This window comes from Phycicoccus mangrovi (genome assembly GCF_018729305.1).
GTDB classification, from domain to species: Bacteria; Actinomycetota; Actinomycetes; order Actinomycetales; family Dermatophilaceae; genus Phycicoccus; species Phycicoccus jejuensis.
On the sequence record NZ_JAHHWP010000021.1, the window covers coordinates 55,165 to 105,762 of the forward strand.

At 73.9% G+C, this 50,598-nt stretch carries 46 protein-coding genes, 1 other RNA gene and 1 riboswitch (1 of these 48 only partly in view); of the genes, 38 read left to right on the plus strand and 9 right to left on the minus strand.

Annotated elements, in window-relative coordinates:
* The 3 genes from KMZ30_RS18370 to KMZ30_RS18380 all read right to left on the minus strand — a co-directional run.
* Positions 1-360: the beginning of an oxygenase MpaB family protein gene (locus KMZ30_RS18370; protein ID WP_215514001.1), read on the minus strand. Its footprint begins 537 nt before the window's first position; only the first 360 of its 897 coding nucleotides appear in the window; it begins with the start codon at positions 358-360; its stop codon lies off the left edge, out of view.
* A gap of 114 nt (positions 361-474) precedes the next feature.
* On the minus strand, positions 475-1,569 hold the full coding sequence (locus KMZ30_RS18375; RefSeq protein WP_215514000.1) for an ArsB/NhaD family transporter: 1,095 nt from the start codon (positions 1,567-1,569) through the stop codon (positions 475-477).
* Positions 1,566-2,312: a YaaA family protein gene (locus tag KMZ30_RS18380; RefSeq protein WP_215513999.1), complete on the minus strand. Its 747-nt coding sequence runs from the start codon at positions 2,310-2,312 to the stop codon at positions 1,566-1,568. Before KMZ30_RS18380 ends, KMZ30_RS18375 begins: the two co-directional genes overlap by 4 nt.
* A gap of 32 nt (positions 2,313-2,344) precedes the next feature.
* Between KMZ30_RS18380 and KMZ30_RS18385 the strand changes: the two genes are divergently transcribed.
* From KMZ30_RS18385 to KMZ30_RS18400, 4 genes are all read left to right on the plus strand, one after another.
* Positions 2,345-3,796, plus strand: a complete 1,452-nt coding sequence (locus KMZ30_RS18385; protein WP_215513998.1) for an RNB domain-containing ribonuclease — start codon at positions 2,345-2,347, stop codon at positions 3,794-3,796.
* 13 nt (positions 3,797-3,809) lie between these two features.
* An RNA gene (gene rnpB, locus KMZ30_RS18390) (RNase P RNA component class A) lies at positions 3,810-4,191 on the plus strand.
* A gap of 103 nt (positions 4,192-4,294) precedes the next feature.
* The gene (locus KMZ30_RS18395; protein ID WP_215513997.1) at positions 4,295-5,008 is read left to right on the plus strand and encodes a cobalamin B12-binding domain-containing protein; all 714 of its coding nucleotides are present in this window, start codon (positions 4,295-4,297) and stop codon (positions 5,006-5,008) included.
* 20 nt (positions 5,009-5,028) lie between these two features.
* Positions 5,029-5,685 carry an MBL fold metallo-hydrolase gene (locus KMZ30_RS18400; RefSeq protein WP_215513996.1) on the plus strand — a complete coding sequence of 219 codons (657 nt, stop codon included), beginning with the start codon at positions 5,029-5,031 and terminating at the stop codon, positions 5,683-5,685.
* Between the two features lie 7 nt (positions 5,686-5,692).
* Here the strand turns inward: KMZ30_RS18400 and KMZ30_RS18405 are convergent, their stop codons facing one another.
* The 3 genes from KMZ30_RS18405 to map are packed head-to-tail and all read right to left on the minus strand — an operon-like array spanning position 5,693 to position 7,810.
* Entirely contained in the window at positions 5,693-6,157 is a 465-nt protein-coding gene (locus KMZ30_RS18405) for an anthrone oxygenase family protein (RefSeq protein WP_215513995.1), read from the minus strand.
* A gap of 4 nt (positions 6,158-6,161) precedes the next feature.
* Positions 6,162-6,941 carry a polyphosphate--glucose phosphotransferase gene (gene ppgK / locus KMZ30_RS18410; RefSeq protein ID WP_030529403.1) on the minus strand — a complete coding sequence of 260 codons (780 nt, stop codon included), beginning with the start codon at positions 6,939-6,941 and terminating at the stop codon, positions 6,162-6,164.
* A complete protein-coding gene (map, locus tag KMZ30_RS18415; RefSeq protein ID WP_215513994.1) occupies positions 6,938-7,810 on the minus strand; it encodes a type I methionyl aminopeptidase in 873 nt (290 codons plus the stop codon). The genes ppgK and map overlap by 4 nt, the downstream gene beginning before the upstream one ends.
* A 44-nt stretch (positions 7,811-7,854) precedes the next feature.
* Between map and KMZ30_RS18420 the strand changes: the two genes are divergently transcribed.
* Positions 7,855-8,046, plus strand: coding sequence for a hypothetical protein (locus tag KMZ30_RS18420; RefSeq protein ID WP_030529401.1), 192 nt, complete (start codon positions 7,855-7,857; stop codon positions 8,044-8,046).
* Positions 8,047-8,055: 9 nt separating this feature from the next.
* Here the strand turns inward: KMZ30_RS18420 and KMZ30_RS18425 are convergent, their stop codons facing one another.
* Together KMZ30_RS18425 and panB are read right to left on the minus strand one after the other, a co-directional pair.
* Positions 8,056-8,745, minus strand: a complete 690-nt coding sequence (locus KMZ30_RS18425; protein ID WP_308279854.1) for a class I SAM-dependent methyltransferase — start codon at positions 8,743-8,745, stop codon at positions 8,056-8,058.
* A complete protein-coding gene (gene panB, locus KMZ30_RS18430) occupies positions 8,742-9,617 on the minus strand; it encodes a 3-methyl-2-oxobutanoate hydroxymethyltransferase (RefSeq protein ID WP_215513993.1) in 876 nt (291 codons plus the stop codon). The genes KMZ30_RS18425 and panB overlap by 4 nt, the downstream gene beginning before the upstream one ends.
* Before the next feature lie 308 nt (positions 9,618-9,925).
* Here panB and KMZ30_RS18435 point away from each other — a divergent pair, with 308 nt between their 5' ends.
* From KMZ30_RS18435 to KMZ30_RS18525, 19 genes are all read left to right on the plus strand, one after another.
* The gene (locus KMZ30_RS18435; RefSeq protein WP_215513992.1) at positions 9,926-12,199 is read left to right on the plus strand and encodes an immune inhibitor A domain-containing protein; all 2,274 of its coding nucleotides are present in this window, start codon (positions 9,926-9,928) and stop codon (positions 12,197-12,199) included.
* 106 nt (positions 12,200-12,305) lie between these two features.
* Positions 12,306-13,643 carry a glutamine synthetase family protein gene (locus tag KMZ30_RS18440; RefSeq protein ID WP_030529397.1) on the plus strand — a complete coding sequence of 446 codons (1,338 nt, stop codon included), beginning with the start codon at positions 12,306-12,308 and terminating at the stop codon, positions 13,641-13,643.
* A gap of 10 nt (positions 13,644-13,653) precedes the next feature.
* Positions 13,654-16,644 (plus strand): bifunctional [glutamine synthetase] adenylyltransferase/[glutamine synthetase]-adenylyl-L-tyrosine phosphorylase, encoded by a 2,991-nt coding sequence (locus KMZ30_RS18445; RefSeq protein ID WP_215513991.1) that lies wholly within the window; start codon positions 13,654-13,656, stop codon positions 16,642-16,644.
* Positions 16,645-16,701: 57 nt separating this feature from the next.
* The gene (locus KMZ30_RS22500; protein ID WP_215513990.1) at positions 16,702-17,364 is read left to right on the plus strand and encodes a PAS and ANTAR domain-containing protein; all 663 of its coding nucleotides are present in this window, start codon (positions 16,702-16,704) and stop codon (positions 17,362-17,364) included.
* A 67-nt stretch (positions 17,365-17,431) separates the two neighbouring features.
* Positions 17,432-18,781 (plus strand): histidinol dehydrogenase, encoded by a 1,350-nt coding sequence (hisD, locus tag KMZ30_RS18455; RefSeq protein ID WP_215513989.1) that lies wholly within the window; start codon positions 17,432-17,434, stop codon positions 18,779-18,781.
* Between the two features lie 190 nt (positions 18,782-18,971).
* Positions 18,972-19,180, plus strand: a riboswitch (cobalamin riboswitch).
* Between the two features lie 159 nt (positions 19,181-19,339).
* Positions 19,340-21,766 (plus strand): ribonucleoside-diphosphate reductase subunit alpha, encoded by a 2,427-nt coding sequence (locus KMZ30_RS18460; protein WP_215513988.1) that lies wholly within the window; start codon positions 19,340-19,342, stop codon positions 21,764-21,766.
* Positions 21,763-22,812, plus strand: coding sequence for a ribonucleotide-diphosphate reductase subunit beta (locus tag KMZ30_RS18465; protein WP_308279853.1), 1,050 nt, complete (start codon positions 21,763-21,765; stop codon positions 22,810-22,812). Before KMZ30_RS18460 ends, KMZ30_RS18465 begins: the two co-directional genes overlap by 4 nt.
* Before the next feature lie 96 nt (positions 22,813-22,908).
* Complete coding sequence (locus KMZ30_RS18470; protein WP_215513987.1) at positions 22,909-24,033, plus strand: histidinol-phosphate transaminase; 1,125 nt, start codon at positions 22,909-22,911, stop codon at positions 24,031-24,033.
* The gene (hisB, locus tag KMZ30_RS18475; protein ID WP_215513986.1) at positions 24,030-24,644 is read left to right on the plus strand and encodes an imidazoleglycerol-phosphate dehydratase HisB; all 615 of its coding nucleotides are present in this window, start codon (positions 24,030-24,032) and stop codon (positions 24,642-24,644) included. The genes KMZ30_RS18470 and hisB overlap by 4 nt, the downstream gene beginning before the upstream one ends.
* A 4-nt stretch (positions 24,645-24,648) precedes the next feature.
* Positions 24,649-25,308: a hypothetical protein gene (locus KMZ30_RS18480; RefSeq protein WP_215513985.1), complete on the plus strand. Its 660-nt coding sequence runs from the start codon at positions 24,649-24,651 to the stop codon at positions 25,306-25,308.
* Positions 25,305-25,946 (plus strand): imidazole glycerol phosphate synthase subunit HisH, encoded by a 642-nt coding sequence (gene hisH, locus KMZ30_RS18485; protein ID WP_215513984.1) that lies wholly within the window; start codon positions 25,305-25,307, stop codon positions 25,944-25,946. The genes KMZ30_RS18480 and hisH overlap by 4 nt, the downstream gene beginning before the upstream one ends.
* 222 nt (positions 25,947-26,168) lie before the next feature.
* The gene (priA, locus tag KMZ30_RS18490; RefSeq protein WP_215513983.1) at positions 26,169-26,906 is read left to right on the plus strand and encodes a bifunctional 1-(5-phosphoribosyl)-5-((5-phosphoribosylamino)methylideneamino)imidazole-4-carboxamide isomerase/phosphoribosylanthranilate isomerase PriA; all 738 of its coding nucleotides are present in this window, start codon (positions 26,169-26,171) and stop codon (positions 26,904-26,906) included.
* Between the two features lie 53 nt (positions 26,907-26,959).
* Complete coding sequence (locus tag KMZ30_RS18495; RefSeq protein ID WP_308279852.1) at positions 26,960-28,186, plus strand: MFS transporter; 1,227 nt, start codon at positions 26,960-26,962, stop codon at positions 28,184-28,186.
* Positions 28,187-28,209: 23 nt separating this feature from the next.
* Complete coding sequence (locus tag KMZ30_RS18500) at positions 28,210-28,959, plus strand: SseB family protein (RefSeq protein ID WP_215513982.1); 750 nt, start codon at positions 28,210-28,212, stop codon at positions 28,957-28,959.
* A gap of 259 nt (positions 28,960-29,218) precedes the next feature.
* Positions 29,219-29,914: a translation initiation factor IF-3 gene (infC, locus tag KMZ30_RS18505; protein ID WP_308279851.1), complete on the plus strand. Its 696-nt coding sequence runs from the start codon at positions 29,219-29,221 to the stop codon at positions 29,912-29,914.
* 58 nt (positions 29,915-29,972) lie between these two features.
* Positions 29,973-30,167 (plus strand): 50S ribosomal protein L35, encoded by a 195-nt coding sequence (gene rpmI / locus KMZ30_RS18510; protein ID WP_030529383.1) that lies wholly within the window; start codon positions 29,973-29,975, stop codon positions 30,165-30,167.
* Between the two features lie 47 nt (positions 30,168-30,214).
* On the plus strand, positions 30,215-30,598 hold the full coding sequence (rplT, locus tag KMZ30_RS18515) for a 50S ribosomal protein L20 (RefSeq protein WP_030529382.1): 384 nt from the start codon (positions 30,215-30,217) through the stop codon (positions 30,596-30,598).
* Between the two features lie 11 nt (positions 30,599-30,609).
* The gene (locus tag KMZ30_RS18520; protein WP_215513981.1) at positions 30,610-31,419 is read left to right on the plus strand and encodes a TrmH family RNA methyltransferase; all 810 of its coding nucleotides are present in this window, start codon (positions 30,610-30,612) and stop codon (positions 31,417-31,419) included.
* A 10-nt stretch (positions 31,420-31,429) separates the two neighbouring features.
* Positions 31,430-32,497 carry a sensor histidine kinase gene (locus KMZ30_RS18525; protein ID WP_215513980.1) on the plus strand — a complete coding sequence of 356 codons (1,068 nt, stop codon included), beginning with the start codon at positions 31,430-31,432 and terminating at the stop codon, positions 32,495-32,497.
* A gap of 4 nt (positions 32,498-32,501) precedes the next feature.
* Here KMZ30_RS18525 and KMZ30_RS18530 read toward each other — a convergent pair whose 3' ends face one another.
* Positions 32,502-34,067: a catalase gene (locus KMZ30_RS18530; protein ID WP_215513979.1), complete on the minus strand. Its 1,566-nt coding sequence runs from the start codon at positions 34,065-34,067 to the stop codon at positions 32,502-32,504.
* Positions 34,068-34,211: 144 nt separating this feature from the next.
* Here KMZ30_RS18530 and KMZ30_RS18535 point away from each other — a divergent pair, with 144 nt between their 5' ends.
* The 14 genes from KMZ30_RS18535 (at position 34,212) to tyrS (ending at position 50,055) form a co-directional block, all read left to right on the plus strand.
* Positions 34,212-35,426 (plus strand): MFS transporter, encoded by a 1,215-nt coding sequence (locus KMZ30_RS18535; RefSeq protein WP_215513978.1) that lies wholly within the window; start codon positions 34,212-34,214, stop codon positions 35,424-35,426.
* Between the two features lie 211 nt (positions 35,427-35,637).
* Positions 35,638-36,732: a phenylalanine--tRNA ligase subunit alpha gene (gene pheS / locus KMZ30_RS18540; RefSeq protein WP_215513977.1), complete on the plus strand. Its 1,095-nt coding sequence runs from the start codon at positions 35,638-35,640 to the stop codon at positions 36,730-36,732.
* A complete protein-coding gene (gene pheT, locus KMZ30_RS18545) occupies positions 36,732-39,281 on the plus strand; it encodes a phenylalanine--tRNA ligase subunit beta (RefSeq protein WP_215513976.1) in 2,550 nt (849 codons plus the stop codon). Before pheS ends, pheT begins: the two co-directional genes overlap by 1 nt.
* The gene (locus KMZ30_RS18550) at positions 39,278-40,093 is read left to right on the plus strand and encodes an SDR family oxidoreductase (RefSeq protein ID WP_308279850.1); all 816 of its coding nucleotides are present in this window, start codon (positions 39,278-39,280) and stop codon (positions 40,091-40,093) included. Before pheT ends, KMZ30_RS18550 begins: the two co-directional genes overlap by 4 nt.
* 273 nt (positions 40,094-40,366) lie before the next feature.
* Complete coding sequence (gene argC, locus KMZ30_RS18555; RefSeq protein WP_215513975.1) at positions 40,367-41,410, plus strand: N-acetyl-gamma-glutamyl-phosphate reductase; 1,044 nt, start codon at positions 40,367-40,369, stop codon at positions 41,408-41,410.
* Positions 41,411-41,415: 5 nt separating this feature from the next.
* Positions 41,416-41,820: an ACT domain-containing protein gene (locus tag KMZ30_RS18560; protein ID WP_215514050.1), complete on the plus strand. Its 405-nt coding sequence runs from the start codon at positions 41,416-41,418 to the stop codon at positions 41,818-41,820.
* Positions 41,820-42,974 carry a bifunctional glutamate N-acetyltransferase/amino-acid acetyltransferase ArgJ gene (gene argJ, locus KMZ30_RS18565; RefSeq protein WP_215513974.1) on the plus strand — a complete coding sequence of 385 codons (1,155 nt, stop codon included), beginning with the start codon at positions 41,820-41,822 and terminating at the stop codon, positions 42,972-42,974. Before KMZ30_RS18560 ends, argJ begins: the two co-directional genes overlap by 1 nt.
* Positions 42,975-42,987: 13 nt before the next feature.
* Complete coding sequence (gene argB / locus KMZ30_RS18570) at positions 42,988-43,935, plus strand: acetylglutamate kinase (protein WP_215513973.1); 948 nt, start codon at positions 42,988-42,990, stop codon at positions 43,933-43,935.
* Positions 43,928-45,142 (plus strand): acetylornithine transaminase, encoded by a 1,215-nt coding sequence (locus KMZ30_RS18575; RefSeq protein ID WP_215513972.1) that lies wholly within the window; start codon positions 43,928-43,930, stop codon positions 45,140-45,142. The genes argB and KMZ30_RS18575 overlap by 8 nt, the downstream gene beginning before the upstream one ends.
* The gene (gene argF / locus KMZ30_RS18580) at positions 45,139-46,086 is read left to right on the plus strand and encodes an ornithine carbamoyltransferase (protein ID WP_215520092.1); all 948 of its coding nucleotides are present in this window, start codon (positions 45,139-45,141) and stop codon (positions 46,084-46,086) included. The genes KMZ30_RS18575 and argF overlap by 4 nt, the downstream gene beginning before the upstream one ends.
* Entirely contained in the window at positions 46,083-46,586 is a 504-nt protein-coding gene (locus tag KMZ30_RS18585) for an arginine repressor (protein WP_207024900.1), read from the plus strand. Before argF ends, KMZ30_RS18585 begins: the two co-directional genes overlap by 4 nt.
* Positions 46,583-48,028 carry an argininosuccinate lyase gene (gene argH, locus KMZ30_RS18590; protein WP_215513970.1) on the plus strand — a complete coding sequence of 482 codons (1,446 nt, stop codon included), beginning with the start codon at positions 46,583-46,585 and terminating at the stop codon, positions 48,026-48,028. Before KMZ30_RS18585 ends, argH begins: the two co-directional genes overlap by 4 nt.
* A gap of 4 nt (positions 48,029-48,032) precedes the next feature.
* Positions 48,033-48,656, plus strand: coding sequence for a DNA-3-methyladenine glycosylase (locus KMZ30_RS18595; protein WP_215513969.1), 624 nt, complete (start codon positions 48,033-48,035; stop codon positions 48,654-48,656).
* Positions 48,657-48,780: 124 nt separating this feature from the next.
* Positions 48,781-50,055 carry a tyrosine--tRNA ligase gene (gene tyrS, locus KMZ30_RS18600; protein WP_215513968.1) on the plus strand — a complete coding sequence of 425 codons (1,275 nt, stop codon included), beginning with the start codon at positions 48,781-48,783 and terminating at the stop codon, positions 50,053-50,055.
* Positions 50,056-50,598 lie beyond the last annotated feature (543 nt).

The following is a 50,598-nucleotide window of genomic DNA, read 5'->3' on the forward strand; positions in this document are numbered from 1 at the left end:
CCGGACCCGGGCGATCGCCTCGTCGGCGTCCTCGACCGTCCCGAAGGTCGTCGTCGCGAGGAAGTGGGACGTGCGCTGCAGGCGCCCCCACGGGTCGCTGCGGTAGCCGCTGTGCCCCGCCACGCCGGCCATCGCCGACGGGTGCAGCGACTGCAGGAGCAGGGCGCCCACGCCGCCGGGGAACATCGCGGCGTCGGCGTGCACCCGCCAGACCGGGTCGTCCGGGGTGAAGCGGCGCTCACCGACACGCCCCCAGATGACGGCCGCGCGCTCCGAGGCGTCGTCTCCGGCCACGCGGGCCCGCAGGGCGTTTCCGAGGCGGCGCTGGGCCTGCCTGCCGATGTCGTCGACGACGCTCATCGTCCTCCGTCCGTCTGGGGCGACGCGTCGCCCGGGGCTTCCTTCCTACCCACCCAACGGGCGTCGGCACCCTCCTGCTTCCGGCTGTCGAAGGTCGTCCCCGTGGCGGTTGGCTCAGACGAGGGTGAGCGACAGGGTCGCGCTGACGACGACGAGCACCGCGCAGGCCAGGCCGGCGGGCACGAGCCACCGCCACGGGATGACGACGTCGCGCGCCCGGCAGCGCTGGATCCACAGCAGCGTGGCGAGCGAGGCCCACGGCGTGACGAGCGGACCGGCGTTCGTGCCGACGAGCAGGGCGACGAGGCGCTCGACCGACCCGGCAGCGGCCGGCTCGAGCGCCAGGTAGGCGGGCAGGTTGTTGACGACGTTCGACAGACCGGCCCCGGCGCCGGCGAGGGCGAGCAGGGCCCCGGCCCCGGTCCCCGCGGGGAGCGCCCCCGTCACCAGGTCGGACAGGCCCCGCTGCTGGAGGACCTCGACGACGACCGAGATGGCGACGAAGCCGGCGGCCATCAGCCACGGCACCGGCAGGCCCTGCAGGAGGGACCGCCCGCGCCACCACGTCGTGGCGAGCAGCACCGCGGCGGCGACGAGCGACACGAGCCACGGCGGGGCCCCGAGTGCGAACAGGGGCCCGAGGACGACGCAGACGACAGCGGACACGCGCAGGAGCACGACGTCGTGCGGCTCCGCCGGGGGAGCCACGTCGTAGGAGCCGCGCAGGCTGCGCCGGTGCAGCAGCGCGACGAGGAGGAGGGTCACGACGACGGCGACGATCGCCGGCGCCCACGACGCCTTGACGAAGTCGGTGTGCCCCAGCCCGGCCCGGCCGAGGGTGTGCAGCGCCAGCAGGTTGGTCAGGTTCGAGACGGGCAGCAGGAGCGAGCCGGTGTTGGCGATCCAGAGGGTCGTCACGGCGAGCAGCCGCGGGTCGAGCCCGACCTGCGCGGCGATGGCGAGCCCGACCGGGGTCAGCAGCACGGCCGTCGTGTCGAGCGAGAGGACGATCGTCGCGCCGACGGCGAAGACCGAGAAGAGGACCCAGAGCACCCAGCGCCGGCCACCGCCCATGCGCGCCACGGCGTGGCCGGCGACGTCGAAGACGCCGGCCCGCTCGGCGAGCTCGGCGGTGACGGTGATCGCGAGGAGGAAGACGACGACCGGGCCGAGGCGGCCGGCGAGGTCGAGCGCCTCCGCGCCGGTCACGGGGCGACCACGTCGAGCACCCAGGGCGCGCCGCGCCGGGCGGGCTCGTGCAGCTCGGTGTCGAAGGCCCGGGCCACGACCTCGGCGACCGCCGGCACGGAGCGGGCCGCGACGCCCTCGACGCAGAGGTGGCGCGCGACGAGCCCCCGGGTGTGCTTGGCCATGTGGCTCGCGCCGGGGACCCGCACCTGCACCCAGCGCTCGGCGACGCCGGGGCCGGGACGCCACGCCGCGGCGTACGCGGCCGAGCGGCAGTCGACGACCGCGCCGCGTCCGGCGGCCTCGGTCAGCGGCCCGTCGAGCGCCGGGCGCCAGTGCGACGCCAGCGCACCGACCTCGGGCAGCGTCACGCCCATCGAGAGGCGGTAGGCGGTGATCCGGTCGGTCGGGCGGACGGCGCCGTGCAGCGCCGAGACGACGACGAGCCAGCGGTTGGCCCGCCGGCGCGCCGCGGTGTCGAGCGAGGCGAGGTCGAGGGCGTCGTAGAGCACGCCGGTGTAGACCTGTGCGGCCGGGGTCGCGGGCAGCCGGTCGAGCGCGAGGTTGCGGGCGACCTCGTCGAGCAGGCCCTCCGAGACGCCGAGCGCCGCCGCCGCGTCGGGCGAGGCGCTCACCGCGGCGAGGTCGCGGGCGACGGCGGCGCGGGCGGGGGCGAGGTCGGGGAAGGACCAGGTGCCGGGGTCGGCCGGGCCGCCGCGGGGACGGTTCCACTTCGACTCCGACGGCGGGAGCAGGATGAGCACCGGCACAGCCTACGGAGGTTAGGTTGGCTGCCATGCCGCATCCCAGGGTCGCGCTGCGGCCGACCGACGCCGACACCCCGCGCACCGTCGAGCAGGCCCTCCGGGACCGGTTCGCCGCCGTCCGCGCCGAGCTCGGCCTCGACGCGCCCTACCCCGCCGACGCCCTCGCCGAGGCCGAGCGCGTGGCCGCCGAGCAGCCCCGCGACGCACGCCCCGACGAGACCGACGTGCCCTACGTGACGCTCGACCCGCCCGGCTCGATGGACCTCGACCAGGCGCTGCACATCGAGCGCGACGGCGCGGGGCACCGGGTGCGCTACGCCATCGCCGACGTCCCGCTCTTCGTCCGCCCGGGCGGCGCCCTGGACCGGGTGACGCGCGAGCGGGGCCAGACCGTCTACTGCCCGGACGAGCGCGTGCCGCTGCACCCGCCGGTGCTGTCCGAGGCGGCCGCCAGCCTGCTGCCCGGCGAGACCCGCCCGGCCTTCGTCTGGGACCTGCGCCTCGACGGCGAGGGCGTGCTGACGGGCGCCGAGGTGCACCGTGCGATGGTCCGCAGCCGCGCCCGCCTCGACTACGCCGGCGTGCAGGCCGACGTCGACGCCGGCACCGCCGACGAGGTGCTCGTCCTGCTCCGTGAGGTGGGGGAGCGGCGCATCGCCCAGGAGCAGGCGCGCGGGGGCGCCAGCCTCCCGATGCCCGAGCAGCAGGTGAGCGAGCGACCCGACGGCGGCTTCACGCTCGACTTCCGGCCGCCGGTCGCCTCCGAGGAGTGGAACGCCCAGCTGAGCCTCCTGACCGGCATGGCCGCCGCCTCGATGATGCTCGAGGGTGGCGTGGGCGTCCTGCGGACCATGCCGGCGCCGACCGAGGAGGCGGTGGGCCGCTTCCGCCGCGCCGCCCGCGCGCTGCGGGTCGAGTGGCCGGAGGGGATGCCCTACGGCGACCTCGTGCGCGGTCTGGACCGCACCGACCCGCACCACCTCGCGCTCATCCACGAGGCGACCTCGCTCTTCCGCGGGGCGTCGTACACCGCCTTCGACGGCGAGCTCCCGGCCGAGCGCGAGCACGCCGCCGTCGCCGCGCCGTACGCGCACGTCACGGCGCCGCTGCGCCGGCTCGTCGACCGCTTCGGGCTCGTCGTGTGCGAGGCCCTCTGCCGCGGCGCCGAGGTGCCGGCGGAGATCCGGGCGGCCCTGCCGGAGGTCCCGGGCCTGATGACCGCCTCCGACCGCACCGCCCGGGCGGCCGAGCGCGCCTGCGCCGACGCCACCGAGGCCGCCGTGCTCGCCGGCCGGGTCGGCGAGCGGTTCGACGCCGTCGTCGTCGACCACCTCGAGAAGGGGATGGAGGTGCAGCTCGTCGACCTCCCCGTCCTCGCGAAGATCACCGGTGACCGCGCCGCCCTCGGGTCGACCGTGACGGTGCGCCTCGAGGCGGCCGACGTCGCGGCGGGGCGCGTCACCTTCGTCCACGACCGCTAGACTCCACCGCGGACGAGCCGGGCGGACGGTCGCGTCGGTGGGGAGACCCACCGCCGAGGAAGGTCCGGGCTCCGAAGGGCAGGATGGTGGCCAACAGCCACCCGGGGTGACCCGCGGGACAGTGCCACAGAGAACAGACCGCCCCGGTCGCGCGAGCGAGCGGGGCAAGGGTGAAACGGTGGTGTAAGAGACCACCAGCGGCCTGGGTGACCAGGTCGGCTCGGTAAACCCCATCCGGAGCAAGCCCAGACAGGATGCGTTCGAGGGCGGCCCGCCCGAGCATCCGGGTAGGGCGCTGGAGGTGGTCGGCAACGGCCACCCGAGATGGATGACCGTCACCGTGCGGCCGGCGACGGCGCACGGCACAGAACCCGGCCTACAGCCCGGCTCGTCCCCCGGCACACCCGTGACCAGCGCGTTTTCCCCGACCCGCGATGCAGGATCCGCGCTTGTCGAAGGTTAGGCTCTTCGGGTTCCCGACAGAAAGCAGGCGTTCCGGTGCCCGGTGACCCGGCGATCGACCTCGGTCTCGCGCGTGAGCGCGTCATGGCCGCCACCCGCGAGCTCGACGGCGGGACGGTCCGTGACGTGCTCCTCGACGCGCTGCTCGTCTCGGGGGTCGACGACACGGTGACCGGCGTCATCATGCCGGTGCTCAAGGAGGTCGGCGACGACTGGGAGGCCGGGCGCCTCGGGGTCGTCCACGAGCACTTCGTCTCCAGCGCCTTCCGCGGCGTCCTCGGCGAGCTGCGGCTGCCGGTGTCGGGTCCGCAGGCGCGCACCGTCGTCCTGGCCTGCCCGCCGCGCGAGCTGCACGACCTGCCGCTCGAGCTGTTCGGCGCGATGCTGCACGCCCGCTGGTGGCGCGTCGTGAGCCTCGGCGCGAACTCCCCGATGACCGCGATCGGCGAGGCCGCGCGCTTCCTGCGCGCCGACGCCGTCGTCCTCGCCGGGGTGCGGCGCACCGCCTTCGACGCCCGGATGCCCTCGCTCGTGCGCCTCGGGCGCTCGCTGCCGCTCTTCGTCGCCGGCGAGGGCGCCAAGGCGCTCACCAGCTGCCCGCCCGAGCTCACCGTGCTGCCCGACGACCTCGTCGCGGCGGCCGACGTCGTCGACGCCCGCGTCCCGCGCCACGACAGCGTGGAGGTCGCCGACCCCGCCGCGGCGAACGGCTCCCGACGGGACGACGACGCGGAGCCCGCGCTGGGCTGAGGCGGCCTAGCGTGGGGTCCATGCGGATCACCCACCTCGGTCACGCCTGCCTCCTCGTCGAGTGCGCGGGCACCCGACTGCTCATCGACCCCGGGACCTTCGCGGACGACCTCGCCGGCGTCCGCGACCTGGACGCGGTGCTCGTCACCCACCAGCACCCGGACCACCTCGACCTCGACCGCGTCCCCGCCCTCCTCGCGGCCAACCCCGGCGCGCTCGTCGTCGCCGACCCCGGCAGCCTCGAGGTCCTCGCGCAGGCGGGCATCGAGGCACGGGGGCACGACGGCCCGACGCGGGTCGGCGAGGTGACCGTCACGCCCGTCGGCGAGGTGCACGCGCTCATCCACGACGAGATCCCGCGCATCCCCAACGTCGGTGTGCGCCTCGACGCGGACGGCGAGCCCTCGTTCTTCCACCCCGGCGACGCGCTCGACGCCGACCCCGGCCCGGTCGACGTCCTCGCCTTTCCGCTCCAGGCGCCGTGGGCGCGCAGCCGCGAGATGACCGCGTTCCTGCGCCGGCACGCGGCGCCCCACGCGGTGCCCGTCCACGACGGGCTGCTCCAGGCCCGCGGCCGCGCCCTCTACCTCGGGCAGGCCGGGCAGCTCGGCAGCCCCGACACCCGCATCCACGACCTCGCCGGCGCCGGCCCGACCGAGTTCCGCGAGGGCGGGTAGCCCCGCCTCAGGCCGGGACGGCGGCCACGGCGAGCAGCAGCGCCGACAGCAGCCCGAGCCCGGCCCGCGCGTGGTTGGCGCGGGTCCACGGGCCGGCGTAGGCGGGCCACGCCCGGGCGCCGTCCGACGGGTCCGTCGCGGCCAGCCGGTCGTTGAGCGGCACGTTGACGACACCGGTCACGGCGAACGCCACCACGGCCAGGAGCGCACCGGCGACCGCCGGCACGACCCGTCCGTCCGTGACCACCGCCCCGACCGCCCCCGCGACCCCGAGCAGCGTCGAGCCGACGAGGAGGGCCATGAACGCCGGCGTCGGGGCGCGCCGGTTGACCGCCTGCATCGCCCGGACGGCGTCCGCCGGTGCCAGGTCGCCGAGGGCGCGCATCACGAAGGTCGAGAAGGCGACGAAGACCCCGGCGGTCGCCGCGACCGCGACCGACGCGACGACGAGGAGCCAGGTCGCGCCGCCCACGGCGTCAGCCGGTGTGGCGGCCGTGCCGCTGCTGGCTCGCGGTGGCGAGCACGGCGGCGCCGATGATGCCGGCCTTGTTGCGCAGCACCGCCGGGACGATCGGGGTGCGGATGTCGAGGAGCGGCAGGAACTCGTCGGAGTCCTTGGACACGCCGCCGCCGACGACGATGAGGTCCGGCCAGATGAGGTCCTCGAGGACGCGGTAGTAGCGCTGGAGGCGCTCGGCCCACTCGGGGTAGCTGAGGTCCTCGCGGGTCTTGGCCGAGCTGGCCGCCCGCGTCTCGGCGTCGTGGCCGTCGATCTCGAGGTGACCGAGCTCCGAGTTCGGCACCAGCACACCCTCGTTGAAGATGGCTGTGCCGATGCCGGTGCCGAGGGTCGTGAGGACGACGAGGCCGTCGTGCCCCTTGGCCGCACCGTAGTTGAGCTCGCCGACGCCCGCGGCGTCCGCGTCGTTGACGACGACGACGTCGTGCTGGAGGCGGTCCTCGAGCAGCTTCTCGATCTCGCAGCCGATCCACGACTTGTCGATGTTCGCCGCGGTCTTGACGACGCCGTGCTGGACGACGCCGGGGATCGTCACGCCGATGGGGGAGTCGCTGCGCACCTCGTCGAAGTGGTCGACGACCTGCGCGATGACGTCGCAGACGGCCTCGGGGGTCGAGACCGCCGGGGTGTCGATGCGCAGCCGCTTCTGGGCGAAGGTGCCCTCCGCGAGGTCGACGGGCGCCCCCTTGATGCCGCTGCCGCCGACGTCGATGCCGAGGGGGTGTCCGGTGCTCATGCTGCGTCTCCCAGGGTGAGGATCTCGGGACCGTCCTCGGTGACCAGGACGGTGTGCTCGAACTGTGCCGAACGTCGGCGGTCCTTCGTGACGACCGTCCACCCGTCGTCCCACATCTCCCACTCGTGGGTGCCGAGGTTGAGCATCGGCTCGACGGTGAAGGTCATGCCGGGCTCGATGACGGTGTCGTAGGAGGGCGCGGCGTCGTAGTGCGGCACGATGAGCCCGCTGTGGAAGGCGGTGCCGATGCCGTGCCCGGTGAAGTCGCGGACCACGCCGTAGCCGAAGCGCTTCGCGTAGGACTCGATGACCCGGCCGATGACGTTGATCTCGCGCCCCGGGCGGGCGGCGCGGATGCCCCGCATCATCGCCTCGTGGGTGCGCTCGACGAGCAGGCGTGACTCCTCGTCGACCTCGCCGACGAGGTAGGTGGCGTCGGTGTCGCCGTGGACGCCGCCGACGAACGCGGTGATGTCGATGTTGACGATGTCGCCGTCCTCGAGCCGGCGGTCGTCCGGGATGCCGTGGCAGACGACCTCGTTGACCGAGGTGCAGAGCGACTTCGGGAAGCCTCGGTAGCCCAGGGTCGAGGGGTAGGCGCCGTGGTCGAGGAGGTACTCGTGCCCGACCCGGTCGATCTCGTCGGTCGTCACGCCGGGGGCGATGACGGCGGCGGCCGCGGCCATCGCATCCGCGGCGATGCGGCCGGCGACGCGCATCCGCTCGATCGTCTCGGCGTCCTTGACCTCCGGCCCGGTGTACGGCCGGGGGGCAGGGCGGTCGACGTACTCGGGCCGGGGGATGCCGGCCGGCACGTCGCGACGCGGGGACACCGCACCGGGCGCCACGCTGGCGTGGGTCAGGGGCATAGGTTGGAGTCTAGGCAGAGCGCCCCGGCGAAGGAGAACCCGAGATGTCCTACTGGTACAACGTCGACACCGGCCAGGTCGAGACCGACGCGGACCGCAGCCAGGACGCGAACGTCCTCGGTCCGTACGATTCGCGCGAGGCGGCCGAGGGGGCCCTGCAGAAGGCGCGCGAGAACTCCGAGCGCTGGGACGCCGAGGACAAGGAGTGGGACGAGCGCGGGAGCACCTCGTCCTGAGCGGAGGGCTCAGCCGCCGATGCGGCGGTGCACCGACAGCGAGTAGTCGCTGTCGGGGGCGAACCGGGTGCGGTCCCACCCGGCGAAGCGTCCGATGAACGAGAGCCCGGCCGCGCGGGCCCACCGGTCGTAGTCGGCGGGCGCGACCGCCGCGGCGCCGTCGGGCAGCGACCCCGCGAGCGAGAAGCCCGCGACGAGGTGCCCACCCGGGGCCAGGTGCGCGGTCAGCCGCTCGAGCACCGCCGGCAGCGTGCCGTCCGCGAGGAAGGGCACGACGTTGCCCGCCATGACGACGACGTGGAACTCCTGCTCGGTGCGCAGGTCGAGCGTCGCGAGGTCGGCGACGACGAAGCGGGTCCGGTGGTCCTCCTCGGCGAGGGCCACGAGGTCGGGGTCGGCGTCGACCCCGACGGTGTAGTGGCCGAGCCGGGTCAGCTCGCTCGCGACCCGTCCGTAGCCGCACCCGGCGTCGAGGACCCGGGAGGGCGGCGGCGCGAGCTCGGTGACGAACCGGGCCTCGCCGTGCAGGTCGCGGCCGGACGCCGCGAGGTCGAGGAAGCGCTGGCGGTAGGCGCGGGCGGCCTCCGGACCGTGCTGCTGCGCCGACCAGCGGGTCGGCGGCCCCGGGCGGGGCGGGGGCGGGGTCGTGCTCCACATGCCGCTGGGACGCTCGCTGCCGGTGGCCGGGTTCCCGGTCACGACTCGAAGGAATGCTCGGCGGCGGGGAAGGCGCCGCCGGCGACGTCGTCGGCGTAGGCGCGCGCGGCGCCGAGCAGCTCGCCGCGCAGGTCGGCGTACTTCTTGACGAAGCGGGGCGCCCGCCCGCCGCGCAGCCCGGCCATGTCCTGCCAGACGAGGACCTGCGCGTCGCACTCGGGCCCGGCGCCGATGCCGATGGTCGGGATGCGCAGGGCCTTCGTGACCTCGGCCGCGGCCGGCGCCGGGACCATCTCCATGACGACGGCGAAGCAGCCGGCCGCCTCGAGGGCGAGGGCGTCGGCGAGGAGCTTCTCGGCCCCCGCCCCGCGACCCTGCACCTTGTAGCCGCCGAGCACGTGCTCGCTCTGCGGGGTGAAGCCGATGTGCCCCATCACCGGGATCCCGGCGCGGACGAGCAGCTCGACCTCGGGGACCATCGCGGCGCCGCCCTCGAGCTTGACGGCGTGCGCCATCCCCTCCTTCATGAAGCGGGTCGCCGTCGCCAGGGCCTGCTGCGGGCTCGCCTGGTAGCTGCCGAAGGGGAGGTCGGCGACGACCATCGCGCGGCGGGCCGAGCTGGTGACCGCCCGCACGAGGGGGACGAGGTGGTCGACGGTGACCGGCACGGTCGTCTCGAAGCCGTAGACGTTGTTGCCGGCCGAGTCGCCGACGAGCAGGACGGGGATGCCGGCCTCGTCGAAGATCTCGGCGGTGTACATGTCGTAGGCGGTGAGCATCGCCCAGCGCTCGCCGCGCTCCTTCATCGCGAGCAGGTGCGGAACCCGGACGCGACGCTGCGGCGCGGCCTGGGCCCCGGTGCCGTAGGGGGCGGTGGACTCGGGTGCGGGGGAGCCCGCGGCCTGCTCGCTCATGGGCCCGATCGTAGGCCGACGCGCCCGGAGAGCCTTGGTGAAGAATTTACCTTTCGGAGGTGAAGTGCAGACCTTTTGTGCAATTTGGCTGTGGGGGAACGTATCCCGGCTTCTCGTCGATACCCCCGCCGGTGACTTTCGATCCCGTCCGGACGACCGTTCACCGAAAAACCCACCGGTCAACCCTCGATCTGCCGCCGATCCTGTGGTTACGTCCACGGTGCCTTGCGCTGACAGGACGCGGGGCATCCACCCATGGAGGAGATCTCGTGAAGAGACGACACGTGAACGTGGTGTCGGGTGTGGCGGTGGCAGCCCTCGCGCTGACGCTGGCCCCGACCACGGCACAGGCGGTCCCCGCCGGTCCGGACACCCCGGAGAAGGGCACTGCGAAGAAGGTCGACAACCTGCCCAACCCCCTCGCCGAGGCGCAGGCCGAGCTGCGCGAGGACGCCATCAAGCAGCTCGTCGCCGGCACGGCGAAGACGACCACGATCAACGGCAACCGCGTGATCGAGGTCAAGAGCAAGAAGGGCGACGCCAACCGCAAGGGCCGGACGGCGGGCAAGACCAAGTACGTCAACTACCCGGTCGACCGCGAGGAGGACATCTTCACCGTCCTCGTCGACTTCGGTGACAAGGTCAACTCGGCGACCGGTGGCACCGCCGGCCCGGTGCACAACCAGATCCCGAAGCCGGACCGCAAGAACGACAACTCGACGTACTGGCTCCCGGACTTCAACCGCCAGCACTACCTCGACATGATGTTCGGCGACGGCGAGTCCTTCAAGGACTTCTACCTCAAGCAGTCCAACGGCCGCTTCATGGCCAAGGGCGACGTCTCCGACTGGGTGCAGGTGCCCTACAACGAGGCGCGCTACGGCTCGAACAAGTACTCGGACGCGACCACCTACTGGCCGTTCGTCAAGGACACCGCCCAGGCCTGGTACGACGACCAGAAGGCCCAGGGCAAGACCGACAAGCAGATCAAGAAGTACCTCGCCCAGTTCGACAAGGTCGACCGCTACGACTACGACGGCGACGGCAACTTCAACGAGCCCGACGGCTACATCGACCACTTCCAGGCCATCCACGCCGGTGAGGGCGAGGAGGCCGGTGGCGGCGCGCAGGGCGAGGACGCCATCTGGTCGCACCGCTGGTACGCCTACTCCACCGACCAGGGCAAGACCGGCCCCGCGGGCAACAAGCTCGGCGGTGTGCCGCTCGGTGACTCCGGCATGTGGATCGGTGACTACACGACCGAGCCCGAGAACGGCGGCCTCGGCGTCTTCACCCACGAGTTCGGGCACGACCTCGGTCTGCCGGACCTCTACGACACCGCGGGTGGCGACAACGGCACCGGCTTCTGGACCCTCATGTCCGGCGGCTCGTGGCTGAACCACGGCAAGGACTCCATCGGCACCACGCCCGGCTACATGGGCCCGTGGGAGAAGCTCCAGCTCGGCTGGCTCGACCCGGTGGTCGTGCCCTACGGCCAGGACACCACGGTCAAGCTCGGCTCCGCCGACAAGGTGACCAACAGCGAGGCGCAGGCGATCATCGTGCCGCTGCCCAAGCGCACGGTCGTCACCGAGAAGAACACGCCTCACTCCGGCCAGGGCGAGTGGTGGAGCGGGCTCGGCAACGACCTGTCCTCCACGCTGACCAAGGACGTCGACCTCACGGGGGCGACCTCCGGCTCGGTCGAGGCGTTCGTCTCGGGCAACATCGAGGTCGACTACGACTACCTCTACGGCGAGGTCTCCGCCGACGGCGGCGCCACCTGGACCCCGGTCGGTGACGGCATCGACGGCTCGTTCGACGGCGACACCGACAGCGCCCTCGCGTGGACCAAGGCCAGCTGGGACCTCTCCGACTGGGCCGGCAAGAAGGTCCAGTTCCGCTTCCGGATGTCCACCGACGGCGGCGTCGCCTCCGAGGCCTTCGTCGACGACATCACCACGAAGGTCGGCACGATGACGACCACCGACGACGTCGAGTCCGGCGCCGGCGCGTGGACCGCCAAGGGCGGCTTCGAGATCATCAACGGCACCACCGAGCGGCAGGTGCAGGACATGTACTTCGCCGAGAACCGCACCTACAGCGGGTACGACAAGACCCTCAAGACGGGTCCGTACAACTTCGGCTGGAGCAACACCCGTCCCGACTGGGTCGAGCGCTTCCCGTACCAGAACGGCATGCTCGTCTGGTTCGCCAACGGTGAGTACGGCGACAACAACACCAGCGCCCACCCGGGTGGCGGGCTGGTCCTGCCGGTCGACGCGCGGCCGAATCCGGTGACCTTCGCCGACGGCTCGTTCCTCGGCAACCGTCGCCAGCCGTTCGACGCCACCTTCGGCCGCGAGCGCACCGACCGCGTGACGTTCCACAAGAACGGCTCCGCCTCGACGGTGCCGTCCTCGAAGGGCATCCCGACCTTCGACGACCGCAACCCGACGAAGTACTGGTCCTCGCTCAACCCTTGGAACTCGACCAAGGTCGCGGGCTCGGGCACGACGATGACCGTCAAGAAGGCCAAGAACGGTGGCCGGACGCTCATGGTCAAGGTCGACTTCAAGTGACCTGACGAGCACCCCGCTCACACGGAGGGGGCCCGGGCGGAGACGCCCGGGCCCCCTTCGGCGTCCCGTCACCCCTCCGACACACGGATGCGGCAGGATGCTGCGCATGGACCGTCAGCAGGAGTTCGTCCTCCGCACCATCGAAGAGCGCGACATCCGGTTCGTCCGGCTCTGGTTCACCGACGTCCTCGGCACCCTCAAGTCGGTGGCCGTCGCCCCTGCCGAGCTCGAGGGCGCCTTCGCCGAGGGCATCGGGTTCGACGGCTCGGTCATCGAGGGCTTCGCCCGCGTCTACGAGTCGGACATGCTCGCCAAGCCGGACCCGTCCACCTTCCAGGTGCTGCCCTGGCGTGGCGAGAGCAACGGCACCGCCCGGATGTTCTGCGACATCACGCTGCCCGACGGGACGCCGAGCATGGCCGACCCGCGGCACGTGCTCCAGCGGGCCCTCGCGAAGGCCGCCGACATGGGCTTCACCTTCTACACCCACCCCGAGATCGAGTTCTTCCTCCTCAAGCAGGGCTGGGTGCCCGGGCAGAGCCCCGCGCCGATCGACACCTCCGGGTACTTCGACCACACGCCGCACGGCTCCAGCGCCGACTTCCGCCGCGCCGCGATCACCATGCTCGAGGAGATGGGCATCTCGGTCGAGTTCAGCCACCACGAGGCCGCCCCCGGCCAGAACGAGATCGACCTGCGCTACGCCGACGCGCTGACGACGGCCGACAACATCATGACCTTCCGGACGGTCGTCAAGGAGGTCGCGCTCGAGCAGGGCATCTACGCCTCGTTCATGCCGAAGCCGTTCGCCGAGCACCCCGGCTCCGGGATGCACACGCACATGTCGCTCTTCGAGGGCGACACCAACGCCTTCCACGAGCCCGGCGCGCCCTACCAGCTCTCGAAGGTCGGGCGGCAGTTCATCGCCGGCCTGCTGCACCACGGCGCCGAGACCGCGGCCGTCACCAACCAGTGGGTCAACAGCTACAAGCGCCTCTGGGGCGGCGGCGAGGCGCCGGCGCACCTCACGTGGGGCCACAACAACCGCTCCGCGCTCGTCCGGGTCCCGATGTACAAGCCCGACAAGGGGCAGAGCACCCGTGTCGAGGTGCGCAGCATCGACACCGCGTGCAACCCGTACCTCACCTTCGCGGTGCTGCTCGCCGCCGGGCTCAAGGGCATCGAGGAGGGCTACGACCTCCCGCCCGAGACCGAGGACGACGTGTGGAGCCTCACCGACTCCGAGCGCCGGGCGATGGGCATCCAGCCGCTGCCGGCGAGCCTGTCCGAGGCCATCGAGGTGATGGAGTCCAGCGAGCTCGTCGCCGAGACCCTCGGCGAGCACACCTTCGACTTCTTCCTGCGCAACAAGCGGGCCGAGTGGGCCGACTACCGCAACCAGGTGACCGCCTTCGAGCTCGAGCGCTACCTGCCCGCGCTCTGAGCGTCGGACCGTGAGCTCCCGCGCACCCGAGTCCGTCCCGGCGGGGATCGCCCGCCTCGGTTTCGCCGACCCCCGGCGCGCCAACGCCCTGCTCGACGACCCCGCCGTCGCCGAGCTCGCCGGGGACCCCGCACGGATCGAGACGGGCGGGCTCAGCCAGTCGCTGGCCCGCACGGCCGACCCCGACGCCGCGCTGCTCGGGCTGGTCCGCTTCATGGAGGCCGTCGCCGCCGACCGCGCGCGCCGGGCCGAGGTGGTCCGGGTGGTCGGGGCCGACCCCGTCGCCCGGCACCGGCTGCTCGCGGTGCTCGGCGCCTCGACCACGCTGGCCGACCACCTCGTCGCCCACCCGGAGCAGTGGACGGCGGCGACGCGGGCCACGCCCGTCCCCGCGGCGGAGCGGGTCCGGCGGCTCGTCGGGCAGGTGGCCGAGCCGGGGGAGCTGACCGGCGCCGACGCGCTGCGCATCGGCTACCGCGAGCAGCTGATCGGCATCGCCGCCCTCGACCTCACCGCCGACGACCCGCTCAAGGTGCTCCCGGCCACCGCCGAGGCCCTCGCCGACCTCGCGGCCGCCGCCCTCGAGGCTGCCCTGCACCTGGCCCGGCAGGAGGTCGGACCGGACGCCGAGCGCACGCGCCTCGCGGTCGTCGCGATGGGCAAGACCGGCGGGCGCGAGCTCAACTACATCTCCGACGTCGACGTCATCTTCGCGGCGGAGCCCGCGGACGGCGTGCCTGAGGAGGAGGCCGTCGCGGTGGCCACCGACCTCGCGACCCGGCTCATGCGGCTGTGCTCGGCCTCGACCGGTGCGGGGTCGCTCTGGCAGGTCGACCCGGCGCTGCGGCCCGAGGGCAAGAACGGCCCGCTCGTCCGGACCGTCGCGAGCCACCTCGCGTACTACGAGCGCTGGGCCAAGACGTGGGAGTTCCAGGCGCTGCTCAAGGCGCGGCCGGTCGCCGGGGACGTCGAGGTCGGGGCCGCCTACTGCGACGCCGTGCAGCCGATGGTCTGGCAGGCCTCGACCCGCGACCACTTCGTCGACGACGTCCAGGCCATGCGCCGCCGCGTCGAGGAGCACATCCCCAAGGCCGAGGCCGACCGCCAGATCAAGCTCGGCGCCGGCGGCCTGCGCGACGTCGAGTTCTCCGTTCAGCTGCTCCAGCTCGTCCACGGCCGCGCCGACGAGTCGCTGCGGACGGCGACCACCCTCGAGGGTCTGGCGGCGCTGTCGGCCGGCGGCTACGTGGGCCGCGAGGACGCCGCCGTCCTCGAGAACGCCTACCGCTACCTGCGCGCGCTCGAGCACCGCATCCAGCTGCACCGGCTGCGCCGCACCCACCTCATGCCGACCGGGGACGACGACCTGCGCCGCCTCGGGCGCTCGATGGGGCACCGGACGGCCCCCGGCGAGACGGTCATGGAGCAGTGGCGGGCCCGGCGGCGCGAGGTGCGCCGGCTCCACGAGCGGATCTTCTACCGGCCGCTGCTCTCGGCCGTGGCGCGGCTGTCCGACCAGGACGTGCGCCTGACCCCCGAGGCGGCCCGGGAGCGGTTCTCCGCCCTGGGCTTCCGCGACCCGGCGAACGCGCTGCGCCACCTCGAGGCCCTGACCGGCGGGGTGAGCCGCCGCTCGGCCATCCAGCGCCAGCTCCTGCCCGTCATGCTGGGCTGGTTCGCCGACGAGGCCGACCCCGACGCGGGGCTGCTCGCGTTCCGCCGGATCAGCGAGGAGCTGGGCTCGACGCACTGGTACCTGCGGCTCCTGCGCGACGAGGGGTCGGCGGCGGAACGCCTGGCGCACACCCTCGCCCGCAGCCGGTACGCCGCGTCGTTGCTCGAGCAGGCCCCCGAGTGCGTGCAGTTCCTCGGCGACTCCAGCGGCCTCACCCCGCGCTCGCGCGACGACGTGCTGCGGCGGATGCGGTCGGCGGCCGGGCGCAAGGACGACGCCGAGTCGGCGGTCCTCGCCGCGCGCGTCATCCGGCGCTCCGAGCTGTTCCGCATCGCCGTCGCCGACCTCGCGGGAACGCTCGGGCCGCTCGACCTCGGCGCGGCGATGACCGACCTCACCTCGGCGCTGCTCGAGCTGACCCTCGAGGTGTGCCTGCGCGAGGTCGTGGGGGAGGGCGAGCCGCTGACCCGGCTGCTCGTCGTCGGGATGGGCCGGCTCGGCGGGCGCGAGCAGGGCTACGGCTCCGACGCCGACGTCCTCTTCGTCCACGACCCGCTGCCGGGCGCCGACGAGGTCGCGGCGCAGGCCCAGGCGATGGAGGTCGTGCGCCGGCTCGTCGCGCTGCTCGGCCGCCCCGGGCCCGACCCGGTCCTCGACGTCGACGCCGGCCTGCGGCCGGAGGGCAAGCAGGGCCCGCTCGTGCGCTCGCTCGCCTCCTACCGCGAGTACTACGCCCGCTGGTCGCTCGTCTGGGAGGCCCAGGCGCTGCTGCGTGCCACCCCCGTGGCGGGCGACCCCGACCTCGCGCAGCGCTTCGTCGACCTCGTCGCCCCCATCCGGTGGCCCGAGGGCGGTCTGGACGCCGGGCAGGTGCGCGAGATCAGGACGCTCAAGGCCCGGATGGAGTCCGAGCGGCTGCCGCGCGGCGCCGACCGCAAGACGCACTTCAAGCTGGGCCACGGCGGCCTCTCGGACGTCGAGTGGGTCGTCCAGCTCGTCCAGCTGCGCCACGCGCACGCGCACCCCGCGCTGCGCACGCCCTCGACCCTCGCGGCCCTCGAGGCGGCGGCGGAGCTGGGGCTCGTCGACGCCGACCACGCGTCGGCGCTCGCGGGTGCGTGGCGGCTGGCGTCCGCGATGCGCAACGCCGGCGTCCTCTTCCGGGGCAAGGGGGTCGACTCGGTCCCCACCTACGACCGTGACGCCGACGGCGTGGCGCGCATCCTCGGCATGGAGTCGGGGACGGCCCAGGACCTCGGTGAGCGCTACCGGCGGGTGGCCCGCCGGGCGCGGGCGGCCTTCGAGGCCGAGTTCTACGACGCCTGACCCCCATCCTTCGACACCACCGTGCGGGCCGTCGTGGGCCCGTGGCATGCTTCCGCCGTGGCATCGACTCCTGGTGTCCCTGCAGGTCAGGGCGGCGCGGTCTTCGCGGAGGCGACGTTCGACATCGCGTCCGCGCGCTGGACGTGGTCGCCGGAGATGTACGTCCTCATCGGCGTCCGCGACACCGGTCAGGACCCGTCGGTCCTCGTCTTCGAGCGGATGCACCCCTCCGACCGACCGGTCGTCGCGGAGGTGCTCGAGCGGGCCGTCCGCGAGCCCGGACCGTTCGCCGGGCAGTACCGGCTGCGCGACGACGAGGAGCGCGAGCGGGTCATCGCCTTCGTCGGCGACGTCATCCGCGACGCCGCGGGGGAGCCGACCGCGCTGCGCGGCATCGCGTTCGACGTGTCGCGGGCCAGCCGCCAGGTGTCGGCCGAGGCCGTGGCGGCCGCCACGGCCGACCGCGCGGCCATCGAGCAGGTCAAGGGCGCGGTGATGTTCGCCTACGGGCTCGACGCCGACGCCGCCTTCGGGCTGCTCTCGCGGTACTCGCAGCGGGGCAACGTCAAGCTCGCCACGATCGCGAGCCGGGTGACCGAGCTGCTCGCCGAGCAGGCCGAGCCCGGCACCGAGCGATCGCTGCTCCAGGTGCTGGAGCAGGCGCTGCGTCCCCCGCGCCGCGCCGCGAGCCAGGACGACGACGAGGCCGAGACCGGCTGAGCCGGACGGACGCCGGCTGTCGAACGTCGGCGCGGGACCCTCGCGCACCGAACCTAGACTGGACGCCATGCCCGACCGCACGACGACCGTTGTCCCCCGCCTCGACCTGCGCGGACGCCGCCCCGGCCTGCGCGAGCTGCGGGCCGCGCTGCCGCGCGCCGAGTTCGACGTCGAGGCCGCCCTCGCGGCGGTCCGCCCCATCGTCGAGGACGTCCGGGACCGCGGCGCCGCCGCGCTCTACGAGGCCGCCGAGCGCTTCGACGGCGTCCGCCCACCGGCGCTGCGCGTCCCCGCCGACGTCATCGCCCGCGCGGTCGAGACCCTGGACCCGGTCGTGCGCGCCGCGCTGGAGGAGTCCATCCGCCGCGCCCGGCTCGTCCACGCCGACCAGCGCCGCACCGACACGACGACGCAGGTCGCCGACGGCGGCACCGTCACCGAGCGCTGGGTCCCGGTCGACCGGGTCGGCCTCTACGTGCCCGGCGGGCTCGCGGTGTACCCGAGCAGCGTCGTCATGAACGTCGTCCCCGCCCAGCTCGCCGGCGTGCCGGGGCTCGCCGTCGCCAGCCCGCCGCAGCGCGACCACGGCGGGTGGCCGCACCCGACCATCCTCGCGGCCTGCCACCTGCTCGGCGTCGACGAGGTGTGGGCGATGGGCGGCGCGCAGGCCGTGGCCGCCTTCGCCTACGGCGTCGAGGACGGCGACGACGTCTGCGACCCCGTCTCGCTCGTCACCGGCCCCGGCAACATCTACGTCGCCGCGGCGAAGCGGCTGCTCAAGGGGCTCATCGGCATCGACGCCGAGGCCGGCCCGACCGAGATCGCCGTCCTCGCCGACGCCACCGCGGACGCCGACCACGTCGCGTCCGACCTCGTCTCGCAGGCCGAGCACGACCCGCTGGCCGCGGCCGTGCTCGTCACCGACAGCCCGGAGCTCGCCGAGGCCGTCGAGGAGGCGCTCGAGCGTCGGGTCGCGGCGACGAAGCACACCGAGCGCGTGGCCACGGCGCTCGCCGGCCGCCAGTCGGCGATCGTCCTCGTCGACGACGTCGAGGTGGGGCTGGACGTCGTCAACGCGTACGCCGCCGAGCACCTCGAGGTCATCACCGCCGACGCCGCCGCGCTCGCCGCCCGGGTCACGAGCGCCGGCGCGGTGTTCGTCGGCGCGTGGTCGCCGGTCAGCCTCGGCGACTACTGCGCCGGGTCCAACCACGTCCTGCCGACGGGTGGGTGCGCGGCGCACAGCAGCGGCCTGTCGGTGCAGTCCTTCCTGCGCGGCATCCACGTCGTCGAGTACACGCAGGACGCCCTGCGCGAGGTCGGCGCGCACGTCGTCTCGCTCGCCCGGGCCGAGGACCTCCCCGGCCACGGCGAGGCCGTCCTCGCCCGCGTCCCCGAGGTCGAGCCCGGCGCCTGACGCCCGGCTCTGGTCCGGATGCCCGGATGGCGGTGACGTCTCACCGCCACCCCGCGAACCGGACCAGAGCCGGCGGACCGGACCAGAGCCGGCGGACCGGACCAGAGCCCACTCGTCCGGGGCAGGGCGCCCCGACCGACGGCGACACGCCACGACATCTGGGTGCGGGGTGTTGTCGGCGACCCCACATATGGTGTGTCTCGCAGCTGGTCCTCGATCCACCCCCGGGTGGGGAGAGGGGCAAGAGGGAACCCGGTGAGAGTCCGGGACTGCCCCGCAGCGGTGAGTGGGAACGACCCCCGTCAGAGCACTGGGCCTCCGGGCCTGGGAAGCGACGGGCAGTAGGCGGCGCGAGCCGGGCCCACGAGTCCGAAGACCTGCCAGTCGCGCCGTCCCCACCCGGGGGCGGCACCTTTCGCGGTCTCGTGGGACGGCCGACGGAGGGCAGGTGGGTTGTCCGGGGGACGGTGCGCGACGCCGCCCACCCGGCGCTCCCGACGCTCCTCGTCACCCCTCGCGCGGCTCGCGGCAGGCTCATCGAGCTCGCGAGGAGAGAGCATGACCACCACCGCCCAGGGCCCCGCCCCGGCGATCACGACCCCCGACCAGCCGGCACCGGGGACCCACCGCACCGCGATGCGCGTGCGCAAGCGCGACGGCGACACCGAGCCCGTCGACGTGACGAAGATCGTCCGCGCGGTCGAGCGCGTCAGCGACGGCCTCGACGAGGTCGACCCGCTGCGCGTCGCGACCCGCACCATCAGCGGCCTCTACGACGGCGCGACGACCGCCGAGCTGGACCGACTCTCGATCCAGACGGCCGCCGAGCTCATCGGCGAGGAGCCGGAGTACAGCCGCCTGGCAGCACGGCTGCTCGCCGGCTACGTCGACAAGGAGGTGCGTGGCCACGGGGTCGCGTCCTTCAGCCAGTCGGTCGCGCTCGGGCACGCCGAGGGACTCATCGGCGACGCCACGGCCGAGTTCGTCGCGGCCAACGCCGTCAAGCTCGACCGTGCCGTCGACCCGGCCAACGACCGGCTCTTCGAGTACTTCGGGCTGCGGACCGTCTGCGACCGCTACCTGCTGCGCCACCCGACGACCCGGCTGGTCCTCGAGACGCCGCAGTACTTCCTCCTGCGCGTCGCCTGCGGCCTCGCGACGAGCACCCGGGAGGCGCTCGAGCTCTACCGGCTGATGGCGCGGCTGGACTACCTGCCGAGCAGCCCGACCCTGTTCAACTCCGGCACCCGCCACACGCAGATGAGCTCCTGCTACCTCGTCGACAGCCCGCGCGACGAGCTGGACTCCATCTACGAGCGCTACCAGCAGGTGGCGCGCCTGTCGAAGTTCGCCGGCGGCATCGGCATCGCCTTCTCGCGGGTCCGCGGGCGCGGCGCGCTGATCCGCGGCACGAACGGCACGAGCAACGGCATCGTCCCGTGGCTGCGCACCCTCGACGCGAGCGTCGCCGCCGTCAACCAGGGCGGCCGGCGCAAGGGCGCCGCGTGCGTCTACCTCGAGCCGTGGCACCCCGACGTCGAGGAGTTCCTCGAGCTGCGCGACAACACCGGCGAGGACGCCCGGCGCACCCACAACCTCAACCTCGCCAACTGGCTGCCCGACGAGTTCCTGCGCCGGGTCGAGGCCGACGAGCCGTGGAGCCTCGTCGATCCGAGCGAGGTGCCCGGGCTGACCGACCTCTGGGGCGAGGAGTTCGACGAGGCGTACCGCGCGGCCGAGCGCGAGGGCCGGGTCGTGCGCCAGGTGCCGGCCCGCGAGCTGTGGGGCCGGATGATGCGCACGCTCGCCCAGACCGGCAACGGCTGGATGACGTTCAAGGACGCCGCCAACCGGGCGTGCAACCAGACCGCCGAGCCCGGCCAGGTCGTGCACCTCTCCAACCTCTGCACCGAGATCCTCGAGGTGAGCAGCGACGAGGAGACCGCCGTCTGCAACCTCGGCTCGGTCAACCTCTCGCGACACCTGACGGCCGACCGGACCGACGTCGACTGGGACAGGCTGCGCGCGACCGTCCGGACGGCCGTGACCTTCCTCGACCGCGTCGTCGACGTCAACTACTACCCGAGCGAGCAGGCGGCGGCGTCCAACCCGCGCTGGCGCCCGGTCGGGCTGGGCTACATGGGCCTGCAGGACGTCCTCTTCACCCTGCGGTTGCCGTTCGACTCCGAGGAGGCCCTCGCCCTCTCGACGCGGATCGCGGAGGAGGTGCTGCTCACGGCGCTCGAGCGCTCCAGCGAGCTCGCCGCGGCGCACGGCCCCCACCCGGCGTTCCGGCGCACCCGGGCGGCTCGTGGGGTCCTCCACCCGGACCACTTCGACGTCACGCCGACCCAGCCCGAGCGTTGGGCCCGGTTGCGCGAGAACGTGGCCGAGCACGGGCTGCGCAACAGCCTCGTCGTGGCCATCGCCCCGACGGCGACGATCGCCTCGATCGCCGGCTGCGGCGAGTGCATCGAGCCGCAGGTCTCGAACCTCTTCAAGCGCGAGACCCTGTCGGGCGAGTTCCTGCAGGTCAACGGCCACCTCGTGCGCGAGCTCAAGGCCCGCGGCCTGTGGACCGCCGCCACGCGGGACGCCGTCAAGCGCGCCGAGGGGTCGGTGCAGGGCCTGACCGACCTGCCCGAGGACGTCCGCACGCTCTACCGCACGGCGTGGGAGCTGCCGCAGCGGGCGCTCATCGCGATGGCCGCCGCCCGCCAGCCGTACGTCGACCAGAGCCAGTCGCTCAACCTCTTCATGGCCAGCCCCACGATCGGGAAGCTGTCGTCGATGTACCTCCACGCGTGGAAGTCCGGTCTCAAGACGACGTACTACCTGCGCTCGCGGCCGGCGACGCGCATCCAGCAGGCGACGGTGTCCGAGACCCGTTCCGCCGCACCGCTGCCCACGACGACCACCCCGACCGACGAGGAGGCCCTCGCCTGCTCGCTGGAGAACCCCGAGAGCTGCGAGGCCTGCCAGTGACCACCCCCGCCACCACGCCCACCACGACCTCGACCTCCGGCCACGACGCGCGGCTGCTCGACCCCGGGATGAGCCTCACGCTGCGGCCGATGCGCTACCCGCACTTCTACGACCGGTTCCGCGACGCCATCAAGAACACGTGGACCGTCGAGGAGGTCGACCTGCACTCCGACCTCGCGGACCTCCGGAAGCTCAGCGCGGCCGAGCAGCACCTCGTCAAGCGCCTCGTCGCGTTCTTCGCGACCGGCGACACGATCGTCGCGAACAACCTCGTGCTCAACCTCTACGAGCACGTCAACGCCCCCGAGGCGCGGCTCTACCTCTCGCGCCAGCTCTTCGAGGAGGCGGTGCACGTGCAGTTCTACCTGACGCTGCTCGACACCTACGTCCCCGACGAGCGCGAGCGGTTCGAGGCGTTCGCGGCGGTCGAGAACATCCCGTCGATCAAGGCCAAGGCCGACTTCTGCTTCCGGTGGATCGACTCCCTGGCCGACCTGCGGACCCTCGAGACCCGCGAGGACCGGCGTGCGTTCCTGCTCAACCTCGTGTGCTTCGCGGCGTGCATCGAGGGGCTGTTCTTCTACGGCGCCTTCGCCTACGTGTACTTCCTGCGCTCGCGCGGCCTGCTCAACGGCCTCGCGTCCGGCACGAACTGGGTCTTCCGCGACGAGTCGATGCACATGGCGTTCGCCTTCGACGTCTTCGACACCGCCCGTGCCGAGGAGCCGGACCTCGTCGACGACGCCTTCGCCGACGACGTGCGCCGGATGCTCGCCGAGGCAGTGGACGCCGAGGCGCAGTTCGCGCAGGACCTGCTCGGGGGAGGGGTGGCGGGGCTGTCGACCGCCGACATGCGCTCCTACCTCGAGCACGTCGCGGACCGGCGGCTGGAGCGGCTCGGCATCACGCCGCTGTACGGCTCGCCGAACCCGCTGGCGTTCATGGAGCTGCAGGACGTCCAGGAGCTCTCGAACTTCTTCGAGCGCCGCGTCTCTGCCTACCAGGTCGGGGTCGGCGGCTCGGTGACGTTCGACGACGACTTCTGACCGGGACGGACCGGGACGGAGCGGGACGGGGGCGCGGCGGGCCGCAGGGTGGTCCGCCGCGCAGCCCTTCCCGGCAGCCCTCCTAGACTCCACGGCATGGACCCCCGCACGACGATCGAGGCGATGCTCCGGCCGGACCTGCGGGGCCGGACCGCCTACGGGGCACCCCAGCTCGAGGTGCCGGTGGCCCTCAACACCAACGAGAACTCCTACCCGGTGCCGGCGGTCGTCGCCGAGGCGATGACGCGGGCGGTGGCGGAGGTCGCCGCCGGGCTCAACCGCTACCCGGACCGCGAGTTCACGGCGCTGCGCACCGACCTCGCCGCCTACCTCTCGCGCGGCGGCACCACCGTCTCGGCCGAGCAGGTCTGGGCCGGCAACGGCTCGAACGAGGTCCTCCTGCACCTGCTCCAGGCCTTCGGCGGCCCGGGCCGGGTGGCGCTCGGGTTCACCCCGGCCTACTCGATGCACCCGATCATCACGACGACGACCGGCACGACGTGGGTCGACGGGATGCGGGGCGTCGCGGGTGCCGGGGCCTTCGACCTCGACGCCGCGTCGGCGGTCGCCCAGGTCCGCGAGCACCGCCCGGACGTCGTCTTCCTCTGCTCGCCGAACAACCCGACCGGCACGGCGCTCGACCTCGCGACGGTCGAGGCCGTCCACGACGCCACCGAGGGGCTCGTCGTCGTCGACGAGGCCTACGCCGAGTTCGCGCGGCCCGGCACGCCCTCGGCCCTCACCCTCCTCGAGGGACGCCCGCGGCTCGTCGTCACCCGGACGATGAGCAAGGCGTTCGCCCTCGCCGGCGGCCGCCTGGGCTACCTCGCGGCCGACCCGGTCCTCGTCGACGCCCTGCGCCTGGTCCGGATGCCCTACCACCTCTCCTCGCCGACGCAGGCCGTCGCCCGCGCCGCGCTCGCCCACGCCGACCTCATGCTCGAGACCGTCGGCGTCGTCAAGGACCAGCGCGACCGCATCGTCACCGAGCTCGCCGCGCTCGGGCTCGACCCGGTGGCCAGCGACGCCAACTTCGTCCTCTTCGGCGGCCTGCGCGACAGCCACGCGACGTGGCAGGCGCTGCTGGAGCGGGGTGTCCTCGTCCGGGACGTCGGCATCCCGCACTATCTTCGTGTCACCGCCGGGACGCCGGAGGAGACCACGGCCTTCCTCGACGCCCTGACCGCCCTCGTCCCCACCCACGCTGGAGCAGCCCCGTGAGCACCGCCGAGACCCACCGCACCGCCACGGTGCGCCGGGCCACGTCCGAGAGCACCGTCGAGGTGACCGTCGACCTCGACGGCACCGGCCGCGGCGAGGTGAGCACCGGCGTCCCCTTCTACGACCACATGCTCCTCTCGCTCGCCAAGCACTCGCTCGTCGACCTCACGGTGCGCGCCGACGGCGACACCCACGTCGACGCCCACCACACCGTCGAGGACGTCGCGATCGTCCTCGGGCAGGCCGTCCGCGAGGCGCTCGGCGACAAGTCCGGCATCTCGCGCTTCGGCGACGCCACCGTCCCGCTCGACGAGGCGCTGGTCCTCGCCGTCGTCGACGTCGCCGGCCGTCCCTACTGCGTCCACGAGGGCGAGCCGGCCGGGCAGGAGCACGTCGTCATCGGCGGCCACTACGTCGGCTCGCTGACCCGGCACGTGCTCGAGTCCTTCGCCTTCCACGCCCAGGTCGCCCTCCACGTCCGTGTCCTCGCGGGCCGCGACCCGCACCACGTCGTCGAGGCCCAGTTCAAGGCGCTCGCGCGCGCCCTGCGCGCCGCCGTCGCCCGCGACCCGCGGGTCGAGGGCGTCCCGAGCGCGAAGGGTGCGCTCTAACGCCGTGGCCGCCGACGCGCGCCCGAGCGCGGGGCACGGGCTGCTCCTCGTGCGCCGGCCACCCGCCGCGGTCGGCCGGTGGCTGCGCCGTGGGCTCGTCGCGGCGACCGTCGTCCCGTACGGCCGCTGGACGGCGGTGACGGTCGCCGAGGACGCCGCCCGCAGCGCCGCCCCCTTCGACGTCGCGCTCGAGGTGCTGGCCGCCCGGCCGGTGCCGCGCCCGGCCCGCCCGGCCATCGGGATGTTCGCGCTCGACGGCCGGGCCGTCGTCACCCTGCAGCCCGGCGGGGTCCGTCGTGCCCAGCACTGGCTCGTCTGGCAACCGCGCACCGGTGTCGTCGAGACCCCGTCGCTGCCGTGTCTCGCCCTCGGCGACCTCATCGGGGCGGCCGGCGGCAGCGCCCGCGTCCAGGACGTGGCCGGCGTCCTGCGCTCCGGGGACGGCGAGCCGCTCGACGTCCTCGTCACCGTGCTGCGCCTGCTCGGCCTGCCCGGCGAGAAGCTGCTCGTCCGGGGCCACCCGGTCGGCGCCTCCGAGGTCGAGCCCGGCGCCCGCGGCGTCCTCGCCTTCGACCGCCTCGTGGCCGATGAGGCCCAGCACCGCGCCGAGTGGGAGGCCGCGCACGGCGAGCCCGTCGTCGGCCGGGAGCGGGAGGTCCGATGAGCCCCGGTGTCGTCGTGCTCGACTACGGCAGCGGCAACGTCCGCTCGGCCGTGCGCGCGCTCGAGCACGTGGGTGCGCGCGTCACGCTGACCGGCGACCCGGAGGCGGCGCTGGCCGCCGACGGCCTCTTCGTGCCCGGCGTCGGCAACTTCCACGCCTGCATGGCGGGGCTGGCCGCCGCCCGCGGCCCGCTCATCATCGGCCGGCGCCTCGCCGGGGGCCGCCCGGTCCTCGGCGTCTGCGTCGGCATGCAGGTCCTCTTCGACGGCTCGGCCGAGCCCAGCGGCGCCCCGGTGCCGGGGGTGGGGGAGTGGCCCGGCACGGTCACGCGGCTGCACGCGCCGGTGGTGCCGCACATGGGCTGGTCCGAGGTCGAGGTCCCCTCCGGCAGCTCCCTGTTCGCCGGGGTGGAGTCCGAGCGCTTCTACTTCGTCCACTCCTACGCGGTCCACGACTGGGAGCTCGCGCCCCCGGACGACACCTTCGCGGGTGTCGCGCCGAAGGTCACCTGGGCCACGCACGGCGAGCGGTTCGTCGCCGCCGTCGAGAACGGCCCGCTCGCGGCGACGCAGTTCCACCCCGAGAAGTCCGGCGAGGCGGGGCTCACCCTCCTCGCCAACTGGGTCCGCTCGCTCTGACCCGGTCCCGCCGCCGGCCCGCCGGGCCCCCGTGCCGTCGGGCCCGCCCCGGTCCCACACGTCACGCGCGTATCGGGTCACCCGATACGACCGCGCTGTACCCCGGAACCGTTGTCGGGTGAAGCGCAGCGGTATCGGGTCACCCGATACGCGTGAGGTCAGCGGCGCGAGGTGGGGTGGACCGGTCGGTGGCGGCCGGCGGGCGACCGGCAGACTGGCCCCATGAGCGACCAGCCGCGCCTCGAGCTCCTGCCCGCCGTCGACGTGGTCGAGGGCCGCGCCGTCCAGCTCGTCCAGGGCGTCGCCGGCAGCGGCGGCGAGTTCGGCGACCCCGTCGAGGCCGCCCTGCGCTGGCAGGAGCAGGGCAGCGAGTGGCTGCACCTCGTCGACCTCGACGCCGCCTTCGGACGCGGCTCGAACGCCGACCTGCTCGCCGAGATCGTCGGCCGCCTCGACATCCACGTCGAGATGAGCGGGGGCATCCGCGACGAGGAGTCGCTGACCCGCGCCCTCGCCACCGGCTGCCGGCGGGTCAACATCGGCACGGCCGCCCTCGAGGACCCCGCGTGGACCGCCCGCGCCATCGCCGAGCACGGCGACCGCGTCGCCATCGGCCTCGACGTGCGCGGCACCACGCTGGCCGCCCGCGGCTGGACGAGCGAGGGCGGCGACCTGTGGGAGACCCTCGAGCGGCTCGACCGCGAGGGCTGCGCCCGCTACGTCGTGACCGACGTCGCCAAGGACGGGATGATGAAGGGCCCGAACGTCGGCCTGCTGCGCGAGGTCTGCGCCCGCACCGACCGGCCCGTCGTCGCGTCGGGCGGCATCTCGACCCTCGACGACATCGCCGCGGTCCGCGGGCTGGTCGCCGACGGAGTCGAGGGCGCCATCGTCGGGTCGGCGCTCTACCGCGGCGCGTTCACCCTCCCCGAGGCCCTCGAGGTCGCCGGCCGCCCCTGAGGGGTGCCGGCGCCGTTTTCGCCGGTGTCGGTGGTGGGTGCGACCATCGGCGCGTGACCACCCGCTACCGCCGCGTGCTCGCGGTGCCCGCCCTGCGCCGTGCCCTCCTCCTCGGCGTGCTCGTGCGGATGCCGATCTTCGCCGGCGGCGTCGTCATCACCCTGCACGTCGTCTCGGCGCTCGGTCGCTCCTACGGCGCGGCGGGTGTCGTCGCTGCCGCTGCGACCCTCGCGATCGCCGTCTCCGGGCCGTGGCGCGGGCGCCTGCTCGACCGCCGGGGGCTGCGCCGGGTCGTCGCGCCGTCGGTGCTCGTCACCGCCGCCTGCTGGTCGGTGGCGCCGTTCCTCGGCTACTGGTGGCTGCTCGGGCTCGCGACCCTCGCCGGGCTGTTCGTCGTCCCGTCCTTCAGCATCATCCGGCAGGCGGTCATCGCGGCCGTCCCCGAGGAGGACCGGCGCACCGCCATCTCGCTCGACGCGGTCGCGGTCGAGCTGTCGTTCATGGTCGGGCCGGCGCTCGGCGTCTGGGCCGCCGCCGCGTGGCGCACCGACCTCGTCCTGCTCGCGGTCCAGGGCGCCGGCGTCCTCGCCGGGGTCCTGCTCTGGGTCGCGAACCCGGTCCTGCGCGAGGACGTCGACCCCGACGGGCCGCCGCGCGCCGCCGTCCCGCGCTCGGCGTGGCTGCGCCCGGGCTTCCTCGTCGTCTGCCTCGGGGCCGCGACGAGCACCGTCGTCCTGTCCGGCACCGACCTCGGCGTCGTCGCCGCGCTGCGGGACCTCGGGTCACCGGGCGCCATCGGCCCGGTCCTCGCGGTCTGGGCGCTCGGCTCGCTCGTCGGCGGCCTCGTCTACGGGGGGATGCACCGCTCGGTCAGCGCCTTCTGGCTGCTCGGCGGCCTCGCCGTCACCACCGCACCGCTGGCGCTCGCCGGCGGCCCCTGGACCCTCGGGGTCCTCGCGCTCGTCTCCGGCCTGTTCTGCGCCCCGACGATCACCGCGACGATCGACCAGGTGAGCCGGGCCGTCCCGGCGTCGGCCCGGGGCGAGGCGATGGGTTGGCACGGCTCCTCGATGACCGCCGGCACCGCGCTGGGTGCGCCCCTGACCGGGTTCGTCATCGACCACGCCGGCTGGGGCGCGGGCTTCCTCGTCGTCGCGGCGGCAGGCGTCCTCGTCGCCCTCCTCGGGAGCCTGGTCACGTCCGGCGCCGCCCGGGGTCGCCGGGCCGCCCGCGCCGCCGCACGGGCGGCGGCGCCGCTCGCCCGCGAACCCGTCGCCTGAGGCGGCTCGGTACCGTGGCGGACGTGCCGCACGACCATCTCGAGACCCCCGACGACGCGACCGACTCCGCGGGCACCCCATGGCAGCGGCGTGAGCTGAGCCCGTCCGGCTTCGAGTCCGACACCGGCGAGGCGGACCCGGCCCTGCGGACGCTCCTCGCGGCCCCGGGCGACGACCTCGCGCTCATGCGCGCGCTCGAGGGCGGCCGCCTCCTCGTACCGGTCGTCGCCGAGCCGACCGAGGTCGACGCCACCGGCCCGCTCGCCGTCGAGAAGGGCGTCGACATGGCCGCGGTCACGCTCGTCGCCCCCGACGGCTCGCGCGCCCTGCCCGTCTTCACGGGCTCGGACTCGCTCGCCGCGTGGGACGCCGCCGCCCGCCCCGTGCCGGTCACGCCGGCGCGCGCCGCCCAGGCGGCGGTCTCCGAGGGCTGCGACGTCCTCGTCGTCGACGTCGCCGGGCCGCACACCCGGGTGCTGCGGTCCTCCATGCTCTGGGCCCTGGCCCAGGAGCGGCCGTGGGTTCCGGCCCACACCGACCCCTTCGTCGCCCGGCCGGTCGCCGCCGCCCTCGCCGACGAGCCCGCCGTTACCGGCCACGAGGTCGAGGAGGGGGCCCCGCACGGCGCCGGCGTGCTCGGCATCGTGCTCCACCTGCAGGCCGGGCTGGACGCGGACGAGGTGCGCGCCGTCGCGACCCGGGTGGGCGAGCGGCTCGCGACCGACGGCGAGCTGCGGGCCCGCGTCGACGGCCTGGCCTTCCGCATCGTCTGAGCGATTTCGGCCCGGCGGTGGCTGCTGGTAGCCTTGACTGCTGACCGACCGCCTCGTCACGGGGCGGTGTGCAAGAGAAGCCCCGCTTCCACCCGCGTCGACCCCAGGGTCGCCGGGTTCCCGGTCCGCGACGAGACGTCGTGCGCGCCCCCGGAGGGTGTGCCGCGGCATCCCGTGGTGGGCCGGTCGGAATCGACAGGCTCCTCGCACCCGGCGCGAGGAGCCTTTCTCGTGCCCGGCGGGCACCGATTCGCAGGACGTGACGAAGGAGAAGCACATCAGCGAGCCACGCATCAACGACCGCATCCGGGTTCCCGAGGTGCGGTTGGTCGGCCCCAACGGCGAGCAGGTCGGCATCGTCCGCGTCGAGGACGCGCTCCGTCTCGCGGCGGAGGCGGACCTCGACCTCGTCGAGGTCGCGCCGATGGCCAAGCCCCCGGTCGCCAAGCTCATGGACTTCGGCAAGTACAAGTACGAAGCCGCCATGAAGGCCCGTGAGGCACGCAAGAACCAGGTCAACACGGTCATCAAGGAGATCAAGCTCCGCCCGAAGATCGACCCGCACGACTACGGCACCAAGAAGGGCCACGTCGTCCGGTTCCTCGGGGGCGGCGACAAGGTCAAGGTGACGATCATGTTCCGCGGTCGCGAGCAGTCGCGCCCCGAGCTCGGCTTCCGCCTCCTCCAGCGCCTCGCGCAGGACGTCGCGGAGCTCGGCATCGTCGAGTCCCAGCCGAAGCAGGACGGCCGCAACATGGTCATGGTCCTCGCGCCGACGAAGAAGAAGGCGCAGGCGATGGCCGAGCAGCGCAAGAAGCGCGACGAGGCCAAGGCCGGCCAGGCCGCCGCCGACGAGCCGGTCGACGCGACCACGGCGACCGACGAGGCGACCGTCTCCGAGGACACCGCGGCCGAGCCGACCGCGACCGCCGACGAGAACACCACCGCGGGCTGACGCCCGCCCCCGACAGACACACCCCGACGCACCACCGACGCAAGGAGAGATCGGCACCATGCCGAAGAACAAGACCCACAGCGGCACGAAGAAGCGCTTCCGGATCACCGGCTCGGGCAAGGTCATGCGCGAGCAGGCCGGTCACGTGCACAAGTTCCACGAGAAGACGCCGCAGAAGGCCCGCCGCCTCTCCAAGGACGTCCTCGTCTCGCCGGCCGACGCCCCGAAGATCAAGAAGCTCCTCGGCAAGTGAGCCGACCCACCCCCACCTACTGACGAAGCAGAGCAAGGAGAACTCACGTGGCACGCGTGAAGCGGGCGGTCAACGCCCAGAAGAAGCGCCGGGTCGTCCTCGAGCGGGCCAGCGGCTACCGCGGGCAGCGCTCGCGCCTGTACCGCAAGGCCAAGGAGCAGGTCCAGCACAGCCTCGGCTACGCCTACCGCGACCGCCGGGCCCGCAAGGGTGACTTCCGTCGCCTCTGGATCCAGCGGATCAACGCCGCGGCCCGCGCCAACGGCATGACCTACAACCGCTTCATCCAGGGCCTCAAGGCCGCCGAGGTCGAGGTCGACCGCCGCATGCTCGCCGAGCTCGCGGTCAACGACGAGGCCGCGTTCGCCGCGCTCGTCGAGCTCTCGAAGGCCAACCAGCCGGCCCGCGAGCCCGCCAAGGCCTCCGCCTGAGCGACCCCCGAGTGCTGACCAACCCCCGGTCCGACCGGGTCAAGGCGGTCCGCTCGTTGCAGAAGCGGTCGGTGCGACAGCGCACCGGCCGCTTCTGCGTCGAGGGACCGCAGGGCGTGCGCGAGGCCGTCCGGTACGCCGCCGGCCGGGTCCGCGACGTCTACCTCACCGCCGAGGCCGCGGCGCGGTACGCCGACGACATCGTCGGGCCGGCCCGGGCCGCGCAGCTGTGGCTGCACGAGGTGAGTTCCGAGGTCCTCGCCGGGATGGCCGAGTCCGAGGCGCCGCAGGGCGTCCTCGCGGTCGTCGACGACGAGCCGCTCACCCTCGGCGCGGTCCTCGACGCCGGCCCCCGCCTGCTGGTCCTCCTGACCAACGTCCGCGACCCGGGCAACGCCGGCACGGTGATCCGCGGTGCGGACGCCGCCGGCGCCGACGCCGTCCTCGTCAGCGACTCCTCGGTCGACGTCCTCTCGCCGAAGGTCGTCCGCTCGACGGCCGGCTCCCTCTTCCACCTGCCCGTCGTCACCGGGCTCGAGGTGGGGGCGACCCTCGCGGCGCTGCGCGAGCGGGGTGTGCGGACCCTCGCGGCCGACGGCGCCGGCCGCACCGCGCTGCCCGACGCGGACCTCACCGGCCCCCACTGCTGGGTCATGGGCAACGAGGCCTGGGGGCTGCCCGAGGAGACCCGGGCGGCGTGCGACGAGGTCGTCCACGTCCCCATCCACGGACGGGCCGAGTCGCTCAACCTCGCGATGGCGGCGACCGTCTGCCTCTACGCCTCGGCGGGTGTGCTGCGGTCCGGCGGGTCCGGGAGGTAGCGTGCGACCCATGACGGAGCGGTTCATGGTCCCCGACGACCTGGCCGCCAACGGGCTGGAGTTCATCCCCGACGGGCTCGTCGCCGCCGTCGGCCCGAAGCGCATCGTGCGCTTCATGAACAGCCGGGCCGAGCGCATCACCGGTCTGCGCGCCTCCGACGTCATCGGTCGCGACGTCGTCGAGGCGCTGCCGCTGCAGGACCTCGGGGGCGACTCGTGGTGGGAGCTCTCCTCGCCGTGGGAGGGCCTCGAGACGCGCACCGGGCACCGCGAGCGTCTGCTCGTGCTGCCCAGCGGCCGCGAGCTGCTCGTCACCGCGAAGTACGTCCGCGAGTGGCGCTGCGGGCCGGTCCGTTCGGTCGTCCTCGGGATGCGCGACGCCGAGGGCCGGCGACGCGCCGAGAAGGAGTCCGCCGCGCTCCTCACCTCCGTCGCCCACGAGCTGCGCTCGCCGCTGACCGGCGTCAAGGGCTTCTCGAGCACGCTGCTGCGCAACTGGGACCGGTTCACCGACGACCAGAAGCGCCTCATGCTCGAGACGATCGAGGCCGACGCCGACCGGGTGACGCGCCTGATCACCGAGCTGCTCGACACCTCGCGGATCGGGACCGGCCGGCTCACCGTCCACCCGCAGCCCCTCGACCTGCGCGCCCGTTTCGAGGGTCAGGTCGAGCGCCGCGTGGCCGCCGGGATGGACCGCGCGCAGCTGCAGCTCGAGGTCGAGGAGGGGCTCGACGTCGTCTGGGCCGACCCGGACCGCCTCGAGCAGGTGATGACCAACCTCGTCGACAACGCGCTGCGCCACGGCAGGGGGACGGTGCGCCTGTGCGCCGAACGCTCGCACTGGGACGGTCCGGCCGCGGTCGACGTCACGGTGAGCGACGACGGCGACGGCATCGCGCCGCAGCACCGCGAGCTCGTCTTCTCCCGGTTCTGGCAGGCCGGCGCCAAGCACGGCACCGGCCTCGGCCTCTACCTCGTCCGCGGGCTCGTCGAGGCCCACGGCGGCGAGGTCGTCGTCGAGGACGCGCCCGGAGGCGGTGCACGCCTCCGGGCCACGTTCCCCGACGTCGGCTAGCGGCTCAGCGGGCCGCGCTCTCGTGCAGCGGCGGCTCGACGACCGCCTTGTCCTCGTCCGGGGCGCCCGGGATCGGGTCGCCCTCGCCGGCGCGCACCTTCTCCTCGATGCGCTTGCCGGTCTCGGCGTCGACGTTCTTCCAGTAGACGAACGCCCGCTCGAGCACGTCCTCCCGGACGCCGCCGAGCGCGCCGGCGACGGTGTCGACGAAGCGGTCGCGCTGGGCGTCGTCGAAGACGTCGCGCACGAGCATCCCGGCCTGGGTCCAGTCGTCGTCCTCGGCGTGGAGGACGTACGCCTGCCGGACCATCTCGCCGTCGGCCTCCCAGCCCTCGGCGACCGGCCCCTGGAACGTGGAGTGCCCGCGTCCCATGCTGTTCGGGATGTACGTCGGGCCGCCCTTGACCTCGTAGTTCATCGCGCCGTCGAAGACGAGGTGGTTGGCCTTCTCCTCGACCTCCGGCAGGGGCCGGTTGACCGGGAGCTGGTGGGCGTTGGTGCCCACCCGGGCCCGGTGCGCGTCGGCGTACGAGAAGACCCGCGCGAGGAGCATCTTGTCGGGCGAGAAGCCGATGCCCGGGACGATGTTGCTCGGCGCGAACGCGGCCTGCTCGATCTGCGCGAAGTGGTTGACCGGGTTCTCGTTCAGCTCGAAGGTGCCCACCTCGATGAGCGGGTAGTCCGAGTGCGGCCAGACCTTGGTCAGGTCGAACGGGTTGTAGCGGTAGTCCTTCGCGTCCGCGTACGGCATCGCCTGGATGAACATCGTCCAGCGCGGGGTGTCGCCGCGGTCGATCGCCTCGAACAGGTCGCGGCGGTGGTAGTCGGAGTCCGCCCCCGAGATCCGCTCGGCCTCCTCGTTCGTGAGGTTCTCGACCCCCTGCTGGGTGTGGAAGTGGAACTTCACCCAGTGCTTCTCGCCGGCCTCGTTGCTCATGAGGTAGGTGTGCGAGCCGTAGCCGTTCATGAACCGCCACGAGCGGGGCAGCCCGCGGTCGCCCATGAGGTAGGTGACCTGGTGGGCCGACTCGGGGGAGTTGGTCCAGAAGTCCCACTGCATCGTGCCGTCGCGCAGGCCGGAGTCGGCGAGGCGCTTCTGGCTGCGGATGAAGTGCGGGAACTTCATCGGGTCCCGCAGGAAGAAGACCGGCGTGTTGTTGCCGACGAGGTCCCAGTTGCCCTCCTCGGTGTAGAAGCGCACCGAGAACCCGCGCACGTCGCGCCAGGTGTCGGGGGAGCCGAGCTCGCCCGCGACGGTCGAGAACCGGGCGAGCGTGCGCGAGGTCGCGCCCGGCCGGAAGACGGCCGCCTTGGTGTACTTCGTGATGTCGTGGGTGACGGTGAAGGTGCCGAACGCACCGGAGCCCTTGGCGTGCGGCTTGCGCTCGGGGATGTTCTCGCGGTTGAAGTGCGCGAGCGTGTCGAGCAGGTGGACGTCGTGCAGCATCAGCGGGCCGTTCGGGGACAGGCTGAGGCTGTGCTCGTCGCTCTCGGCGGGCGCGCCATTCGACATGGTCGAGCCGGTGGGCGTGCCGAGCTGGTCGGGGTTCTCGTACGGGTCGTTCGTCATCGGTTTCCTCTCGAGGTCGGGTCCTCCCTCGCCATCATCACCCCGCGGACCTGATGTGACGGCCGTGAGGGACAAGGCATCTCCCGCGTCTGACGTGCACTTCCCCGGATGGCGAGGAGGCGGCGGCGGTGACAGAGTGTGCGGGTGACGACGGTGACCCTGGCGCCCTACCGGCGCGTCCTCTCCAGACCGTCGCTGCGGCGCACCCTGCTCCTCGGCGTGTTCTCGCGCCTGGCCCTCTTCGCGACCCCGGTCCTGCTCACCGTCCACGTCGTGACGACCCTCGGGCGCAGCTACACGCAGGCCGGCCTCGTGGGGGCCCTCGTCACCGTCGCCATCGCCCTCGGGGGCCCGTGGCGCGGGAAGCTGCTCGACCGCCGGGGGCTGCGCGCGCTCGTCGGCCCGTCGGTCATCGTCTCCGGCGCGTGCTGGCTGGCCGCGCCCTTCGTCGGCTACTGGCTCCTGCTCGTCCTCGCGACGGTCGGCGGCCTCTTCCTCGTCCCGGTCACCTCGATCATCCGCCAGGCCGTCATCGCCGTCGTGCCCGAGCCGGACCGGCGCACGGCCATCTCGCTCGACTCCGCCGCCCTCGAGCTCGTCTTCATGACCGCACCCGCCGTCGGGGTGTGGGCGGTGACGCAGTACGGCAGCACCTGGGTGCTCTTCTGGGTCCAGGTGCTCGGCGTCCTCGCCGGGGTGGTCCTCTGGCTGGTCGACCCGCCCCTGCGCGGTGAGGCCGACAGCGAGTCCCACGACGCCGGCGTCCGGCGCCGCACGTGGCTCCTCGGCCCGCTCCTGCCGGTGCTCCTCAGCGTCATCGCGACCGCCGTCGTCCTCTCCGGCTCCGACCTCGGCTTCGTCGCGGCCGTCCGCGAGCTCGGCGCGGTCTCGGCCCTCGGCCTCGTCATCGTCCTCTGGGGGCTGGGGTCGCTCGTCGGCGGCCTCGTCTACGGGGCGCTCTCGCGCGAGGTGCCGTCTCGGTGGCTGCTCCTCACGCTCGTCGTCGTCACGGCCCCGATGGCCCTCGCGCAGACGCCGCTCCAGCTCGGGGCCCTCGCGCTCGTGGCCGGGCTGCTCTGCGCCCCGACCATCACGGCGACCGTCGACGAGGCGATCCGGGCCGTCCCCGCCCGGGTGCGCGGTGAGGCGATGGGCTGGCACGGCTCGGCGCTGACCGGTGGCGGCGCCGTCGGCGCGCCGCTCGCCGGGTTCGCGGCGGACCACTACGGCGCCCCGAGCGCGTTCCTCGCCGTCGCGGCGGTGGGGCTGCTCGTCGTCGTGGCCGTCTCGGCCCGGCCCGCACGCCCCTCGGGCGCGGCGACGGTGCCCGAGCCCGCGGCGGAGCGCTCGACCCGCTGACCCCCGCTGCGGCTAGGGTGGAGGCATGACGACCGCTCCGCGGCGATTTACCGGGCCCTCGGGCCCGGTGTCGCGCGCGTCCTGAGCGCCGCACCCCGCAGCCGGTCCTCGCGACCGGCGTCCGCGCCCGGGGGCCCGACCCCGTCCAGCCCTCGGCGCACCGCTCCCTAGACTCGGTGCCGCCGCCCCCGACCGACGTGGAAGCAGACAGATGTCCGGACCCAACACCAGCTACGACCCCGTCGAGGTCGCCGCGCTCGACCCCGCCACGATCGACGCCGCCGTCGAGGCCGCGCTCGCCGCGGCCGCCGGCGCGACGAGCCTCGAGGAGCTCAAGGCCGTCCGTGGCGCCCACCAGGGCGACAAGAGCCCGCTCGCCCTGGCCAACCGCGAGATCGGTGCCCTGCCGCCGAGCGCCAAGGCCGAGGCCGGCAAGCGCGTCGGTCAGGCGCGGGGTCGCGTCGGGCAGGCCTTCACCGCCCGGCAGGCCGAGCTCGAGGCCGAGCGCGACGAGCGCATCCTCGTCGAGGAGGCGCTCGACGTCACGCTGCCGACCGGCCGCCGCCCGCTCGGCCGACGCCACCCCATCGAGCTGATGTCGCAGCGCATCGCCGACCTGTTCGTCGGGCTGGGCTGGGAGGTCGTGGAGGGGCCGGAGATCGAGGCGGAGTGGTTCAACTTCGACGCCCTCAACTTCGACGCCGACCACCCGGCCCGCCAGATGCAGGACACGTTCTACGTCGACCCGCCGCAGGACGGCCTGATCCTGCGCACGCACACCTCGCCGGTGCAGGCGCGCACGCTGCTGGAGCGCGGGGTGCCGGTGTACGTCGCGGCCATCGGTCGGGTGTTCCGCACCGACGAGCTCGACGCCACGCACATGCCGGCCTTCCACCAGGTCGAGGGCCTCGCCGTCGACGAGGGCATCACGATGGCCCACCTCAAGGGCACCCTCGACCGGCTGGCCGCCGAGCTGTTCGGCGCGGACATCACCACCCGGCTGCGCCCGTCGTTCTTCCCGTTCACCGAGCCCAGCGCCGAGATGGACCTGCGCTGCTTCGTCTGCCGCGGCGAGGACCCCGACTGCCGGACCTGCAAGGGCACGGGCTGGATCGAGTGGGGCGGCTGCGGGATGGTCAACCGCAACGTGCTGCTCGCGTGCGGCGTCGACCCCGACCGCTACACCGGGTTCGCGTTCGGGATGGGCATCGACCGCGCGCTGATGTTCCGCACCGGGGTCAGCGACATGCGCGACATGATCGAGGGTGACGTGCGCTTCGACGCGCAGTTCGGGATGGAGATCTGATGCGGGTTCCGGTCGACTGGCTGCGCGAGTACGTCGCGGTGCCGCGGGAGGCCACGGGCCTCGACATCGCGGCCTCCCTCGTCGCCGTCGGGCTCGAGGAGGAGGGGCTGCACGGTGGCGGGGTCACCGGACCCCTCGTCGTGGGGCGCGTGCTGACGCTGGAGAAGGAGCCGCAGAAGAACGGCAAGACGATCAACTGGTGCTCCGTCGACGTCGGGTCGGCCAACGGCACCGGCGAGCCCCAGGGCATCGTCTGCGGCGCCCACAACTTCGAGGCCGGCGACCTCGTCGTCGTCATCCTGCCGGGCGGCGTGCTGCCCACCCCGCAGGGTCCGCTCGAGGTCTCGGCGCGCAAGACCTACGGCCACGTCTCGGCCGGGATGATCTGCTCCGAGCGCGAGCTCGGGCTCGGCGAGGACCACGACGGCATCATCGTCCTGACCCGTCGCTACGCCGACGACCCGGCGATGCTGGAGCGCTGCGTGCCGGGGGCCGACGCCATCGCCCTGCTCGGGCTGGATCGCGAGACGGTCGAGGTCAACGTCACGCCCGACCGCGGGTACTGCTTCTCGGTGCGCGGCGTGGCCCGCGAGTACGGACACGCCACCGGCGCGACGTTCTCCGACCCCGTCGCCGACCTCGCGGGGCGCGTCCCGCCCGCGAGCCCGAGCGGCCACTCCGTCGAGCTCGCCGACGACGCCCCCATCCGCGGTCGTGCGGGCTGCGACCGGTTCGGGGCCCGGGTCGTCCGCGGCCTCGACGTCGCGGCGCCGACGCCCGGCTGGATGCGCACCCGGCTCACCGAGGCCGGGATGCGCCCCATCTCGCTCGCCGTCGACGTGACGAACTACGTGATGCTCGGGCTCGGCCAGCCGCTGCACGCCTACGACCTGGCGACCCTCGGCGAGAAGATCGTCGTGCGCCGCGCCCGTCCGGGGGAGCGGCTGACGACGCTCGACGACGTCGACCGCGCCCTCGACCCGGAGGACCTGCTCATCACCGACGGCGGCGAGACGCCGATCGGGCTCGCCGGCGTCATGGGAGGCGCGAGCACCGAGGTGTCCGGCTCGACGACTGACGTGCTCCTCGAGGCGGCGCACTTCGACCCGGTGACCATCGCGCGCAGCGCGCGTCGGCACCGGCTGCCGTCGGAGGCCTCGCGCCGTTTCGAGCGCGGCGTCGACCCCGAGCTCGCGCCCGCGGCGCTCCAGCTCGCGGTCGAGCTGCTCGTCGAGTACGGCGGCGGCACGGCCGGCGACGAGGTCACCGACGCCGGGTCGGTGGAGCCGCCGGCGGCCATCCGCATGTCGGTGGGCTTCCCGTCGCGCATCGTCGGGGTGGAGTACGACCCCGCGACCGTGACGGGCGTCCTCGAGCAGATCGGCTGCACGGTCTCGGCCGACGGCGACCACCTCGAGGTCGTCCCGCCGACGTGGCGCCCCGACCTCACGACGGCCGAGGACCTCGTCGAGGAGGTCGCCCGCATCCACGGGTACGACCGCATCCCGTCGGTCCTGCCGACCCCGCCCGGCGGCTCCGGTCTCACGCACGCGCAGCGGGTGCGGCGCACCGTCGCCGACCTGCTCGCCGCACAGGGGCTCTCCGAGGTGTGGGGGGCGCCGTTCGTCGGCGAGGACCGCTGGGTCGCGCTCGGGCTCGACGTGGCCGCCGAGTCGGCGCGCACCGTGCGCATCGCCAACCCGCTCTCGGACGAACAGCCGTGGATGCGCACCTCGCTCGTGTCGACGATGGTCGACGCGCTGCGCCGCAACGTCTCCCGGGGCGCCAAGGACGTCGCGCTGTTCGAGCTCGGGCTCGTCACGGCCCTCACCGGCCCGCGGCAGCCGGCCCCGACCGAGGACGTCGGCGTCCACCCGTCCGACACGACGCTCGCGGCCATCCGTGACGCCGTGCCCCCGCAGCCGCGCCACCTCGCGGTGCTCCTCGCGGGCGACCGCGACCGCGCCGGCTGGTGGGGCGCCGGCCGCCGGGCCGAGGTCGTCGACGTCCTCGAGCTCGTGCAGGCCGTCGCCGAGGCGCTGGCCGTCGAGGTCGTCGTGACCTCCGACGCGGTGATGCCGTGGCACCCCGGCCGGTGCGCACGGGTCTCGCTGACCGACGGCACGGTGCTCGGCCACGTCGGCGAGCTCCACCCCAAGGTCGTCGCGGCGCTCGGGCTGCCCGCCCGCACGGTCGGCGGCGAGCTGGACCTCGACGCCCTCACGGTCGCGGCTGACCGCACCGTGACCGCCACGACGCTCGCGACGTACCCGATGGCGCAGAGCGACGTCGCGCTCGTCGTCGACGCGTCGGTGCCCGCCGCGCAGGTCCACGAGGCGCTCGTCGCCGGCGGCGGCGACCTCCTCGAGGAGGTGCGGCTCTTCGACGTCTACGAGGGCGACCAGGTCGGGGAGGGCCGGCGCTCGCTGGCGTACCGGCTGACCTTCCGCAGCCCCGAGCGCACGATGACGACCGACGAGGTCTCCGCCCTGCGTGACGCGGCGGTGGCCGAGGCGGCCCGCGTCCACGGGGCGGTGCAGCGGGCGTGACCGACGTCCTCGACGAGCCGATCGACGACGACGGCGACGTGACCCCGGAGCCGGACACCGAGGAGGAGGCCGGCCGCGGTGGGCACCTCGTCGCCGTCGTCACCGGTGCCTCGCGGGGCATCGGCCGGGCCGTCGCCGACGCGCTCGAGGACGCCGGCTGGGTCGTCGAGCGCGGCTCGTCGGCCGTCGCGCCGGTCACCGACCGGGCCGCGGTGCAGGAGTGGGTCGCCGACGTCGTCGAGCGGCAGGGTCGCATCGACCTCCTCGTCAACAACGCGGGCGTCATCGACACCGAGGTCGACCTCTTCGCCTCCGACCCCGACGAGTGGTGGCGCACCGTCGAGGTCAACGTCCTCGGCGCCTACCTCGTGACGTGGGCCGTCGCCCCTCACCTGCTGGCGGCCGGGGGCGGGCGCGTCGTCAACCTCAACTCGGGTGCCGGCCGGCGGGCCGGCGCCGAGGCCAGCGCGTACAACGTCAGCAAGACGGCGCTGGCGCGCATCACCGGGTCGACGCACCTCGCGGGGTGGGAGCGTGGCATCCGGGCCTTCGACCTCATGCCAGGCGTCGTCCGCACGGACATGACCGAGTCGATGGAGGCGCACGCCGGGCGCAGCGAGTGGACCTCGCCCGAGGAGGTCACGGCGCTCGTGCTGGCCCTGGCCTCCGGCGAGCTCGACGCGTTCTCCGGGCGGTTCGTCCGCGCCGGCGTCGACACGCCGGCGTCGCTGCGGGCGATGGCCGAGCGCGGGCTGGAGCCGGGGGAGCGGATGCTCGACCTCGTCCTGCGGCCCGACGACCCGTTGGCCTGACCCACCGCGTCCCGGGTCCCGGGCCACGCTCCCCAGACCCGTGCACGAACCGTCGAATGTGTCGATTCCTGCACACCCGGCCCGGAGACGACGCGCGATGACCCCGCACGTGCGGGCTTTCCGCGGTCAGGCCGGCGTGCGGACAGCGATAACCCCGCACGTGCGGGGTTTTCGTGGTCGGGAAGCGGTTCGGGCAGCGATAACCCCGCACGTGCGGGGTCGTCGGCCGGGCCGTGGGTGCATGGATGTACCGAGTCCTGTATGGTCATGCACATGACGCAGCGTGTCGCCGTCGCCGGAGCGAGCGGGTACGCCGGGGGAGAGGTCCTCCGGCTCCTCCTCGCGCACCCCGGGCTCGAGGTCGGGGCGGTCACCGCCGCCGGCAACGCGGGCCGGAGCCTCGGGAGCATCCACCCGCACCTGACGCCGCTGGCCGACCGGGTGCTCGAGGAGACGACGCTCGAGGTCCTCGCCGGGCACGACGCGGTCGTCCTCGCCCTGCCGCACGGCCACTCCGCGGCCCTCGCCGCCGAGCTGCCGGACGACGTCGTCGTCGTCGACTGCGGCGCCGACTTCCGGCTGCGCGACGCCGCGGCCTGGACCGCCTTCTACGACACCCCGCACGCCGGCTCGTGGCCCTACGGGATGCCCGAGCTGCCGACCGCGAAGGGTCCGCAGCGCGCAGCCCTCGCGGGGGCCACGCGGATCTCCGTCCCCGGCTGCTACCCGACCGCCGTGTCGTTGGCCCTCGCCCCCGGCCTCGTCGCCGGCGTCGTCGAGCCGTCCGACATCACCGTCGTCGCCGCCTCGGGCACCTCGGGCGCCGGCAAGGCGCTCAAGCCCCACCTGCTCGGCGCGGAGGTGATGGGCGCGATGTCGCCCTACGGCGTCGGCGGCGTGCACCGGCACACCCCGGAGATCGAGCAGAACCTCACCGCCTGCGGCGCGGGCGAGGTGACGGTCTCGTTCACGCCCACGCTGGCCCCGATGCCGCGCGGCATCCTCGCGACGGCCACCGCCCGGGTGACCCCCGGCACGAGCGCGGCCGGCGTGCGCGCGGCGTGGGAGGCCGCCTACGCCGACGAGCCCTTCGTCCGCCTGCTCCCCGAGGGGAGCTGGCCCGGCACGGGGAGCGTCCTCGGCAGCAACTGCGTGCACCTCCAGGTCGTCCTCGACGAGCGCGTCGGGCGGGTCGTCGTCGTCGCGGCCGTCGACAACCTCACCAAGGGCACGGCCGGCGCCGCCGTCCAGTGCCTCAACCTCGCCCTCGGCCTCCCCGAGACCACCGGCCTGCCCGTCGCGGGGGTGGCGCCGTGAGCGCGATGCCCCTGCACCTCATGGAGCACCCCGAGGACGTCTCCGTGGTCCGGCTGCCCAGCGGGGAGGACCCCGCGTTCGACTGGAGCACCGGCCCGCTGGCGTCCCTGACCCGCACGGCCGACGAGACCTCCGTCGTCTGCGCCAGCGCCTCGGTGCCGGCCGGGGCGCGCACCGAGGGCCCGTTCCGCGCGGTCGAGGTCGCCGGCCCGCTCGACTTCTCCGCGGTCGGTGTCTTCGCCGACATCCTCGCCCCGCTCGTCGACGCGCAGATCAGCGTGCTCGGCATCTCGACGTTCGACACCGACTGGGTCCTCGTCCCGTCCGAGCGCACGGCCGACGCGTCCGCCGCGTGGCGCAAGGCCGGCTTCGTCGTCACGCCCAGCTCGCTCTCGGGAGGTCTGCGCTGATGTCCGTCACCACGCCGAAGGGCTTCCGCGCGAGCGGGGTCACGGCCGGGCTCAAGGCGTCCGGCCGCCCGGACCTCGCGCTCGTCGTCAACGACGGCCCCGACCACCACGTCGCCGCCGTCTTCACGAGCAACCGGGTCGAGGCCGCCCCCGTCACGTGGTCGCGCGTCGTCGTCGCCGACGGCCGCGCCGACGCCGTCGTCCTCAACAGCGGGGGCGCCAACGCCTGCACGGGCGCGCCCGGCTTCCAGGACACCCACCGCACCGCCGAGCACGTCGGCGCCGCCCTCGGGGTCGACCCCGGCGACGTCGTCGTCTGCTCGACCGGGCTCATCGGCGAGCGCCTGCCGATGGACCTCCTCCTGAGCGGCGTGGACGCCGCGGCCGCCGGCCTCACCGGCGACGGGGGAGCAGCCGCGGCCGAGGCCATCATGACCACCGACACCGTCGCGAAGACCGCCGCCGAGGTGCACGCCGACGGCTGGGCGGTCGGCGGGATGGCCAAGGGTGCGGGGATGCTGGCGCCCGCCCTCGCGACGATGCTCGTCGTCGTGACGACCGACGCCGTCGTCGACCCGGCCGCCCTCGACGGCGTGCTGCGCGCGGCCACCCGCGAGACGTTCGACCGGGTCGACTCCGACGGGTGCATGTCGACCAACGACACCGTCGTCCTCCTGGCGTCGGGGGCCTCCGGTGTCGAGGCCGAGCCCGCCATCCTCACCGAGGCCGTCACCGCGGTGTGCTCCGACCTCGCCCGGCAGCTCGTCGCCGACGCCGAGGGCGCCCACCACGACATCGCCGTCGAGGTGCGCTCGGCCGCCACCGAGGACGACGCGCTCGAGGTCGCCCGCGCGGTGGCGCGCAACAACCTCTTCAAGTGCGCGGTGTTCGGCAACGACCCGAACTGGGGCCGCGTGCTCGCGGCCGTCGGCACGACCGCCGCCGCGTTCGACCCGGCGACGCTCGACGTCGCGATCAACGGCGTGCAGGTGTGCCGCTCCGGCGGTGTGGGAGAGGACCGTTCGCTCGTCGACCTCACGGCCCGCGAGGTGCGCGTCGTCGTCGACCTGCACGCCGGCGACGCCACGGCGACCGTCTGGACCAACGACCTCACGCACGACTACGTCCACGAGAACTCCGCCTACTCCACCTGATCGGAGCGGACCGATGACCCCACCCGAGCAGCAGTCGCTCCGCGGCGCGATCGACGCCGCGGCGCTGCGCGTCGCGCAGTCCAAGGCGACCACCCTCGTCGAGGCGCTGCCCTGGCTCGAGCGCTTCCGCGGTGCCCTGGTCGTCGTCAAGTACGGCGGCAACGCGATGACCGACGACGCGCTCAAGGCGGCGTTCGCGCAGGACATCGTGTTCCTGCGCTACGCCGGGCTGCGACCCGTCGTCGTCCACGGCGGCGGCCCCCAGATCAAGGGGATGCTCGACCGGCTCGGCCTCGAGTCCGAGTTCCGCGGCGGCCTGCGCGTCACGACCCCCGAGGTGATGGACGTCGTGCGGATGGTGCTGACCGGGCAGGTCGGGCGCGAGCTCGTCGGCCTGCTCAACCAGCACGGCCCCGTCGCGGTCGGGCTCTCCGGCGAGGACGCCGGCCTCTTCGGCGCCCGGCGCCGCGGGGTCACGGTCGACGGCGAGGAGCAGGACATCGGCCTCGTCGGCGACGTCGTCGAGGTCGACCCGGGCGCCGTGCTCGACCTGCTCGACGCCGGGCGCATCCCCGTCGTCTCGACCATCGCCCCCGACCTCGAGGTCGACGGCCAGGTGCTCAACGTCAACGCCGACACCGCCGCCGCGGCCCTCGCGGTCGCGCTCGGCGCGCGCAAGCTCGTCGTCCTCACCGACGTCGAGGGCGTCTACGCCGACTGGCCGGACCGCGGCTCGCTCCTGTCGCAGCTGCGGGCGGGCGCCGCGCGCGAGCTGCTGACCCGCGTCGACGCCGGGATGATCCCGAAGCTCGAGGCGTGCATCCGCGCGGTCGAGAACGGTGTCCCGCAGGCCCACGTCGTCGACGGCCGTCAGCCGCACAGCATCCTCCTCGAGGTGTTCACCTCCGAGGGCATCGGCACGATGGTCCTGCCGGACCGGGAGGAGGGCGAGGATGCCTGACGCACAGCCCGCCCCGCACACCGAGGAGCTCCTCGGCCGCTACGAGTCCGCGCTCGTCCAGGTCTTCGGCCGCCCCCAGCTCGTCCTCGAGCACGGCGACGGCGCGTGGGTCTGGGACGTCGACGGCCGTCGCTACCTCGACCTCGTCGGCGGCCTCGCCGTCAACGCGCTCGGGCACAACCACCCGGCGCTCGTCGCGGCCGTCTCGAAGCAGGCCGGCCAGCTGGTCCACGTGTCGAACTTCTACACGTCGGTCCCGCAGGTCGAGCTCGCCGAGCGCATCCTCCAGGTGGCCGACGCACCCGCCGGGTCGGCGGTCTTCTTCTGCAACAGCGGGACCGAGGCCATCGAGGCCGCGGTCAAGCTCGCGCGGCGCACCGGGCGCACCGGCATCGTCGCGGCCGAGGGCGCCTTCCACGGCCGCACGACGGGCGCGCTGGCGCTCACCCACAAGCCCGCCTACCGCGAGCCCTTCGAGCCGCTCATCCCCGGCGTCGTCCACGTGCCGTGGGGCGACGTCGCGGCGCTCGAGGCCGCCGTCGGCGAGCACACCTCCGCCGTCGTCCTCGAGCCGATCAAGGGCGAGGGCGGCGTCGTACCGGCCTCGCCGGAGTTCCTCCGTGCGGCCCGCCGGGTCACGACCGAGGCCGGCGCGCTCCTCGTCCTCGACGAGATCCAGACCGGCGTCGGCCGCACCGGCTCCTGGTTCGCCTGGCAGCAGGCCGGGGTCGTGCCCGACGCGATGACCCTCGCCAAGGGCCTCGGCGGCGGCGTGCCGATCGGCGCCCTCGTCACCTTCGGCCCCGAGGTCTCCGGGATGCTGACCGCCGGCCAGCACGGCTCGACCTTCGGCGGCAACCCCCTGTCGTGCGCGGCCGGCCTCGCGGTCCTCGACACCATCGAGTCCGAGGGGCTCGTCGACCACGCGCGGGCGATGGGTGAGCACCTCGAGCAGCGCATCGCGGCCCTCGCCGATCCGCGGGTCACCGGCGTGCGCGGCGCGGGCCTGCTGCGCGCCGTCACGCTCGCCGGCGACTGGGCGCCGGCCGTCGCCGCGCACGGCCGCGAGGCCGGCCTCATCCTCAACCCGGTGGCGCCCGACGCCATCCGCCTCGCCCCGCCGCTGGTCGTCACGGCCGACCAGCTCGACCTGTTCGTCGACGCCCTGCCCGGGCTGCTCGACCTCGCCACGGAGGAGACCCGATGACCCTGCGCCACTTCCTGCGCGACGACGACCTCTCGCCCGCCGAGCAGGCGGCCGTGCTCGACCGCGCCCTGGTGCTCAAGGCCGCGCCGTTCTCGGACCGCCGGCTCGAGGGTCCCCGCACCGTCTCGATCCTCTTCGACAAGCCGACGCTGCGCACGCAGGTGTCGTTCGTCGGGGCCGTGTCGGGGCTCGGCGGCTTCCCGATGGTCGTCGACGGGCGCCTGGCCGGGGTCGGGGTGCGGGAGTCCGTCGCCGACGTGGCACGCATCCTCGGGCCGCAGTCGGCTGCCGTCGTCTGGCGTACCTTCGCGCAGGCCGACCTCGCCGAGATGGCGGCGTACGCCGGTGTGCCGGTGGTCAACGCGCTCACCGACGACTTCCACCCGTGCCAGGTCCTCGCCGACCTGCTGACCCTGCGCGAGGCGCTCGGCGACCTGCCGGGCCGCACCCTGGCCTACGTCGGCGACGGCGCCAACAACATGGCGCACTCGTACCTGCTGGGGGGCGTCACCGCCGGCCTGCACGTGCGCATCGGCACCCCCTCCAGCCACCCGCCGGCCGCCGACGTCGTCGAGCGCGCCCGCGAGCTGGCCGCCACCACCGGTGGCTCGGTCCACGTCACCGACGACCCCGTCGAGGCGGTCACCGGCGCCGACGCCGTCGCGACCGACACCTGGGTCTCGATGGGCCAGGAGGCGGAGTCCGACGACCGCAAGGGCGAGGGCAGCCCGTTCACGAAGTACGCCGTCGACGACGCGCTGATGGCGCACGCGGCCGGAGGTGCGGTCTTCCTCCACTGCCTGCCCGCCTACCGCGGCTACGAGGTGAGCGCCGACGTCATCGACGGGCCGCGCTCGGTGGTCTGGCAGGAGGCCGAGAACCGGCTGCACGCCCAGAAGGCGCTGCTGTCGTGGCTGGTCGAGCAGGCCGGGGCGAGCGCGTGACCGTCTCGACCTCGCGTGCGGCGCGCCAGCAGCGGATCACCGAGATCCTCCAGTCGACGCCGGTCCGCAGCCAGACCGAGCTGCTCGACCTGCTCGCGGCCGACGGCATCGAGGTGACGCAGGCGACCCTGTCGCGCGACCTCGTCGACGTCGGGGCCGAGCGGGTCCGGGTCGGCAAGTCGCTCGTCTACGCCGTGCCGGGGGAGGGCGGCGACCGGACGGTGCGTCCGGCACCGGACGAGGACGAGCGCACGACGCGGCTCGCGTCCCGCTGTCAGGAGCTGCTCGTGGCCGCCGAGCACTCGGCCAACCTCGTCGTCCTGCGGACGCCGCCGGGCGCCGCCAACTTCCTCGCGTCGGCCATCGACCACACCTCGGTCGAGGGGGTGCTCGGCACGATCGCCGGCGACGACACCATCATGGTCATCACGTCCGGCCCCGCCCGCAGCCGCGAGGTGGTCGACCGGCTCCTGTCGTACACCCGGAAGGACACCCCGTGACCCCGCCCGACGCCGACCCCACCGCCTCCGTCAGCCTCTGGGGCGGACGGTTCTCCGGCGGGCCGGCCGACGCCCTCGCAGCGCTCTCGAAGTCGACGCACTTCGACTGGCGGCTCGCGCCGCACGACCTCGCCGGCTCCCGCGCCCACGCCCGCGTCCTCCACGCCGCCGGCCTGCTCGACGACGCCACGCTCGACGCGATGCTCGACGGCCTCGAGCGGCTGCGCGCCGACGTCGAGTCGGGCTCGTTCGTCCCCGCCGAGTCCGACGAGGACGTGCACACCGCCCTCGAGCGCGGGCTCATCGAGCGCGCCGGGGCCGACGTCGGGGGCCGCATCCGCGCCGGCCGCTCGCGCAACGACCAGGTCGCCACGCTCTTCCGGATGTACCTGCGCGAGCACGCCCGCGTCGTCGCCGGGCTCGTGCTCGACGTCGTCGACGCCCTCGTCGCCCAGGCCCGCACCCACCTCGGCGTGCCGATGCCGGGGCGCACCCACCTCCAGCACGCGCAGCCCGTGCTGCTGTCGCACCACCTGCTCGCCCACGCCTGGCCGCTGCTGCGCGACGTCGACCGGCTGCGGGACTGGGACGCGCGGACCTCGCTGTCCCCGTACGGTTCCGGCGCGCTCGCCGGGTCCTCGCTCGGCCTCGACCCCGAGGCCGTCGCGAGCGACCTCGGCTTCGCGGGCGCCATCGAGAACTCCATCGACGGCACCGCCTCGCGCGACTTCGTCGCCGAGTTCTCGTTCGTCTGCGCGATGACCGCCGTCGACGTCTCGCGGCTCGCGGAGGAGGTCATCCTCTGGGCGACCAAGGAGTTCTCGTTCGTCACGCTCGACGACTCGTACTCGACCGGGTCGAGCATCATGCCGCAGAAGAAGAACCCCGACGTCGCCGAGCTCGCGCGCGGCAAGGCCGGCCGGCTCGTCGGCGACCTCGCCGGGCTGCTCACGACCCTCAAGGCGCTCCCGCTGGCCTACAACCGCGACCTCCAGGAGGACAAGGAGCCGGTCTTCGACGCCGTCGACACCCTCGAGGTCCTCCTGCCCGCGTTCTCCGGGATGGTCGCCACGCTGACCTTCCACACGGAACGGATGGCCTCGCTCGCGCCGCAGGGCTTCTCGCTCGCGACCGACGTCGCCGAGTGGCTCGTGCGGCAGGGCGTCCCGTTCCGCGTCGCGCACGAGGTCGCGGGCGAGTCGGTCCGCGCGTGCGAGGAGCGCGGCATCGAGCTGTGGGACCTCGACGACGACGACCTCGCGGCCATCTCTCCGCACCTGACGCCGGGGGTCCGCGACGTGCTGAGCGTCGAGGGGTCGATGGCCTCGCGCTCCGCGCTGGGCGGCACCGCACCGGCCAGGGTGGCCGAGCAGCTCGGGCGCGTCGAGGCGCTCGTCGCCACCGCTCGCGACTGGTCGCGGGACCTGCCGCGGGCTCGCTGATCCCGTGCCCTCCGTGGCCGAGGTGCTGCGGGGCGACGTCCTCGGCGTCGCCCCGCGCCTCCTCGGCGCGCACCTGACCCACGCGGGGGTGACGCTGCGGCTCACCGAGGTCGAGGCCTACGCCGGGTCGGCGGACCCGGGCTCGCACGCCTTCCGCGGACGCACCCCGCGCACCGAGGTGATGTTCGGTCGCGCCGGGCTGCTTTACGTGTACTTCACCTACGGGATGCACTTCTGCGCGAACGTCGTCACCGGCACCGAGGGCAGCGCGTCGGCGGTGCTGCTGCGGGCCGGCGAGGTCGTCGACGGCCACGCGACCGCGGCCGAGCGGCGCCCCGGCGTGCGGCAACGCGACCTCGCGCGCGGGCCCGCGCGGCTCGCTCGCACCCTCGCGCTCGGGCGCGAGCAGAACGGGCTCGACCTCCTCGACCCGACCTCGGACGGCGAGCTCGTCCTGGCCGACCCCGTGGACCCGGCCGTCGTCGCGACCGGGCCCCGGGTCGGCGTGAGCGGAGCCGGCGGCGACGGGGCGGTCTTCCCTTGGCGGTTCTGGCTCGTGGGCGAGCCGACGGTCAGCCCCTACCGGGCGGCCGTCACCCGCCGCCGCCCGGCGTCGGGCCGGGGCTGACGCCGCGTCGCCACGGATCTCCGCCTGGCGCACCGCCGGACCACGGGGCGGCGCCGGTACCCCGCGTGGCAGGCTTGGCCGGGCCGGCGTCCGCCGGCACCCGACGACCCCAGGAGCGCGCACCGTGACCGACATCCTCGACGAGCTGCAGTGGCGGGGGCTGGTGGCGCAGTCCACCGACGAGTCCGCGCTGCGCACCGCACTCGCCGACGGGCCGATCACGGCGTACTGCGGGTTCGACCCCACCGCGCCGTCTCTGCACTTCGGCAACCTCGTCCAGCTCGTGCTGCTGCGACACCTGCAGCGGGCGGGACACCGCGTCATCTGTCTCGTGGGCGGGTCGACGGGGCTGATCGGCGACCCGCGGCCCACCGCCGAGCGGGTGCTCAAGACCAAGGAGCAGACGGCCGAGTGGGTGGCGAACATCCGCCGCCAGGTCGAGCCCTTCCTCGGGGGCGACGAGGCCAACCCGGCGGTCTTCGTCAACAACCTCGACTGGACGGCGCCGATGTCGGCGCTGGACTTCCTCCGGGACGTCGGCAAGCACTTCCGCGTCAACCAGATGGTCAAGAAGGACGCCATCGCGGCGCGGCTCAACAGCGACGAGGGCATCTCGTACACGGAGTTCAGCTACCAGCTCCTCCAGGGGCTGGACTACCTCCAGCTCTACCGGGACTTCGGCTGCACGCTGCAGACCGGCGGCAACGACCAGTGGGGCAACCTCACCGCCGGCTCGGACCTCATCCACCGCGTCGAGGGTGCGTCGGTCCACCTCCTGACGACCCCGCTGCTCACGGACTCCTCGGGCGAGAAGTTCGGCAAGAGCGCGGGCAACGCCATCTGGCTCGACCCGTCGATGACCAGCCCCTACGCCTTCTACCAGTACTGGCTCAACGTCGAGGACGCCTCGGTCGTCACCCTCCTTAAGGTCTTCACGGACCGGGGGAGCGAGGAGATCGAGGACCTCGGGCGCCAGGTGCAGGACGAGCCGTGGAAGCGGGCCGCGCAGCGGGCACTCGCCGAGGACGTCACCACGCTCGTCCACGGGCGGGCCGCGACCGACGCCGCACGTGCCGCCGCCGAGGCGCTGTTCGGGAAGGGTGACCTGCGGGCGCTCGACGGCCCGACGCTGCGCGACGCCGCGGCCGAGCTGCCCTCGGGGGCGGTGACGGTCGGGATGCCCCTCGTCGACGCGCTCGTCGCGGTCGGCCTCGCCGACTCCCGCAACGCCGCGCGGCGGACGCTCGGGGAGGGCGGGGCCTCGGTGAACGGCGCCAAGGTCACCGACCCGGACGCCGTGCTGGGCGCCGACGACGTCCTCGAGGGCGGCGTCGTCGTGCTGCGCCGTGGGCGCAAGAACCTCGCGGCGGGGCTCGTCGAGACGTCATCGAGCACCTGAACGAACCAGTCCACGACGAACCCCGCTGTGCTGCAGCGGGGTTCGTCGTGTTCTGGAGGCAGCAGGCATCCGGCGGGGGAGCGGATTTGTGTTCGGCGCGAGAAGTCATCTACTGTTCTCGACGTCAGCCCGAGAGGGCGAACCGGACACCAAGCGGCAGGGCCGTCCAGCCCCGCACCAAGTAGGCCGGACCACCGAGCTGACACCCCCCACGCAGGACCCGCGCACCACGGTGCACGGAGAGCGCGTGGCCGGCCCCACCGGACAGCGAGCCCCGCACGGAGCGAGTTTGACCGGGACGGAACGGAGAGGGTAACTTGGAGTGGTTGCCACGGAGCGAGAGCCCCGGAGACAGCAACTCCCACGGAACAGCCCCGACGAACGCCTCGATGAGGTGCGCGTGGGTGCGCGTCCGAACCTTGAGAACTCAACAGCGTGTCAAGAATCGATGCCAATTTTTACCTCGTCGCATCGCTTCGTTCTTTGCCCGTTCGGGTGAGGGGTGTGGTGGTGCCGAGTTTTTCCTTTGGTTGATGACGAACA

Excerpts from the sequence above, each read along its gene's own strand:
- KMZ30_RS18385 (WP_215513998.1), top strand. The coding sequence starts at position 2,345 with ATGCCGCATCCCAGGGTCGCGCTGCGGCCGACCGACGCCGACACCCCG.
- KMZ30_RS18400 (WP_215513996.1), top strand. The coding sequence starts at position 5,029 with ATGCGGATCACCCACCTCGGTCACGCCTGCCTCCTCGTCGAGTGCGCG.
- ppgK (WP_030529403.1), bottom strand. The coding sequence starts at position 6,941 with ATGAGCACCGGACACCCCCTCGGCATCGACGTCGGCGGCAGCGGCATC.
- map (WP_215513994.1), bottom strand. The coding sequence starts at position 7,810 with ATGCCCCTGACCCACGCCAGCGTGGCGCCCGGTGCGGTGTCCCCGCGT.
- KMZ30_RS18420 (WP_030529401.1), top strand. The coding sequence starts at position 7,855 with ATGTCCTACTGGTACAACGTCGACACCGGCCAGGTCGAGACCGACGCG.
- panB (WP_215513993.1), bottom strand. The coding sequence starts at position 9,617 with ATGAGCGAGCAGGCCGCGGGCTCCCCCGCACCCGAGTCCACCGCCCCC.
- KMZ30_RS18440 (WP_030529397.1), top strand. The coding sequence starts at position 12,306 with ATGGACCGTCAGCAGGAGTTCGTCCTCCGCACCATCGAAGAGCGCGAC.
- hisD (WP_215513989.1), top strand. The coding sequence starts at position 17,432 with ATGCCCGACCGCACGACGACCGTTGTCCCCCGCCTCGACCTGCGCGGA.
- KMZ30_RS18460 (WP_215513988.1), top strand. The coding sequence starts at position 19,340 with ATGACCACCACCGCCCAGGGCCCCGCCCCGGCGATCACGACCCCCGAC.
- KMZ30_RS18470 (WP_215513987.1), top strand. The coding sequence starts at position 22,909 with ATGGACCCCCGCACGACGATCGAGGCGATGCTCCGGCCGGACCTGCGG.
- hisH (WP_215513984.1), top strand. The coding sequence starts at position 25,305 with ATGAGCCCCGGTGTCGTCGTGCTCGACTACGGCAGCGGCAACGTCCGC.
- priA (WP_215513983.1), top strand. The coding sequence starts at position 26,169 with ATGAGCGACCAGCCGCGCCTCGAGCTCCTGCCCGCCGTCGACGTGGTC.
- rpmI (WP_030529383.1), top strand. The coding sequence starts at position 29,973 with ATGCCGAAGAACAAGACCCACAGCGGCACGAAGAAGCGCTTCCGGATC.
- KMZ30_RS18525 (WP_215513980.1), top strand. The coding sequence starts at position 31,430 with ATGACGGAGCGGTTCATGGTCCCCGACGACCTGGCCGCCAACGGGCTG.
- KMZ30_RS18530 (WP_215513979.1), bottom strand. The coding sequence starts at position 34,067 with ATGACGAACGACCCGTACGAGAACCCCGACCAGCTCGGCACGCCCACC.
- pheS (WP_215513977.1), top strand. The coding sequence starts at position 35,638 with ATGTCCGGACCCAACACCAGCTACGACCCCGTCGAGGTCGCCGCGCTC.
- pheT (WP_215513976.1), top strand. The coding sequence starts at position 36,732 with ATGCGGGTTCCGGTCGACTGGCTGCGCGAGTACGTCGCGGTGCCGCGG.
- argC (WP_215513975.1), top strand. The coding sequence starts at position 40,367 with ATGACGCAGCGTGTCGCCGTCGCCGGAGCGAGCGGGTACGCCGGGGGA.
- KMZ30_RS18560 (WP_215514050.1), top strand. The coding sequence starts at position 41,416 with ATGCCCCTGCACCTCATGGAGCACCCCGAGGACGTCTCCGTGGTCCGG.
- argJ (WP_215513974.1), top strand. The coding sequence starts at position 41,820 with ATGTCCGTCACCACGCCGAAGGGCTTCCGCGCGAGCGGGGTCACGGCC.
- argB (WP_215513973.1), top strand. The coding sequence starts at position 42,988 with ATGACCCCACCCGAGCAGCAGTCGCTCCGCGGCGCGATCGACGCCGCG.
- KMZ30_RS18575 (WP_215513972.1), top strand. The coding sequence starts at position 43,928 with ATGCCTGACGCACAGCCCGCCCCGCACACCGAGGAGCTCCTCGGCCGC.
- argF (WP_215520092.1), top strand. The coding sequence starts at position 45,139 with ATGACCCTGCGCCACTTCCTGCGCGACGACGACCTCTCGCCCGCCGAG.